General features: G+C 62.6%; 49 protein-coding genes, 2 tRNA genes and 1 pseudogene (1 of these 52 running past the window's edge). 19 read left to right on the top strand and 33 right to left on the bottom strand.

The features are described 5' to 3' along the window. On the top strand, positions 1-1,032 hold the 3' portion of the coding sequence (locus V6657_RS07360; RefSeq protein WP_048932575.1) for an FAD-binding oxidoreductase. It extends 381 nt beyond the left edge of the window; only the last 1,032 of its 1,413 coding nucleotides appear in the window; its start codon lies beyond the left edge, outside the window; the stop codon is at positions 1,030-1,032. A gap of 12 nt (positions 1,033-1,044) precedes the next feature. Here the strand turns inward: V6657_RS07360 and V6657_RS07355 are convergent, their stop codons facing one another. Further along, positions 1,045-1,248, bottom strand: coding sequence for a hypothetical protein (locus tag V6657_RS07355; RefSeq protein WP_048932576.1), 204 nt, complete (start codon positions 1,246-1,248; stop codon positions 1,045-1,047). Positions 1,249-1,905: 657 nt separating this feature from the next. Here V6657_RS07355 and V6657_RS07350 point away from each other — a divergent pair. Further along, positions 1,906-1,982: transfer RNA gene (locus V6657_RS07350), tRNA-Arg, on the top strand. Between the two features lie 535 nt (positions 1,983-2,517). Here V6657_RS07350 and V6657_RS07345 read toward each other — a convergent pair. The 4 genes and pseudogenes from V6657_RS07345 to V6657_RS07330 form a co-directional block, all read right to left on the bottom strand. After that, on the bottom strand, positions 2,518-2,967 hold the full coding sequence (locus V6657_RS07345; RefSeq protein WP_048932577.1) for a hypothetical protein: 450 nt from the start codon (positions 2,965-2,967) through the stop codon (positions 2,518-2,520). Between the two features lie 561 nt (positions 2,968-3,528). Next, positions 3,529-4,236, bottom strand: a complete 708-nt coding sequence (locus tag V6657_RS07340) for a DUF6680 family protein (RefSeq protein ID WP_248694686.1) — start codon at positions 4,234-4,236, stop codon at positions 3,529-3,531. Positions 4,237-5,395: 1,159 nt separating this feature from the next. Next, positions 5,396-5,647: pseudogene (locus tag V6657_RS07335) on the bottom strand (IS3 family transposase); the annotation flags it as partial. A 20-nt stretch (positions 5,648-5,667) separates the two neighbouring features. Beyond that, positions 5,668-6,726, bottom strand: coding sequence for a helix-turn-helix transcriptional regulator (locus V6657_RS07330; protein ID WP_248694685.1), 1,059 nt, complete (start codon positions 6,724-6,726; stop codon positions 5,668-5,670). A gap of 700 nt (positions 6,727-7,426) precedes the next feature. Here V6657_RS07330 and V6657_RS07325 point away from each other — a divergent pair. Beyond that, positions 7,427-8,659 carry a hypothetical protein gene (locus tag V6657_RS07325; protein WP_048932581.1) on the top strand — a complete coding sequence of 411 codons (1,233 nt, stop codon included), beginning with the start codon at positions 7,427-7,429 and terminating at the stop codon, positions 8,657-8,659. A 632-nt stretch (positions 8,660-9,291) separates the two neighbouring features. Continuing rightward, a complete protein-coding gene (locus tag V6657_RS07320; protein ID WP_048932582.1) occupies positions 9,292-9,771 on the top strand; it encodes a hypothetical protein in 480 nt (159 codons plus the stop codon). 207 nt (positions 9,772-9,978) lie between these two features. Here V6657_RS07320 and aroQ read toward each other — a convergent pair whose 3' ends face one another. Genes aroQ through V6657_RS07290 form a run of 6 tightly spaced genes read right to left on the bottom strand, consistent with a single transcriptional unit; the run spans position 9,979 to position 14,340 of the window. After that, entirely contained in the window at positions 9,979-10,422 is a 444-nt protein-coding gene (gene aroQ / locus V6657_RS07315) for a type II 3-dehydroquinate dehydratase (RefSeq protein WP_048932583.1), read from the bottom strand. A 34-nt stretch (positions 10,423-10,456) separates the two neighbouring features. Then, a complete protein-coding gene (aroE, locus tag V6657_RS07310; protein ID WP_048932584.1) occupies positions 10,457-11,290 on the bottom strand; it encodes a shikimate dehydrogenase in 834 nt (277 codons plus the stop codon). Next, positions 11,290-12,510 (bottom strand): CoA transferase, encoded by a 1,221-nt coding sequence (locus V6657_RS07305; protein ID WP_048932585.1) that lies wholly within the window; start codon positions 12,508-12,510, stop codon positions 11,290-11,292. The genes aroE and V6657_RS07305 overlap by 1 nt, the downstream gene beginning before the upstream one ends. Next, positions 12,510-12,968 (bottom strand): MaoC family dehydratase, encoded by a 459-nt coding sequence (locus V6657_RS07300; RefSeq protein ID WP_048932865.1) that lies wholly within the window; start codon positions 12,966-12,968, stop codon positions 12,510-12,512. The genes V6657_RS07305 and V6657_RS07300 overlap by 1 nt, the downstream gene beginning before the upstream one ends. 2 nt (positions 12,969-12,970) lie before the next feature. Beyond that, a complete protein-coding gene (locus tag V6657_RS07295) occupies positions 12,971-13,363 on the bottom strand; it encodes a VOC family protein (RefSeq protein WP_048932586.1) in 393 nt (130 codons plus the stop codon). Next, positions 13,360-14,340 carry a 2-dehydropantoate 2-reductase gene (locus V6657_RS07290; RefSeq protein ID WP_048932587.1) on the bottom strand — a complete coding sequence of 327 codons (981 nt, stop codon included), beginning with the start codon at positions 14,338-14,340 and terminating at the stop codon, positions 13,360-13,362. Before V6657_RS07290 ends, V6657_RS07295 begins: the two co-directional genes overlap by 4 nt. A gap of 81 nt (positions 14,341-14,421) precedes the next feature. Here V6657_RS07290 and V6657_RS07285 point away from each other — a divergent pair, with 81 nt between their 5' ends. Both V6657_RS07285 and V6657_RS07280 read left to right on the top strand, forming a co-directional pair. Continuing rightward, on the top strand, positions 14,422-15,342 hold the full coding sequence (locus V6657_RS07285) for a LysR family transcriptional regulator (RefSeq protein WP_048932588.1): 921 nt from the start codon (positions 14,422-14,424) through the stop codon (positions 15,340-15,342). A 203-nt stretch (positions 15,343-15,545) separates the two neighbouring features. Continuing rightward, on the top strand, positions 15,546-17,048 hold the full coding sequence (locus V6657_RS07280; RefSeq protein ID WP_048932589.1) for a GGDEF domain-containing protein: 1,503 nt from the start codon (positions 15,546-15,548) through the stop codon (positions 17,046-17,048). Positions 17,049-17,313: 265 nt separating this feature from the next. Here the strand turns inward: V6657_RS07280 and V6657_RS07275 are convergent, their stop codons facing one another. From V6657_RS07275 to V6657_RS07255, 5 genes are all read right to left on the bottom strand, one after another. Beyond that, complete coding sequence (locus V6657_RS07275; RefSeq protein ID WP_048932590.1) at positions 17,314-18,039, bottom strand: OmpW family outer membrane protein; 726 nt, start codon at positions 18,037-18,039, stop codon at positions 17,314-17,316. Between the two features lie 149 nt (positions 18,040-18,188). Continuing rightward, positions 18,189-20,129, bottom strand: coding sequence for an acyl-CoA synthetase (locus V6657_RS07270; RefSeq protein ID WP_048932591.1), 1,941 nt, complete (start codon positions 20,127-20,129; stop codon positions 18,189-18,191). Between the two features lie 5 nt (positions 20,130-20,134). Further along, positions 20,135-21,088, bottom strand: a complete 954-nt coding sequence (locus V6657_RS07265) for a fumarylacetoacetate hydrolase family protein (protein ID WP_048932592.1) — start codon at positions 21,086-21,088, stop codon at positions 20,135-20,137. Between the two features lie 48 nt (positions 21,089-21,136). Then, a complete protein-coding gene (locus V6657_RS07260) occupies positions 21,137-22,207 on the bottom strand; it encodes a VOC family protein (protein ID WP_048932593.1) in 1,071 nt (356 codons plus the stop codon). A 10-nt stretch (positions 22,208-22,217) separates the two neighbouring features. Further along, on the bottom strand, positions 22,218-23,783 hold the full coding sequence (locus tag V6657_RS07255) for a bifunctional 3-(3-hydroxy-phenyl)propionate/3-hydroxycinnamic acid hydroxylase (RefSeq protein WP_248694694.1): 1,566 nt from the start codon (positions 23,781-23,783) through the stop codon (positions 22,218-22,220). 258 nt (positions 23,784-24,041) lie between these two features. Between V6657_RS07255 and V6657_RS07250 the strand changes: the two genes are divergently transcribed. Beyond that, entirely contained in the window at positions 24,042-24,797 is a 756-nt protein-coding gene (locus tag V6657_RS07250) for a TetR/AcrR family transcriptional regulator (RefSeq protein WP_048932595.1), read from the top strand. Positions 24,798-24,837: 40 nt separating this feature from the next. On the opposite strand, the gene V6657_RS07245 is transcribed toward V6657_RS07250, so the two are convergent. From V6657_RS07245 to V6657_RS07220, 6 genes are all read right to left on the bottom strand, one after another. After that, a complete protein-coding gene (locus V6657_RS07245) occupies positions 24,838-25,494 on the bottom strand; it encodes a PqiC family protein (protein WP_248694684.1) in 657 nt (218 codons plus the stop codon). After that, complete coding sequence (locus V6657_RS07240; protein ID WP_048932597.1) at positions 25,491-27,086, bottom strand: MlaD family protein; 1,596 nt, start codon at positions 27,084-27,086, stop codon at positions 25,491-25,493. The genes V6657_RS07245 and V6657_RS07240 overlap by 4 nt, the downstream gene beginning before the upstream one ends. 47 nt (positions 27,087-27,133) lie before the next feature. After that, positions 27,134-28,432 carry a paraquat-inducible protein A gene (locus V6657_RS07235; protein ID WP_048932598.1) on the bottom strand — a complete coding sequence of 433 codons (1,299 nt, stop codon included), beginning with the start codon at positions 28,430-28,432 and terminating at the stop codon, positions 27,134-27,136. Between the two features lie 75 nt (positions 28,433-28,507). Further along, a complete protein-coding gene (locus tag V6657_RS07230; protein WP_048932599.1) occupies positions 28,508-29,971 on the bottom strand; it encodes an efflux transporter outer membrane subunit in 1,464 nt (487 codons plus the stop codon). A 2-nt stretch (positions 29,972-29,973) separates the two neighbouring features. Continuing rightward, positions 29,974-33,141: an efflux RND transporter permease subunit gene (locus V6657_RS07225; RefSeq protein ID WP_048932600.1), complete on the bottom strand. Its 3,168-nt coding sequence runs from the start codon at positions 33,139-33,141 to the stop codon at positions 29,974-29,976. Then, positions 33,138-34,304, bottom strand: coding sequence for an efflux RND transporter periplasmic adaptor subunit (locus V6657_RS07220; RefSeq protein ID WP_048932601.1), 1,167 nt, complete (start codon positions 34,302-34,304; stop codon positions 33,138-33,140). The genes V6657_RS07225 and V6657_RS07220 overlap by 4 nt, the downstream gene beginning before the upstream one ends. A gap of 362 nt (positions 34,305-34,666) precedes the next feature. Here V6657_RS07220 and V6657_RS07215 point away from each other — a divergent pair, with 362 nt between their 5' ends. Beyond that, positions 34,667-35,383: a TetR/AcrR family transcriptional regulator gene (locus tag V6657_RS07215; protein ID WP_048932602.1), complete on the top strand. Its 717-nt coding sequence runs from the start codon at positions 34,667-34,669 to the stop codon at positions 35,381-35,383. A gap of 31 nt (positions 35,384-35,414) precedes the next feature. On the opposite strand, the gene V6657_RS07210 is transcribed toward V6657_RS07215, so the two are convergent. Continuing rightward, a complete protein-coding gene (locus V6657_RS07210) occupies positions 35,415-36,473 on the bottom strand; it encodes an AI-2E family transporter (protein ID WP_082170124.1) in 1,059 nt (352 codons plus the stop codon). Between the two features lie 94 nt (positions 36,474-36,567). Beyond that, positions 36,568-37,464, bottom strand: coding sequence for a LysR family transcriptional regulator (locus tag V6657_RS07205; RefSeq protein WP_048932603.1), 897 nt, complete (start codon positions 37,462-37,464; stop codon positions 36,568-36,570). Between the two features lie 449 nt (positions 37,465-37,913). Here V6657_RS07205 and V6657_RS07200 point away from each other — a divergent pair, with 449 nt between their 5' ends. Beyond that, positions 37,914-38,960 (top strand): ankyrin repeat domain-containing protein, encoded by a 1,047-nt coding sequence (locus V6657_RS07200; protein ID WP_160315276.1) that lies wholly within the window; start codon positions 37,914-37,916, stop codon positions 38,958-38,960. A 134-nt stretch (positions 38,961-39,094) separates the two neighbouring features. On the opposite strand, the gene V6657_RS07195 is transcribed toward V6657_RS07200, so the two are convergent. Then, positions 39,095-39,751 (bottom strand): LysE family transporter, encoded by a 657-nt coding sequence (locus V6657_RS07195; RefSeq protein ID WP_137884635.1) that lies wholly within the window; start codon positions 39,749-39,751, stop codon positions 39,095-39,097. 73 nt (positions 39,752-39,824) lie between these two features. On the opposite strand from V6657_RS07195, the gene V6657_RS07190 reads away from it, so the two are divergent. Both V6657_RS07190 and V6657_RS07185 read left to right on the top strand, forming a co-directional pair. Beyond that, positions 39,825-40,721: a LysR family transcriptional regulator ArgP gene (locus V6657_RS07190; protein WP_048932605.1), complete on the top strand. Its 897-nt coding sequence runs from the start codon at positions 39,825-39,827 to the stop codon at positions 40,719-40,721. Positions 40,722-40,855: 134 nt separating this feature from the next. Beyond that, a complete protein-coding gene (locus tag V6657_RS07185; protein ID WP_048932606.1) occupies positions 40,856-41,272 on the top strand; it encodes a hypothetical protein in 417 nt (138 codons plus the stop codon). 25 nt (positions 41,273-41,297) lie between these two features. Here the strand turns inward: V6657_RS07185 and V6657_RS07180 are convergent, their stop codons facing one another. Next, entirely contained in the window at positions 41,298-42,131 is an 834-nt protein-coding gene (locus V6657_RS07180; protein ID WP_048932607.1) for an aldo/keto reductase, read from the bottom strand. A gap of 148 nt (positions 42,132-42,279) precedes the next feature. Next, positions 42,280-43,212: a LysR family transcriptional regulator gene (locus V6657_RS07175; RefSeq protein WP_048932608.1), complete on the bottom strand. Its 933-nt coding sequence runs from the start codon at positions 43,210-43,212 to the stop codon at positions 42,280-42,282. Positions 43,213-43,344: 132 nt separating this feature from the next. Between V6657_RS07175 and V6657_RS07170 the strand changes: the two genes are divergently transcribed. Beyond that, positions 43,345-44,265, top strand: coding sequence for a pyridoxal-phosphate dependent enzyme (locus V6657_RS07170; protein WP_048932609.1), 921 nt, complete (start codon positions 43,345-43,347; stop codon positions 44,263-44,265). Here V6657_RS07170 and V6657_RS07165 read toward each other — a convergent pair whose 3' ends face one another. Continuing rightward, complete coding sequence (locus V6657_RS07165; protein WP_048932610.1) at positions 44,266-44,844, bottom strand: NnrU family protein; 579 nt, start codon at positions 44,842-44,844, stop codon at positions 44,266-44,268. Positions 44,845-45,067: 223 nt separating this feature from the next. After that, entirely contained in the window at positions 45,068-45,928 is an 861-nt protein-coding gene (locus V6657_RS07160) for an MBL fold metallo-hydrolase (protein ID WP_048932611.1), read from the bottom strand. Between the two features lie 108 nt (positions 45,929-46,036). Between V6657_RS07160 and V6657_RS07155 the strand changes: the two genes are divergently transcribed. The 6 genes from V6657_RS07155 (at position 46,037) to V6657_RS07130 (ending at position 50,262) form a co-directional block, all read left to right on the top strand. Beyond that, complete coding sequence (locus V6657_RS07155) at positions 46,037-46,399, top strand: metalloregulator ArsR/SmtB family transcription factor (protein WP_048932612.1); 363 nt, start codon at positions 46,037-46,039, stop codon at positions 46,397-46,399. 93 nt (positions 46,400-46,492) lie between these two features. Continuing rightward, a complete protein-coding gene (locus V6657_RS07150; protein WP_048932613.1) occupies positions 46,493-47,758 on the top strand; it encodes an FAD/NAD(P)-binding oxidoreductase in 1,266 nt (421 codons plus the stop codon). 2 nt (positions 47,759-47,760) lie between these two features. Continuing rightward, positions 47,761-48,582 (top strand): sulfite exporter TauE/SafE family protein, encoded by an 822-nt coding sequence (locus V6657_RS07145; protein WP_048932614.1) that lies wholly within the window; start codon positions 47,761-47,763, stop codon positions 48,580-48,582. Between the two features lie 35 nt (positions 48,583-48,617). Continuing rightward, a tRNA-Pro gene (locus tag V6657_RS07140) sits at positions 48,618-48,694 on the top strand. A 132-nt stretch (positions 48,695-48,826) separates the two neighbouring features. Beyond that, positions 48,827-49,300 (top strand): phosphohistidine phosphatase SixA, encoded by a 474-nt coding sequence (gene sixA, locus V6657_RS07135; RefSeq protein WP_048932615.1) that lies wholly within the window; start codon positions 48,827-48,829, stop codon positions 49,298-49,300. Between the two features lie 128 nt (positions 49,301-49,428). After that, positions 49,429-50,262 (top strand): GNAT family N-acetyltransferase, encoded by an 834-nt coding sequence (locus tag V6657_RS07130; RefSeq protein WP_021194803.1) that lies wholly within the window; start codon positions 49,429-49,431, stop codon positions 50,260-50,262. A 91-nt stretch (positions 50,263-50,353) separates the two neighbouring features. Here the strand turns inward: V6657_RS07130 and ppx are convergent, their stop codons facing one another. Then, the gene (gene ppx, locus V6657_RS07125) at positions 50,354-51,901 is read right to left on the bottom strand and encodes an exopolyphosphatase (protein WP_031329339.1); all 1,548 of its coding nucleotides are present in this window, start codon (positions 51,899-51,901) and stop codon (positions 50,354-50,356) included. Between the two features lie 169 nt (positions 51,902-52,070). Here ppx and ppk1 point away from each other — a divergent pair, with 169 nt between their 5' ends. Continuing rightward, entirely contained in the window at positions 52,071-54,242 is a 2,172-nt protein-coding gene (gene ppk1 / locus V6657_RS07120) for a polyphosphate kinase 1 (protein ID WP_048932616.1), read from the top strand. Between the two features lie 84 nt (positions 54,243-54,326). Here ppk1 and phoR read toward each other — a convergent pair whose 3' ends face one another. From phoR to phoU, 3 genes are all read right to left on the bottom strand, one after another. Next, positions 54,327-55,655: a phosphate regulon sensor histidine kinase PhoR gene (gene phoR, locus V6657_RS07115; RefSeq protein WP_048932617.1), complete on the bottom strand. Its 1,329-nt coding sequence runs from the start codon at positions 55,653-55,655 to the stop codon at positions 54,327-54,329. An 85-nt stretch (positions 55,656-55,740) separates the two neighbouring features. Further along, entirely contained in the window at positions 55,741-56,454 is a 714-nt protein-coding gene (phoB, locus tag V6657_RS07110; protein ID WP_024975443.1) for a phosphate regulon transcriptional regulator PhoB, read from the bottom strand. Positions 56,455-56,478: 24 nt separating this feature from the next. Further along, a complete protein-coding gene (phoU, locus tag V6657_RS07105) occupies positions 56,479-57,192 on the bottom strand; it encodes a phosphate signaling complex protein PhoU (RefSeq protein ID WP_048932618.1) in 714 nt (237 codons plus the stop codon). Between the last annotated feature and the right edge of the window lie 10 nt (positions 57,193-57,202).

The raw sequence follows: 57,202 nt of genomic DNA, 5'->3' as shown, positions 1-57,202 counted from the left end.
GATCGCCTGTTCCCGCTGAGCCTGGCCGCCGAGGGCAGTTGCACCATCGGCGGCAACCTGGCGACCAACGCGGGCGGCACGGCCGTCCTGCGCTACGGCAACGCGCGCGAACTGTGCCTCGGCATAGAAGCCGTGCTGCCAAACGGCGAGCTATGGAACGGCCTGCGCGGCCTGCGCAAGGACAACACCGGCTACGACCTGCGCGATCTGCTGATCGGCGCGGAAGGCACGCTCGGCATCATCACCGGGGCGACGCTGAAGCTGTTTCCGCAGCCGCGCGCCAAGGTGACGGCGCTGGCGGCACTGCAATCGCCGCGTCAGGCGCTGGCATTCCTGTCGCTGGCACAAAGCCATGCGGGCACGCTGCTGACGGGCTTTGAGTTGATGTCGGCGTTCTGTCTGGAGTTGGTGCGCAAGCACTATCCGCAACTGCGCGTGCCCTTTGCACAGGCGTATCCGCAGTACGTGCTGCTGGAACTGTCCGACTTGGAGAGCGAAGAACACGCCCGTGCGCTGTTCGAGGCGCTGATGGAAGACGCGCTGGCCCGCGGCGTGATCGACGATGCGGCGGTGGCGGAATCGGTGGCGCAATCGCGCGACTTCTGGAACCTGCGCGAGCACATCCCGCTGGCGCAGGCCGATGAAGGCAAGAACATCAAGCACGACATTGGCGTGCCCATCTCGCGCATCGCAGACTTCATCGACGTGACCGACCGCGCGCTGGCGGCGGCCTACCCCGACATCCGCATGGTGACCTTTGGCCACCTTGGCGACGGCAACCTGCACTACAACGTGTCGCCGCCCGAAGGGCATGAGCATGACGCTTTCCTGGCGCATCAGGACGGCATCAACCGCATCGTGCATGACAGCGTGCATGCACATGGCGGCTCGATCTCGGCCGAGCACGGCATCGGCCAGCTCAAGCGAGAAGACAACGCGCGCTACAAGAGCCCGGTCGAACTGGCAGCCATGCGCGCGATCAAGCAGGCACTGGACCCGCGCGGCCTGATGAATCCGGGAAAGGTGTTGTAAACCGCGTCGGTGTTAGCCGAGCAGCTTGAACGTGTAGTTTGCCGCGGCAAAGAGAATCGTCGCCGCCAGCAGCCACAGCAGCAGGCGCGGCACGCCGCTGGGCGGCAGGCGATGGCCTGCGGCGTTGGAACGGTCGCCAATGCGCCCACTCTGGGCGTTGCGGACATACGTGGACCGCGACGCCCCTGCCGGGCGTCGTGCGTGACGTGTACTCATTCTTCGTTTCCTCCCTGCCCCATGGCTGACGCCTCGCCTGGCTCCCTGTTGCCGGCGAAACACAGCAGCTTCCCAAGGCTGCCCAAACAAGACTCCCGTTTTCCCGTCTGGTCGGAACCGAAAAAGACATCCGTCACGCCCTTTTGGCGTGTGTAGGCACAGCGTTCCGCGTCATTGCGCGGAATTTCGAGTTGAATCGTTACTTGTTATGGCACTACCCGACGCCACGAAATGTATCAAAGAATCCCCCTAATGGGGGGTATGTATTTTAGGTATCACCATTTGGATGATGCGTGGGAACGACGCTTGCGGACTGATTGGGGTCAAACCGACCTCATTGCACTGTCACGGAGCCATCCATGCCTTCCGCCCAGCCCAAGTTGAGCTTGCGCGCGCACATTACGCCGCCGACACCGCACGAGCCTCCGCCGCATCCACCACCCGAGATGCCGCCGCCGGACGAGCCGTCCCACGATCCCGTTCATGACCCGGAACCGCTGACACCACCGATCGAGCTGCCTCCGGGCGAAGTACCGCCGGAAATCCCGCCCCAGCGCTAGCGCGCCGCGGTTTTTGGCATCCGCCATCTGTTAGAATCGCGGCCTCCCAGGCATCCGGAGGCCGTTCGTCGCTAACCTGCCTGGGCAGCGCACACATCTGCCCATAGCTCAGTTGGATAGAGCATCGGCCTTCTAAGCCGACGGTCGGGGGTTCGAATCCCTCTGGGCAGGCCAAACACTGCAACTCTTCATGGGTTAGCACCTGCAAACAATTCCGCACCGATATTCAGACATGTAACCGCCTTGTAAGCGGATTTCATCAATGATGTTCGGCGCCCCGCTTCGCTGACACCCGTACCGACGGCACAGATAAAAGCCGGATAGACGGCTCGGGGCCATCGCCGCCTCGCTGCGGGGGGCGAACATCGCGACGCATTTGTCGCAACAGTACGTTTACCAACTGGTCGTGGCGCTCATCGCTGCGTTGCGTGTTGCGATATGAAATCTCGTCTTGGAAAGCGTACAGCGCCCTCAGCACTGAGGGTGGTGCAACAAGCGTCAGCGTATTAACGGCGTCTGCATAGCGCGCTTGCGCGTCAGCAGTAATCGCCTTGCCTTGCACCATTCCCCACAGCGCGGCGACGTACTGTCGATAGTGCTCCAACTTCGCCTTTCGCCAACCCGCCAATGTTGCTCATGCTGAGAAGTTGAGCAACTTGCGCAAGTTGAGCGGGTCGTGGTGATGAAGCTGCCATGGCGGCGGTAGGGCTTAGTAGTCTTTGAGAATTTTGTATCTTATTTGCTGGTTATCAGCAGAAAGAATGGCAATAGTGAAATTCTGGAAACGAACCGTATTCGATTGCGAAAGGTCGTATTTCACACTTTGATAAAAGGCCTGAGCAGCGTAACCGCCCCTGAATTCCCGATAGTTAAGCTCAACCGTTGATCCAGAAATCCCAGAATAAATTAGTTCTTTTCGATAGTAGTCCGCCGATACTTCTTCCGTATTCTTCCATCCATCGGCAGAATTCAGAATCCCGACCCACACACGCTGATTGGTAACGTGCCCATTCTGGTCGACAAGCATGGCATTTCCGGTTGCTGCGGTCACCTCTTGACCGACCGCGTACGATTTGAAATAGCGCTGTTCAACCACCGTGGAAGCGCATGCGCTCAATAGCACAGCACTGGCAACAGTGATCCATTTCTCCCCGCCCATATAGCCCCCCCCAATAGTCTCCTGCTTTGCAAGCTTCGGTTTTGGAAGATGAGAGCGCCATCCGTCAGAAGAATTAGCTTCGGCCTAGCCGATTGTTAGCGGCTCCACCTTTGGTTTAGACAGCGACTTCCCGCTAACACGGGGCTTCTTCACCAAGTCGGCAAACGGGTTCTTGTTCTCGTCCGTCTGGGCTTTCGACACTCGGGAGCGGCCTTAAGGGCGCCGGCCAAGCCGGCGCCTTCGCTCCGGCCACCAGCGCAGGCTCGTCTTTCGGCAACGCACTCCTGCCTGGGTTGCCACTCACGATTTTCAGCGCCGTGCGCGTTGGCTTGCGTCGGCGCATGGTCGAACCCCCGGTTTCGGCACGCTTTTAAGTAATTGATTTTTAACACTTATTTTTGCGACCAAAAAAATCGAGGCTAACGCGCGGTCGTCTGCGTTGAGGGCGTAGAGATTGTATGCCCCCCTTAGGAGCCGCCCATGGCAGACGTGGGGGCACCCTAGCGCCGCCATCCAATGTGATTCTACGGCGGCGCACGGCCTTCATGGTCGGTTGAATTGCTACGGCGACTTTTCTGCATCGGTATCGACGGCGGCAGCCTTTTGCCCCTCAGTCAGCCTGTTCAATATTTCGACCAACTGCCCCAATACCGCCTTTTGATTGTCGACAAGCTGTTCTTGCATGTTCCGCTGCTGCGCAACCAATTCGGCGTCGACTGGCCAAGCCTTTACTTCCATCGGAAGCGATTTTTTGCCCAGCAAGATATCGAGCGTAAGGCTTCGCATAGCCTGCTGCTCAAGCTCGACCGTGCCGTGCGCTTCCGGAGAGTAGCTGCCCGCCTTCAATTGGCCGCGGTCGAACTTAAAGTTGGTAGCCGTCGCAAGCCGGTCAAGGAGGTTCGTAAACAGCTCATCGCCCCTCCCGTTCCAATCACGCTGCTCTGCCTCATTTTGAGGGCGGCGTTCGATAGGAAGGCTTAGGTGCGCGTGGTAGTCATGCCATGCATCAAGCACCGCTTGGGCACGTGCCCCGCGAATGACGAAACCAAGAATGCGCCGCCCGTAAAACGCTAAGTCGATGGAATTGAGCGCTCTGACATGCTCGATGGACAAGCGCGCTTGCCGCGTCGCCATGAGGGTTGTGAAAAGCCATGTGCGGCGATTGCTAGCATCCCGCGCACGCTCCACCCATTTCTGGGCTTGAACCGCGAGCACCGGCCCAAGCAAAGTTGACCCAACCATTAGCCATTCATTCAACCCCATCGGCATTTTTGTGCCCCTCGTTTTGCGCACGCGAGGAAGTCTATCAGGCAGTGACCCATCGAGCCCTTAGAAGTAAATCCGCTTCAAACCGTCCCGCATCCACACTTCGGTATAGGTATAGGCGATGGCCTTCTTGACCGGCGGCGCTGCTTTCGGTTTTCATGCGGACACGCTCATCCGACGAGCTTCCTCTAGCCGATATTTACCCGGCCAAGACGCAGGAGGAACTTAGAAACGCCGTCGCGCAGGTCAGGCGGCTAAGAGAAAGCGCGCTTACCTATGTTTGCGCCGTCATTGACAAGCGCCCGGAACAGGATTCGCTACGAGCGAAAGTGTTTGAGGACAATCCCGGATTCAGCAAGCAAACCTATGATTTAGCGTTTAACGACGCTTTTTTCACGATGCGTTAGCTTGCCGTATCAAGCTAAATTTTCCCCGCGTCCCGCATCCGCTGCCTTACCGCCTCTAGCTCGTCGGCCTGTTTTTCTAAGTCCGCTGCGTACAAGCCCCTACTGTGCTCCGGCATGCCCTCCAGGGTGATACCGAATGCCGCCAAACATGCCGCCAGCCCCGGCAGTAACGCCCTATGCTCGGCATAGTCTGGCCCGTAGAGAGACAGCATCCGTTCTGCATGTGGACTATAGTGCTACGGCCCCAATCAGGCTTGATGCCCCATTTGCGCGAAGCCATGCAAAATCACTACGATGCTCTTTGATGCGCGCGGGAGCAACGTTGCACCCCTCGATTTCGAACGCCGCAATCACTTCCCAGTGGCATAGGTTGTTGCATTGGATGTGCTCGCCCTGATTGCAAGCGTCCTTGCGGCTTGCCCACACCAAGTCAATGTTCTTTTTCCTCGGTCGGCTCTTCGCCTCCGGTATCAGCAGGCGAAACTCGGGGATAGCCGCAAACCCTCGCCCTACTCCTACGGCGATTAGCGCCGCATAGAGGTCGTTCTTTGTTTTGGCTAGTGGAGCCGGTATTTGAATGGTCATAGTCTTGGGCAGGCTATCGCACACACAAATATCCGACAAGCTGGGTAGAGGGTTCTGAGGTCAAAGGAATGGCTGCTCTTGGTCGGTAGAGTATTGTGGACGCCCCCTGGCTTCTCCCAACAGCAGGCGTTCAAGTGTCCGACCGCCGCACTCGTGAGGCTGCCGTGGTCCACGACGATGTCGACCGCCTCTTTCGTGAAGTCATCAACGATAGTCAGACACTTCAGGCGGCGCCCACTGGATAGTGCGCCCATCACGAAATCAATCGACCAGACCTCGTTCGGCGCGGCTGGCACAGTCAGTGGCTCGCGCTCGACCATCACGCCGTGACGTCGCCGCCGGCGCCGCACAGCCAAGCCAGCCTCGCGTTTGTGATTCGCATGAATGCCCTCGCGCTCCAGCAGCACCTGCAATCGCCGGTAACTCAAAACGCTTGCAACCCTCAGCCTTGTGCAAGCAAGGCTAGCTTCACGAGATCAACGATCCGACTACAGTGCATCTTTCTTTTCAGATTGGAGATCTGCGATCGCACCGTGTGCTCCGAAACACCGTTCTGAATGGCAAGCTCTGAAGGCGCAAGCCCTCCGACGAGCCCTGCCAACACCCTCGCCTCTGCCTTGGTGACGTTGAACGTTGCGATCAGATTGTCAGCATCTGCTTCACTCAATACGCTGTTGCGACGCATCCGAACAAACACCAATGGCTCGTTAGAAAGCCGGATGCGCGAATCCGCCACAGCGAAATCCAAGCTCAACGCCTCGCCCCAGGTCAATGAAACCGTGACTCTGGACCGTTGCCCGCTCTGCAAGGTCGCCGCGACTGCCTTCGACAAGTTGCTCAGGACAGCGGGATTCTGATGCCACAGCTTGCCCTGTTTGATGCTGAGGCCGCGAGGATTGTCCAATAGCGATTTCGCGAGACCAGAAGGGTGCAGAACAATGCCCGAACTCGTTAGAAGAAACGTAGCCTCATCCAATGCAGCGAAGGCGTCTTCCACCAGCTTGAGATTGTTGGCCATCGATTGACCTCGCCGCCCGAGTGCGGCCATGAAAGAGCGGAAATAGGTACCGACTGTTCCTTGCGATAGCGTTTCCCCGGCGCCGTCCTGAACGGACGATCGCTGAAAGCTGATTCCTGTTCGACGTTCAGCGCTCCGTTCGAGCAGCAAGGTCACAATTTGCTCGTTGCGATGCTTGTGGAGGAAATCCGTATAGAACTCGGTACGTCGAAGCTGCGTTCGTGGAAACAACTCGTTGCTATCCAGCCATGTGCCAGCAGCAAAATTAATGGAGGCACTCGATATGAAATCAAGTTTGTGGAAGTACGTCGCATATTCCGTAACCTGAACATCAGAAACATTCACATAGTTCAGATTCAGTAGATTGCCACGACCATCCATCATGATGAGCGATCCGCCATCTGCGCCAATCAGATCACGCGCCGTAGAAAGGATGTCTTCCCATGGCGGAGTCTCATCAGAAATCTGCTCGACGGCCTCCATGGCGCGTCGAAAGTACACCGCTGACGACACGATTCCCTCCCCGACTACCTCTTCTAGCGCGTAGCTTTGACGGGGCACACAAGCCCTGTCTGCCTTGCTTCGTCCGACCCTCAAGCGGTCGAGAAACAGCGTAGCAGAGGTGACCAGACCTCCAAGTCGTTTAAAGACCCCCACTTCGGCAGGGTGTCAGCAATGGTTCAAGAGCAACAAACCACGGACTGGATATTCGTTCAATGCCTCAGCGTCGACATCCCCAAATTTGGTGATGAACGCCCAATCGGGCGCAGATAGCCTTGAACTGCCGCCGTAGCTGGTCCTACCCCAACCCTTACCTATATGACGACGGTAGTGACGGGTGGGATCAGCTAGCCGACAGCCTGACCCTCAAGGCTGGCGTCGCGTTCCGATGATATGCCGCCCACTCTCTTACGGGTACGCCATCTAAGTCGGCAGCTAGGTACAACATACAAGTCCAGGGAGAATCACCGTGCTCAAAACTCAAATCACGTGCCTTGCAACCGTCATATCTCTCGCAATCGCGGGATGTGGAGGGGGCACAGGTGATAGCGCAAATAGCGGTACGAACACCACAAGCCCCTCGACGGGGAGCCAAACTGGAAAGAACGTAATCAGCGGGGTACTGGCATCTGGCGCTCCAATTCTTGGCACGGTGTATCTGGTATCTGCTAGCACGCCGTCTATGGTGTACAAGACCTCCACGGATGCCAGCGGCCAGTACACCTTTGATGTCACCTATCTCCGAGCGCCATACCTACTGCGCGGGGAATCTCGGGATGGGAAGACTGTGCTGTACAGCGTTGTAGCCACTAAGGCTGATGGAACGATAACGGCCAACATCACGCCGTTCAGCACCTACATCGCTGGCGGCATGGTTATGCCAAATGCCGTTTCGACACTTTGGAGCAATCCGGCACTGATCTCGAAGACCCAGATCACGCAGGCAAAGATTGATAGCTTCAACAACCTTCTGAAATCACAGCTAGCGCCTGCGATCACCGCACTTAACGTCGACGCTAGCACCCTAAGCTTCATCTCGACGCCGTTCCCAACCAATCACGCAGGCGTCGACGCACTTCTCGATCAGTTGGATGTACGTGCTATTCCCAGCGGGACAGGATCAGTTCAGTGGGAGGCACGAACAAGGTACGGCACTCCGTCATCTGTGACTCTGAATCCGATTGGCAGCCCGCCTCCGTTTAAATTCGACAGGAACAATATCCGGCTCTTGACTGGCGAGCAAGCGGCTCTGGATAGCTATTACAAGTCAAAGGGACTGCCACAAGGCAACCTGTCACGTGTCGATGGGTCGACGCTGGTAGTCCAGTTGCTGACCGCAACGGGACAGATCCAAGAGGACACGTTCAGTTATGCGTCGTCCTCTGGCAGCGTTAGCCTTCTGAGTACTGACATCTATCAGCCGGAGGACCAAACCGCTAATGGTGCGGGCTGTAGCTTCGACATACCGATGGGCTCTTGCGTTGGCAGCGTAGTGCAAGAGAGCTTCAGCAAACAAGGGAACTACTGGAAAGCGTCGGTCAAAGCAGTCAGTTCCGTTACATGCTCGAAGGTCTCCTACAACTGGATTGCACGGGGGCCATCCGGCCCGGGCAATGGGGCCACCTACACGCCGGCATATTTTCAACTGATCGGGCGCAATACCGATCATGAAACGCTTTGGGGAACCAGCACGGACGCAACTGCGGTAGACATCAGCAACGTGAGCTGCACGACGTATCAAAAAGAGGATCAGAAATCCATCGCGGTCAGTACACCGTCCGAGCCACTTCCCGGTGGAGCATCCGAAGATGCCCCTAACCCGACCACCCCTCCAACAAATGGTGGATATTACGACAGTTGCCACAATTTCCATCCTAACAGCGCGCACCCTGCCGCTATCCCGGGTGTGTGTTAGACGATTGAGGGCTTGATCCTCTTGGCAGCAGCGCCTCGTAGTCATCGGCGGCGCTGTGCATGTGGCAACGAGATACTGATACGTATCGACGTCGTTGGCCTTGCAGGTTGCCGAAGCGCTGCACGGTGGCCGCCGTGCTGTAGCTAAGGGCATCCAGCGTCAATCTTTCAATCGCCCACCTCCGGACCCCGACCGTCAAGTTATAAAGAGTCACACGCCGAGAAAAAATACTCACGCGTCGAGCTCTGAGCTCGGGGCACCGAGAAAAATATCTCGCGTGTCGAGCTTTGAACTCGGCGCACAGAGAAAAATATCTCGCATGTCGAGCTTTGAGCTCGGAGCACCGAGATAAATAACTCGCGTGTCGAGCCTTGAACTCGGAGCACCGAGATAAATAACTCGCGTGTCGAGCCTTGAACTCGGAGCACCGAGAAAAATAACTCATGCGTCGAGCTCTGAGCCCAGGGCACCCCGAAAAAAGACTCACGCACTGAACATCATCCTCCGCATAGGAATTTTCGGATTCTTCGATCTAAGACCCCCTCTTACCTTGCGGACGGATACCACAACCGCCAATCTCATGCGGTTATGCCTCCTGGCATGACATTGCCAGTCCATTCATGAGAAACGCAATGCCACAGAATATGATTTCGCTTCAGATTGCAGCGGCTGACCTAACCGCCATCGACACTGCACTGAAAACGCTGGAAGACCGACTTACTGGCTTGATCGCCCTATCCCCCGCCCAACGCAGGCGGGCCGTGAAGATGGGTGGTAAATCCGAAGCATTCGCCCGCACGGCCTTGGATGTGCTGGGCAATAATCCCAACGTGCTGCCGGTCAACTTCGGCCTACCCGAAGTCCGTCGCGACCTCGTCGCCTTCGATGCGCTGCGCCCAAGGTTGGACCGCTTGAAAAAGCTCTGCGAACGCATGTCAGACTCGCAACTAGCATTGGGCAGCGACGTAATGAGCGCTGCGTTGGACGGATATGCCTTCCTCAAGCGTGCCGGCAAAGGCGAAGGACTGGATACGGCGCGCAAGGCACTGTCCGGGCGGTTTAGTCGGAATGGCGTGAAGAAGAAAGAAGGAGGCAGCGGTGGAGTGAGTTGACGGTTGCTCTATGAATCAAAAAAGCCGCCCTTAGGCGGCTTTTTTGATGGGATTGCTTCTGGCCGAAGGCCATCGCTCGCGGACTGCGAAGTCAACGGCTATTGCCATCTTCGTCATCCTGTCGGCGCTGGGCGTTTATTGGTGGTGACCTGCGCTGGCTCCTTGTTTCAGGCGCACGCATACTCAGCTCAGGAGCTACACCTCTGGCTACGCATGATCGACCGCAGAGGCAGCCGCCCGCAGGGCCAGGAGGTAACTCTGAACCCCGAACCCGCAGATCTGCCCACTGACGATGTCAGCAGACACCGAGTGATGACGGAAGGGCTCGCGCGCGTGGATATTGGACATATGCAGCTCCACGACCGGACACGTGAGAATCGCCAGCGCATCGCGGATACCGTAGCTGTAGTGCGTCCAGGCGCCTGCGTTGATCAGCACGGCGTCTTGACCTTCCTCGAAGGCGCGATGAATGCGTTCGCACATCGCCGCTTCGCTGTTCGTCTGGAACGATTCCACTTGCACGCCGAGCTCGTCGCCCAGGGCCTGCAACTTGCTGTCGATCTCGGCCAGCGTGATGGTCCCGTACTGGGCGGGGTCACGCTTACCGAACATGTTGTGATTGATGCCGTGCAGCATCAGGATGCGCTTCATTCAAACCTCTGTGGTGGATGCAGATCGGTTCAGATCAGTCGAGCGGAACGGTCAGTCGATCGATCACGGGGCGGGTATCCGGACGCAAGCCACGCCACCAGACGAACGCCTCCGCCGCCTGCTCGACCAACATGCCGACGCCGTCTGCGATGTTGCGCACACCCGCGTTGCGGGCGAGCCGCAGGAACGGCGTCAGCCGTTTGCCATACGCCAGTTCGTAGGCCAGCCCATCGGGTTGGAAGATGCTCGGTGGAACGGGCGGCAGATCGCCTGTGAGGCTGGCAGAGGTGGCATTGACCACCAGATCGAAGCGCCCCGTCGCCTCCAGGTCGGCATACCCGCAAGCGACGATCGGGCCGCGCCCGGCCACCTGGGCCGCCAGCGTCTGCGCCTTGGCGACGTCGCGGTTCGCGATGACCAACTGCGCCGGCTTCGCCGCCAGGAACGGCAGCAAGGCACCACGCGCGGCGCCACCGGCACCCAGCAGCAGCACGCGCTTGCCAGCCATCGGCAGCCCCAGGTTGATCTCGATGTCACGCACCAGCCCAATGCCGTCGAAGTTGTCGGCCAGGATGCGGCCGCCCTCAAACTTCAGTGCGTTCGCGGCGCCGGCCAACGTGGCGCGCTCGCTGCGCTCGTCGGCCATCGCAAACGCCTTGAGCTTGAACGGCGCCGTGACGTTCACGCCCTTGCCGCCGCCGACGGCGAACGCACGCACGGCATCGGCGAACGCTGTATCCGGCTCGACCGGGCCTTCGATGGCCGTGTACTCCATGTCCTGTTGCGCCGCCTGCGCAAAGAGGCCGTGAATGAGCGGCGATTTGGTGTGTGAGATCGGGTTGCCGATCACCGCATAGTGGTCAGTCATCATGAGGCTCGCTTCGAATAAAGAACGCCATCGGCCTGCATCGCCTGGATCTCGTCTAGGTCGAAACCCAGCGTGCGCGCGACTTCAACGTTGTGCTCGCCCAGGTCGGGGGCGACGTCGCGGATGGTCGTATCGCAATCGGAAAACTTGAACGGTAGGTTGGGCAAGCGCAACGTCCCGTAGCGCGGATGCTGCTGCTCGACCACCATGCCGCGGGCCTGAATTTGCGGGTCGGCCAGCACCTCGTCGATGCGCTGCACCTTGGCGCACGGAACATCGATGCCATCCAGCAGTTCCAGCACCAATGCCACGGGGCGTGCTGCCACCCAAGGTTCGACCACAGAGAGAATCTCCGCCCGGTGCGCGTTGCGGCCGACACTGTCATGGAACCGCTTGTCCGCACCAAAGCCTGCCGGCCCACCATGCGCTTCGACCAGCGCAGCGAAGCGCTTCCATGCGTCGTCGACCTGCGCTGCAATCACCAGATCCGCATCCGCTGCACGGAACACGCCATAGAGCGTCGAGGTGGGCATGTCATGCCCGGTCTGCTCGGGCAGCACGCCCTGCAGCGTGTAGCACTGCACCGCGTATTCGTGCATCGACACCAGCGTGTCGTACAGCGCCATGTCGATGTGCTGCCCGCGTTGGCTCTTTACGCGACCGAGCAGCGCGGCGTTGATGGCGGCCACGGCGTGGATGCCCGTGTACATGTCACCGAGCGAGATGCGCAGCAGCGGAGGCCGCTCACCCGGCGTGCCGACCATTTGCATGATGCCGCTCTTGGCTTCGGCAATTAGCCCGAAACCGGCGCGATGTGCGTCTGGCCCGGTATGTCCATACGCCGAGATGGAGCAATAGACCAGGCCCGGATTGCGCGCCGACAGTTCCGCATAGCCCAGTCCCAGCTTGTCTAGCGCGCCGGGCCGGTAGTTCTCGATGAACACATCGGCGGAATCGCACAGCCGCTGCATGAACGCCTTGCCGCGTGGGTCCTTCATGTTGACGCTCACGCCGCGCTTGCCCATGTTGAGCTGCAGGAAGTAGCCGCTTTGCTCGTCGTCGAGCACGGTGGCGTGCTGGCGACCAGCGTCGCCACTGCCGGGGCGTTCGACCTTGATCACTTCGGCGCCGAGCGCAGCCAGGCATCGGCCGACATAGGGGCCGGCGAGGAAGTGGCTGTAGTCGACAACGCGAATACCTTCGAGTGGGCGCGCCTGCATCAGAATGCTCCCGGCCGGCGCGGCACCATCAGGCGGTGTTCACCGCGTTGCACGACGTGGCCATCTTGATTGATCAGCTCCGAGGGCAGCACGACGATGCCCCAGCCCGGGCGGCTCTTGCTTTCGCGCATCGCCCCGACCCGGAACTTCACATGCAAGACGTCGTTGACCTTGATCGGCAGCAGGAAATCCCATGTCCAGCCGAGCGACATGCCGGGCAGGAAGCGATAGTCGCTCTGCGTCTTCAAGCCATCCGCAATCGACAGGCCGAACAAGCCATGCGCGACGATGCAACCGAAGTGGCTCGCATTGGCGTAGGCCTCGTCGACATGCACGGGTGTGTGGTCGCCGGTGAGGTCGGCGTAAGCGAGGATGCGTTCCTTCGTGACCGTGTAGCTCGGGCTCACGCACGTGTCGCCCTCGCGGGCGTCATCCCAGTATTTCTCAACGATGGTCATGTTCATGCCTGCGCACGTGGGTTGATTGCCAAGGCCTGCGCCACGCACGACGCGGGCTTGGCCTGGATGAGTTCGACCGCCAGACCGTCTGGCAAGCGCAGCCAGTTGCGACCCTGCGGCATTTCTGTCACGCCAAAGCCTTGCGCCAATGCCAGTGCAGCTTCGAGGTCTTCGCACATCACACCCAGGTGGGCCAGTCGACCTTCGGGGCCTTCGAACTCGGGGGCATGGATGAACTGCAGGCCACCGAGCGTCCAGTACTGCCGGGGCGCTTCATGCGTGCCGTCGATCTCGCGCAGGGTCATGCCGAGCACCTCTTCGAAGAAGCGGATGTGCCAGTGGATGTCTTTCACCCAGATGGCGACGTGTTCCACATAGGCCTTGGGGGTGCTCATGCAGTGGTCTCCTTGTGTTGTCGTTGTTGGTCGGCCAGTGGGTCGGCCCGCTGGTCGGCCATACTGCGCTCGATCCCCTTGATGCAGGCGACCAGCGTGGCATTGACGGGCGTCGGCACGCCGTACCGCTGCCCGCAGCGCACGACGGAACCGTTGATGAAATCGATCTCGGTGATCGTCCCTTTTTCCAGGCTTTGCAGCATCGAGGTCTTGAATGCCGCGGGCAGGCCTTCGGCGGCCAGGGTCCATGCCTGCTCGGGGTCCGTCATCGACAGCTTCACGCCCGCGGCCTGGGCCGCTGCAATGGCCTCGGCCACGGCTGCAAGCGAGGTCGCCTTGAGCAGCGGCTCGTCGTAAAGCTGGCCGTAGGTCAGGCGGGTGATGCCGGTGAGCGCGCCGGTCGCCACGTTGACGAGCAGCTTGTCCCACATCGTGCCGACGATGTTGTCGGTGACCGTGGTCGCCAGCCCGGCGGCATTGAAGGCTTCCGCCACAGCCAGCACGCGCGGCGTCAGACGGCCATCCAGTTCGCCGATGTAGGTGGCCTTGCCCACCACACCCGATTGAATATGCGCGGGGCCGCGCGTCACCCCGCCAACATAGGTCTTGCCTGCCAGCACGCGTTCACGGCCCACGATGTCCGCGAGAATCTCTTCGTGCCCAAGCCCGTTCTGCAGCGACAGCACCAGCGTGTCGGGGCCGACCAGATCCACGGCACCGCGCATGGCGGCATCGGTCTCGAACGACTTGACCAGCACGATCACCAGCTCGGCGATCCCAACCTCTGCAGCGCGCGTCGCCGCACGTACCTGGATGCGTCGCGTGCCCTGCGCATCGTCCACCCGCAGGCCTTCGCTTCGCATGGCGTTGACGCGGTCCGGTGAGCGGACCATCAGCCAGGTCTCATGGCCCGCTTCGGTGAGGGTGGCCCCAATGGCGCAGCCCAGTGCGCCGGCACCCAGAATCGCAATCTTCAATGGCGTCTCCTTCACGTGTGGTTGCACGATAGGAGTCGGCCCTTATACTGGCAATACAATGATCACAATACCGTTATTGCCATGGACAATAATGCAGCGGCGCTTGCCGCCCTGCCCGACCTGAAGCTGCTTCAACTGTTCGACCTGCTGTACGACGTTCGCAACGTCAGCCGTGTTGCCGAGCAGCTCGGGCAGAGCCAGCCGACGGTCAGCATCTGGCTCGGGCAACTACGGGACTACATAAGGGATCCACTGTTCATCCGCACGCCCGGCGGCATGGCGCCCACGCCGCAGGCGGACGCGCTCATCGGGCCGTGCCGGGAGATCCTCGAATCGCTCCGGCGCTTTGCGGCCTGGGAGATTGCGTTCGACCCGGCGACGGCGCAGCGGCGGTTTCGCATCTGCATGACCGATGCGAGCCACATCACGCTGTTGCCGCGCCTTCTGGCGCACGTTCGCGCCCAGGCGCCCGGTGTCCGCCTGGAGGCCGCCAGAATTGACGGCAATACGGAGCGCACGCTGGAATCTGGCGAGGCTGACCTCGCCATCGGCTACGTGCCCTGGCTGAGCGGCGGCATCTATCAGCAGCAGTTGTACGAGCAGGATTGGGTCTGCCTGGCCAACCGTCACCACCCGAGAATCCACACCCGGTTTGGCGTGAAGCAATACAGCACGGAGGGGCACGTCGCCGTCACGGCGGGCACCGGGGCGCAACTGCTCCAACAGGCCCTGACGCGCGAGCGCATCGAGCGTCAGATCGTGCTGGAACTGCCGGGGTTCTTAGGGCTCGGCGCGATTATCCAGACGACCGACCTGATTACCACGCTGCCCCGGCACATCGGCGAAACGCTTGCACAGGCCAATGACCTGGCCGTGCGTGCATGCCCGTTCCCCGTGGAAGGCTTTGCCGTGCGGCAGCACTGGCATGCGCGGTATCACCATGAAGCGGGCAACCGTTGGCTGCGCGGCGTGGTCAGTCGACTTTTTGGCGCTTCGAACTAGCCGATGGTTTTGTTCGGGACGCAGATGACCACTTTCAGGAAAGGCTTGCAATAAAACCGCCTGTTGGACTGCAGTTTTCCTGTCTTGTGCCGATTACCAGCGATGGCAGCATGCCACGCGCGCTTCAATATCGCCCCCGATCAACCGCAGCCTGCCTTGCCGAACAAGCAGACGTGCGGTTTGTCGTCGCCCAAGACCACGACATGCCCCTTCGCCCCCTTGCCCGACGGCTAGTCACATCTGCAGGCCACCATCCCTTTATCGTTGGTGCACTGGGGACGCTGCTCACATTCATTGTCTTGGCAATTAGTGTGCTGACGCTGTGGTCCAACCGTGAAACGGCCATCGAGCACGCTCATGAAACCTCAAGGAATGTCGCCGCCGTTCTGGCCAGCCACATCTCGCGCACCGTCGACTCAGCCGACCAGTCGCTGCAGGTGCTGATCGCCGCGCTCGACAAGCCTGGGATCCGAAACCTCGATCCGGAGGTCCGGCACGATCTGCTGTTCAGCCCGACGGCCTCCGCCCGGTATGTCACGGGTATGGGCGTCACCGACGACAAGGGCCAGCTCGTTGACGGCTGCTGCTCCGCAACGCACCGCTGGGATTTCAGCGACCGCGACTACTTCATCGTCCATCGCGACCACGCAAACGTTGGCCTCTATGTATCCGTCGCCTACAAGGCACGGTCACGCGATGGCGTGGAGGCCATTGCGCTGAGCCGAAGGATGAATCGACCGGATGGGACGTTTGCGGGCACCGCGTTGGTGGCAATCGACCTCGATTACTTCAAGCAGCTTCTTGAAAAGCTCGATGTGGGGCCGCGCGGCGTCACGGCCATTGTCCGCACCGACGGAACGCTGGTGGCGCGAAATCCGCCACCCGGCGCAGCCCGCGCGCTCAATTTCAACAAATCGTTGACGTTCCCGCGCATGGTGAATCAGGAGTCCGGATTCTATATAGCACCGTCGGCCAGCGACGGCGTGCTGCGCCTCTATACGTTTCAACGCGTGCCGGGCACACCCTTCATCGCCGTGGTCGCACCGGCAATGAGCGATGCACTTGCAGCCTGGCGGCGGCTGTCATGGATCGTAGGGCTGTCGTCGCTGTCCGTGAGTCTCGCATTCTGCGCAGGGGTATGGCTCCTGGCTTTTGCGCTGCGCGGGCGTGTGATGGCCGAAAGCCACCTGCGGGAGCTGACGCAAACCGACCCGCTCACCGGGCTGAAGAACCGTCGCGCACTGGACGTTGCACTGGAAAACGAATGGGATCGGCTGCAGCGGAATGACAGCCGCCTGTCCGTGCTCTTTGTCGATGCCGATCACTTCAAACGCTATAACGACGAGCACGGACATGCCCAGGGCGACACTGCGCTCCAGTACCTCGCCAACTGCATTTCCAAGCATGCGCGACGACGCGGCGATCTTGCGGCCCGATACGGTGGAGAGGAGTTCGTGGTGGTGCTGCCCGACACCGACGAAGCTGGCGCCATGCAGATCGCTGAAGCGATATGTGCCGAAGTGGAAGCGACCCGTACCGCAATCGGCAACACGGGCTTGGCACCCTTCACCGTGAGCATCGGTTGCGCTACCGCACACCGATCGAGCTTCCCGTCACTGCTCGCTTTGACCAAGGCAGCGGACGATGCGCTCTACGAAGCCAAGCGCAAAGGGCGGAACCGCGTTGACTACGCAACACTGCCGTAGTCTCGCAGACTGGGCGTGCTCGCAGCGGAGCCAGCGAGGCGCGGTCATTGCGCCTCGAAGTGCGATCAATGCTGGCGGGTGCTTCACGACGAAGGTGCCCGACATCGACACAGCAGTCACGCTGCAATTCATGCGGACGGTCGCGTCACACAACGGTGATGCCGAGGGCTTCGCGCAGATGCGGATCATCAAGGTGTTCTGAGGTTCAGACATGAGAAAACCGGGCTTGCCGCGGCATACGGCACGCCCAGCACAGATGTCACCGCTAGAACTGATACCCCACCGACAGAAAGCTCGCGATCGGGTTGATCCGCACCTTCGATGTCGTTGTCACGGTGCCAACCGGTGCCTGCGTCGTCAGCGTCGCCGTGGTGGATAGCCACATGTACGACACCGACGCACCAATCGACCAATGGGCGTCGATGTTGTACGTCAGGCCTGCATTGACGATCGGCGCCCATGACTTGCTGAGCGATGCCGTGGTCGGGCCGACCAACATGGAGCCAGTCGCTGGCGAGGCGAGAATCTGCCCGGTTGCCAACGGTCGGCTCAATTCGATGTCCCGAAACCAGACGTACGCAAGCCCAGCGCCGAGATACGGCCTGACACGCGCGGTCGGCTCGCCAAAGTGGTATTGCACTTGCGCGGCAGGGCTCCATGCCCGCGCCGTGCCCATCTCCCCGACAGACGCCAGCGATCCGGTCCCGTTCAGGTGCAGCTTGGGCGGAATGCCGAGCACGGTTTCGAGCGCCACATGGTCAGTGACGAAATACCGCGTGGTGAGCGCGAAGGTGTTGGCGTTGGCCAGCGTCGACCCGCTGCCGGGCACCACGGTGGATTGCCCGAGCGCATTCACCGTCAGCGGTTGGCTGGAATCTTGAGGGGCGAGATGCATCCAGCCTGCGTTGACGACCCACTGCCCTGCTGACTGCGCATGGGCGAGCGAGGTCGCCGCGATCGACAAGAGCATTGCCGCGCGTGAGGTCTTCATGTTGTCTCCGATTTTTTTAATGTAGGCACTGCAACTGCAGGAATGCGCCGTTATGCGGCGCGGGGCACTTCGCCCGCTCACGCAGTGGTGGGCAGGCGAGGAATTCCTCCTTCGATCGGGTGCGTCAGAACGCTCGGCTCACCCGCGCTTCAATTGACGGAAAAGGGAAATGGGAAGCGGCCAAGCACCTCACGCGCGGCAGCAATCGACGCCGATGCGTCGAGCTTTACCGACGCGACGAGGCCTCTGGACTTGTCCTCGGCCACATCCAGCGCGTCAAACGCGATACCCGCGTCGCTGAGTGCCGCAGACAGGGCTTCACGCGTTTCACGGTGCTTGAGTGCGGGCTTGAAGATCTTGCCCACCGCAGTCAGGGGCATCGTTTCGATGATGTTGACCTGCCGGGGCAGCGCCGCACGTTCGGCAATCTCGACCTTCAGGAAGGCCAGCAAATCGGCTTCCGTGGCAGACGCACCAGCACGCAGTTGCACGTACGCAACCGGCAGCTCGCCCGCATGCACATCCGGACGCCCGACGGCGGCGGCAATCTGCACCGCAGGGTGACGATGCAGCGGCGCTTCGATGGTGAGCGGATCGATGTTGTGGCCGCCCCGGATGATCAGCTCCTTCTTGCGGCCCGTGAGCCAGAAGTAGCCTTGTTCGTCCTGCCGTGCCAGGTCGCCGGTGTTGAGCCAGCGCTGGCCATCGCCCGTGTCGACCCAGAGCCCCTCGTTCTGCTCCGCCTGGCGGTAGCCCGCGAAGACATTCGGCCCTGACACCACGAGCACGCCGACTTCCTCTGCAACGCAATCCCGCAGGTACTCGCCGCCCTCGCCCAACACAACGGCCTTCATCTGCTGCGTGGGAACGCGCAGGCCGATGGAGCCAAGACGGCGCTCGCCCATTGGCGGGTTGACGCTGCTCACGCACGTCGCCTCGGTCAGCCCATAGCCCTCGAGAATCTTGATACCCGTCTGCTCCTGGAAGCGGCGGAACACTTCGATGGGCATGGGCGCGGCGCCGCATAGGCCGTATTCGAGCGACCGCACATCCCGCTCGCCAACGGGCACCTGAAGCAGGGAGGCATAGAGCGTCGGCACGCCGCTAAAGAAATTCACGCGATGGTGCTCGACGATCTCCCAGAAGCGCTGGATCACGCCGTCACCGCGGTAGCCCTGCGGCGTGCCAAGCACGACGTGCGCGCCCTTGGAAAACGGTAGCAGCCCCGTCACCAGAACCCCATTGACGTGAAACAACGGCAAGCCGCAAAACACCACCTTGCCGGGGCCGATCCCGTCGCCCAGCACCTGCGCCGTGCTCCACGCATTTGCCACTTCATTGCCGTGGGTGCGCATCGCGATCTTCGGCAAGCCGGTGGTGCCGCCCGTGCAGAAGTACGAGGACGCATCTTGCGCAGTAATATGCCGCCGGCTGTTCAGGCCGTCTGCACGCTGCGCCTGGGTCGCGCTGTTGAAATCGTGGATGCGCACCGACATCGGGACAGCGCCATGCACGCCCCGCGGACCGAGCAACCGCAGCACTTCGTTCTTTTGCACTTGCGCCGCACACAGCGCCGCGCCATGCACGCGGTCGGCCAGGTTCACCAGCACCAAGTGCCGCAGGCTCTTGATCGAAGGCAAATGCGGTTGCAGCTTGATCCAGGTATCGGTGCCGGGAAACGGCGCCAACGTGACGAGCACCGATGCACCCGCGGCATTGAGCAGCTCAGCCAGCGCAGGCCCTTCGAGCAGCGGATTGAACGCCGCGACGATACCGGCTGCCTGCCCGCCCCAGATCACGAAATGCGTCTCCGGCAGGTTGGGCAGCACAAACGCAATCACGCTGTCTTTCTTGACGCCGATGCTGTCGAAGAAATTTGCCGTCTGCGTAATGCGCGCAAGAAGCTCCGCATAGCTCCACGTCTGCGGGGTGTGGTGATGAGTGACGCTCAAGAAGAAGCTCAATGCCGGCGCCTCTGGATTCAGGCTGGCGCCGCGGCGAATCATCTCGTATGTGCTCTGCGGAAGATCGGGCGGAAGACCGTGCGCCTCTGCGGCTTCCACGTCCTGCAGGCTGGAGAAACCAGGCATGGCGCTCACTCCTCGGCAACGATGCGGTTGCGCTGCATGCCCAGATCGATCCGTCCGTCGGACGAGTGGATCCGTGCTTCCACAACGTCGCCCGGCTTCAGGTATTGAGGGCGTGCGGCCTGTACTTTCAGGAACATTTCCCACTTCGCCTTCTCGGGCAGCATCGCGGCGATCTTCTGCTTGGCGGGTGAAGGGATCGACAACGCGCAGCCCGCCGGCGTGCCCGTGGCCAGCAAATCGCCCGGCTCCAGATCGTGCACGCGAGAAAGCTCGGTCAGCGTCTCCGCCGGGCCGTAGACGAGGTTGGCCGTTGTGTCGTTCTGGCGCAGCTTGTCGTTGACGGTCAGCTTGAGCTGCAGGCTCCTGAGTGCCGAAAAATCGCGCGGCTCCAGCAGCGTCAGCCACGGGCCCACCGGCCCGAATGTGCGGAACGACTTGCCCTTGTAGAACTGCATCTGCGGGATCTGGACATCGCGCGCGGAATAGTCGTTCACGATCACGGCGCCCGCCACGTACTCGTGCAAGGTGTCGTCGGTCACATCGACCGCACCATGCATGGCCTTGCGCATCACCAAGCCAAGCTCGATCTCGTAATCGAGAAACTGCACGCGCTTCGGCTTGATCACGTCGCTGTCCGCCGGGACGATGCAGCTCGATGCCTTGGTGAAGATCATGTTGTAGGTCTTCACGTCCGGGTCCATGCCGGACTCGATCATGTGCTGGCGGTAGTTGGCGCCCTGGCAGATGAACTGCTGGTTGCGCGTGACCGGAGACAGCAGCTTCACCGCTGACGAAGGCAGCGTTTCACCCTCCAGCGCGGCAAGCTGGGCCAGCGTTGTATTGCGGACGAAATCGCCCGTCGTGGCATAGGAGCCTGGCACGGGCGTGATGCGTATATCGCGGATCACGCCCCATTGGGTTTGGCCCTGATATTCGAAGCGAACGATATTGATGGACATGGCAAGAGATGCGTTGGATGAATGACGGCAGATGGCGTTTGCGCTGCCTCAGGCAAAGAGCCGGGCCAGCGTGACCAGCTTGCGAAACGTCAGGTCGGGGCTGTGGCGCAGGTTGCGGATGAGTGCCGCAATGGCGGCCGGTGTCAGCTTGGGCTTGGTGAACGTGGCGGGCATCGACTGGCCCCACTGCGACATGGCCTCGCGGCTGACCGGGTGGACGCCGGTCGGTTGCTCTGCGGTGAACAGGTCACCGTCGCAGTAGTGCTCGTGCTTGTCGCCCCATGGGTCTTGCCAGTAGTCGAAGATCTGGCTGCCGAGGATGTGCCGGCCCAGCCCCCAAGCGTGCTTCCACCCCTGCTCGCGCAGCAGGCGATGCCCCATGCCGACGGCATCGGCATCGATGAGCTCGAAGGCACTGTGGCTGTACTTCGAAACAAAACCCTGAGCCAGCGCGAGCGTGTGGTGATCGGCCGGCGTGTCGCCCAGATCCAGCCGCATGAAGGCAACCGCAGGCGAGCCATCCGGCAGCACCTGGACGTCGCTCGGGATGAACCCGAAGTGCTGCGTGTACCAGGCACACGTCGCCTGAAAGTCAGCAAGCTCCAACACGACATGCCCGAGGCGAATCACCTCCGGCGCTCCCACGGGCGGCCGCTGCGTTTCGTTGATGCGCAATGGGGCGTCCGCTGAGTTCAGCGACAACGGAGCGCGGTGCGGCAACTCGGCTGCCGGCGCCTGACCAGCAATGGCATCAACACGGAACCCCGACGGATCGACAAGACGCACGCGATAGCCACCACCCGGCCACCCCGACGACTCCACGGTCGATGCCCCAGGCAGTTTCGCCAACGCGTCCAACGCTGCGCGGCCGGCGACCTGCAAACCAAAGCCGGCAAACGCCGCCTTTGGCGCCTTGCGCACGACATAGCAAAACGGCGCCGGGCCGGTTCCGCGCAAGAGCAATGTCGCCTCGTCGCGCTGGACCGTCACGAGACCAAAGTCGTTGAGGAACCGCTCGGCCTGCTCAAGATCGGGCCGATCGAACATCAGGTAAGCAAGCGCCAACGCCTTCGTCGTCGGCTGCGGATGGCGTGCGGGCTGTGCTGTGGTGAGTTTCATGGCAGGACACTCAAGCGGATTGAACAGCGGCGGCAGTTGCGGAGACGGGTTCAGGTTCGCTACCCAGTAGCGCCAGGCTTTCGCGAACGAGGCGGTCTGCCTCGGCGGCTGGCCCGTCGTGGACTACCGTGCGATCTGGGCGCACGACGGCCGCCCAACCAACCGGTACCGCGTCGGGAAGAAACGTGCCGTTGATGTCTTCCCAAACACCGGACGCCTCGCAATGCAAACGCTGGCCTCGATGCGCGATCTGGACGAACGCACCGCCCAGACGCTCAAACGCAGCTGCCGTTGCAGGTTGGAGTGCCGTGCTGGCGTCGCCGCCAAAACTGACGAGCGTGTAGCCGTGGCCGAGCACGTCGTCGCTCAGGCACATGCGCCCCTCCGCATTCCTGATCCAGCCCTGGGGGATCACGCCGCCGCGCGTCAGCTTGGTCGACGAGCAGCCTTTAACAAAGAGGCCGGTCTTGAACGCATTCTTCGGCTTGATGCGCAGCTCTTCAAACTGCGAGCGCAAGCCGGGCACGAGCCGGGTCAGGCGCATCAGGCCGTGCGTCAACAGCGCGATCGGGGCGCTGCGCGGCATCACCAGCTTGCCCATGAACCGCGCGAGATTGATCATGGCTTTCGCATGCGGACGGCGCTCCTCGTCGTAGCTGTCGAGAATCCGCGCATCTGCCCGCCCTTGCAGCACCCAGGCCAGCTTCCAGCTCAAGTTGGCAGCGTCTCGCAGCCCGGCGACCAGCCCTTGGCCGACAAACGGCGGCGTAATGTGCGCGGCGTCACCGACAAGAAACACGCGGCCCACGCTGAACCGGTCGACGGTTCGGGCGTGAAAGCGATAGACCGCCTTGCGTTCGATCGTGATGCTGTCAACGTCCGTCCACGGTGCCAGCAATGCGCGGATACGGCTGTCCGATTCCATCTCTTCGCGGCGCTCGCCTGGCTGGAGCATGAACTCCCAGCGCTCGCGCGCACCCGGGGCGACCATGTGCGGCGTAGGACGTCGGTGGTCGCAGAGGAATTCAACGTGGTCGATCGGCTTGGGCACATGACGCGCGTCGACGATGAGCCAGTCCTCCGCGTACGTCGTGCCGCGGAATTCCTGGCCGATCAGGTGGCGCACCAGCGAACTTGCGCCGTCAGCCCCCACCACGTAGCGAGCGCGGACCCGGTGTACCTGACCTTGCCCGACATCGAGCGAAGCCATTACGCAGTCCGGCAGATTGGTGACGCTGAGCAGCGTCGTGCCCAGCGCGATATGCACGCCCTCGTGCGCCGCCAAGCGTGCCCGCAGGCAGCGCTCCAGATCGGGCTGATAGAACGTAACGAGCTTCGGATGGCCGTCCAGGCTGCCCAGCGTATTGACCCGGCCGAATTCGCCGAGCCAGGGCGAATGCATGCGCACATGCGGGATGGCCACCGTTTCGAAATCGCCCTCGCCAATCCCCGCCTGCTGCAGGATGCGCAGGGCTTCGTTGTCCAGCGCAATGGCACGCGGGGCCATGTAGATGTCGGGCGCCTTGTCGACGGCCATCACGCTCACGCCGTGGCGCGCCAGCAGATTGGCCACCATGGCGCCAACGGGGCCCAGCCCCACGACAAGGATGTCTATTTGAGATGGCAGGTCACCGGCCCCGTGGGGGCGTGCGCCATCCGCAACGCGTGAACTGGCACGCGCATGTGCATTTGTCTCCACCGCTACTCCGTGTCTTGGTCTACGTCTTTACCAGGCTTCGCTCGCCTTTTTTGACATTAAAGTCATCACTGATGATTTTGTCAATATCGACATTCGAATCTATAATTGCAGCCACAACAAGGACTGCAGACCACCATGGCCACCACCGAGACTCGCCGAACCCCGAAGCGCGCCACCACAAAGACGCCTCCCCCTCCGGCGCCTGCCGTTGAGGAACGCGAGCCCCGTGGTGCACGGCGCAAGCGGGAAACACGCGCACGGCTGCTGGATGCCGCACTCCGGCTCATGGCCGATCGCGGCATGGAAGGTGTGGCCATCAACGAAATTACCGAGGCGGCAGACGTCGGTTTCGGCTCGTTCTACAACCACTTCGAATCGAAGGAAGCCATCTACGCCGCGCTGGTGAGCTCGGTGTTTGAAGAGTTCGCCGATTCGCTCGACAAGGTGACGGGGGGGCTAGACGACCCGGCGGAGATCATTTCGGTGTCGGTGCGGCATACGCTGGTTCGGGCGCGGCGCGAGCCTGTGTGGGGGCGGTTTCTCATCCGCGAGGGCTTCTCGGCGCGCGTGCTGACACATGGCCTCGGCCAGCGCCTGCGGCGCGATATCGAGCGCGGCATCGCGGCGAAGCGGTTTGTCGTGGCGGACCCATTCATTGGCTTCCTGTCGGTCGGCGGCACGGTGCTCACCGCCATCTCGGCAGAGCTCAACTTTCTGGCGCCCGGTGCGCCGGCTGCCGACATCCTCAAGGAACTGGGTTTTACGGGGGAGCATTTCCCCGAACGCACGGCAGCGGTGCTGCTCCAAACGCTGGGGCTCAAACGCGCCGAGGCCGAGAAGGTGGCCGCCCGGCCGCTGCCCGTTGTGGAGATTGCAGACAGCGCAAGCTGATCTGATCAGCGGCGCTGCGGCGCCCGCTGATCGACCCACCTCACTTGGCCAACATACTGGCCGACGAATCCACGCAACCTGGCATCGGCCGCGCCGCCTCTGATGGTGCAGCAGCGTAAGCCAGGAGCGGCTCCGCCATCTGCGAAGCCAGCGCGTTCAAGGCACGCCGCTGGCCCTGCACCACGCCGTCAATGCCTGCGGGCACGTCTTCGCGAACGACACTGCGGCACGTCAGCATTGGGCGATCTTCGGCGGTGCGAATCGTCCAGACGGCGTCGATCAAGACAGACGAGCCGGGCCACGCATCGAACCGCTGTACATCCACGGCCACCCGGTAAACCGGGCGTTCTCCACCGTAGGGAAGGCCGTGCAGGTCCGTGGCGCTGGTCCGCAACGCCAGCCCCGACGACAGCGCCGCACGAATCTCATCGGCCAAGGGCGAAGCCCAGCGGTCCATCTCGAGCACGTCGACCTGGCCTGAGCTGCGCTGCACCACCAGCCGCCTGCCCGCCACCGACGGCGGAACACGAACGGGCAGCACGTCAACCAGCAACGCCGATACAGGTGCTGCCACCGCAACCTCATCGTCCGCAGCCAAGCGATGGAAACGCGCCGGCGGCGAGCTACATGCCGCCAGCGTGACACAGGCAACCACGCCAGCAAGTACGCGGCACATTGGGAACCAGGACACACTCACCGCGCATCTCCTTTCTTGCCGAACAGCAGCGATTCCGGATGGCGCTCCAGATAGTCCGTCAGCGCATTGAGCGACTGAAGCGTGCGCGTCAGTTCCTGCATCGCCTCGTGCACATCGGACTGGAGCGGCGAGTCCTGCCGCAAGGTCGCCTGTGCAGCGTTGAACGTCTGCTGTGCGGATGCCAGCGTGTCCCGCGCCTGCGGCACCACTTCGGTATCCAGATGACCGAACAGGCGGTTTGCATTGTCGAGCGCGCCGTTCAGGTTGTTGCCGATCTTGTCGAAGGGCACCTGGTTCAGCTTCTTCGCGATGTCGGCAAGCTGCACCTGCAATTCGTCCAGCGAATTCGGAACGGTCGGCAACTCCACCGGCGAGCGGTGGACATCGACCGTTGCACGCGGCGCCTTGGGGAACATGTCGAGCGCCACGTACAGCTGGCCCGTCAGCAGGTTGCCCATGCGAAGCTGCCCGCGCAGCCCCTGCATGACCAAGTGCTGCAGCAGTTCATGGCCGCCCGGCGTATCGGGTGCAGGAAGCGATGTGTTGATGCGCCGGCTGAGCCGCGATGGATACAGCGCCATCATGACCCGCATGCTGAACGTTTTCGCTGCCTCGTCGTATTCGATGCCGATGTCCGTGACGTTGCCCAGCGCAATGCCGCGCAAATCCACCGGTGCGCCGACAGACAGGCCGCGCAGCGACTGGTTGAACCGCATGACCACAGTCAGCGGCGCACCGTCGGGCTCTCGCATGGCGTCGGCTTCATCGGATGCCAGCTGGAACACGGTGCTATCGGGCGGCGGAGGCCCATCCGCCTGGCCCTGTGGCGTCTGGAACGCCAGGCCGCCGACGATGACGGTGGCAAGCGACTGCGTATTCAGCTTCAACCCGTTGGAATCGAGCCGCAGGTCCACCCCGCTGGCGTGCCACCAGCGCGTGTTGGTGCCGACGTACTTGTCGTAGGGCGCGTTCACGAACACGTTCACTTGCACGCCCCCACCTTGCTTGTCCAGCGCAAAGCCCACCACCTGCCCCACTTGCAGATGGCGATAGAACACCGGCGCACCAATATCGACGGACCCGAGCGAATCGCCGTGCAGCGAGAACTGGCGCCCTTGCTGATCGGTGGTGACGGAGGGCGGACTCTCCAGCCCCACGAACTGGGTCTGGCTGTCTTTGGAATGACCAATATCCACGCCGATGTACGCGCCCGAAAGCAACGTGCCGAGCCCGGAAATGCCGCTGGCGCCCACACGTGGCCGGACCACCCAGAACCGGGTGTCCTTGCTTGCAAAACGTTCGGCTTCGCGCGCCAGTTGGATCTTCACCATCACGCGCTTGAGATCCGGGGTGAGCGAGATGGATTGAATCGTGCCGATCTCAACGTCCTTGTACTTCACCTTCGTCTTGCCGGCCTCAAGGCCTTCGGCATTGGCAAAGGTGACGGTCACTGCCGGGCCTTTCTCGGCGATGGTCTTGGCGACCAGCGCGAGCCCGATCAAGGCCGCAATCAGCGGCACGAGCCAGACCATTGAGGGAAGCCAGCGCCGCCGGGGCGTGATCTCGGGAAGGGGGTGATCGATAGGACGCATTGCTTGAAAGGAGAATGTGGCGGACGAGTGTTGTGCGCGGAATCCGATCAGGAATCGTCTCGCGCGGATTCGGCGTCGTCGGGAACGGGGTCCCAGATCAGCCGGGGGTCGAACTGCATAGAGGCGATCATGGTGAGGATCACCACAGCGCCAAAGGCCAGTGCGCCCGGGCCAGCGGTGATGACGGCAAAGGAGCCGAAGTGCACCAGCGCAACGGTGAGCGCCACCACGAACACATCGAGCATCGACCACCGGCCGATGCGCTCGACCAGGCGATAGAGCCGTGTCCTTTCGTGCGGGCGCCAGGTGGAGCGCCGATGTGCCGCGAATACCAGCAGCGCCAGAATGGCGAGCTTGAGCATCGGCACCACCACGCTGGCAATAAAGACGACTGCTGCGAGGCCCCAATCGCCGGAAGTCCAGAAGTACGCCACCCCGCTCAGGATGGTGTCGTCTTCTGAGCGGCCGAGCGAGGTGCTGTGCATGACCGGCAACAGATTGGCGGGGATGTAAAGCAGCGCCGCCGCCAGCAGCAATGCGGCTGTCCGCGAAATGCTGGCGGGGCGGCGTTCGTGCAGGGCCGTATGGCAACGACTGCACCTTTGGTGTGCTTCGCCATCGTGAAGCGGTTGCACGCTGCCGCAGGTGTGGCAGACAACCAGCCCGGCCTGTTTTGCGGAGACTGCCTTCACTGCGTCCGCTCGCAATTCGGCAGATGGTGTCGCACCGCCCGGTGCCTCGATCTCGTCGCAGGCGTGCCAGAGCCTGTGCGGATCGAACCGCGAAACCAGCGCAAGCAGCACCGTCAACGCCCCGAATGCAAACAGGCCGGCGCCAGGAATCACTCGCGCGAGGCTGACCATCTTCACTGTCGTGACAAGCACGCCCAGCATGAACACTTCGATCATTCCCCAAGGCCGCAACCATTGAAGAAACCGGATGACCTGGCGAAATCCAAAAGACACAGCGCCCGCACGCAAGGGAAGCAACACGTAAAGCAACGCGAGCAATTCCATCGCGGGAAACAGCGTGGTCGTAAAGAACACGACCGCAGCCACGATGTGCATTTGCCCTGCCCATAGGGCAGACACCGCATCAAGCAACGTGGCTTGCGACGCCATGCCCTGCGCCTTGAGCGCAATGATCGGGAAACACTGCGCGATCACCAACGTAACAACCGCTGCAACCGCCATGGCGCAGGTGAAGTCGAGTGTCGGGCGGGCGTGATGGGCGCCGCTCAGGTCGTTCGCACAACGCGAGCATCGGACGTGCAAGCCATCCGACAGTGGCGGCCGCCGAAACACGCGGTCGCATTCATGACAGGCAATCAGGTGGGCAGATTCCATGGGCTTGACCTAGTGCAGGCGAAGCGCGGCACTCCACGCTTGAGGCGTGGAGGCCGGGCCTATCCAAAGGCAATGTCAGTCTTTGGCGATCGTCTGATCGGTGTTGGCGGGCAGTTCACCCATGGCCTGTAGCAACGCAGCCGTGTCGCTCATGCGCCGGCTGGTCGCACGCACGGTGTCGAGCTGCGCATTCAGGTACTGCTGCTCGCTCGACTGCTCCGCGGATGCGGGCAAGGCGCCCAAGCGGTGGCGCGATGCGGTTTCGTTGAACGCGGTACGCGCTGCGGTCGATGCCACTTCGGCGGATGCCAACGTCTGCGCATCGTTTTCCAGTGCGGCGAGCGTATCGGCAACGTTCTCGAATGCCGACAGCACGGCCGACTTGTACTGCAGCACCGTTGCGTCATACAGCTCGAGCGTCGCCCGGCGGTGCGCCATCAATGCGCCACCGTGGAAGATGGGCTGCGACAGCCCGGCACCCACCGCCCACAATCCACCCGCACCTGAGAGCAATGCCGGCCAGCTCAATCCGCCACGGCCCAGCGCGGCCGTGAGCGACAGGCTCGGGAAGAGCTGTGCGGTGGCCTCGCCCGCATCTGCGGACGCCGCCTTGACCGCCGCAGCGGCGGCGCGGATATCCGGCCGAGCCCGCAGCAGATCCGACGGCACGGCCACAGGCACCTGGTTCGGCAGCGACAGGCTGCTGAACTCCGGCACTGCAGGCGCCGCATCCGGGGTGCGGCCCAGCAACACGGCCAGTGCATGGACGGAAACCGCACGCTGTTGACGCAGCTGCGGCAGCGTCGCCGCCAGCGATGCGGCGCTCTGCGTCGATGCCAGCGCTTGCGCATGCGAGAGCGCCCCCAGCTCGTACCGACGCTGGCTGTCCCGCGCCGTCGCGTCTGCCACCACAACAAGACGTTCCGTCAATGCAATCTGCTCATCCAGCGCTGCTGCGCTGATCACCGTGCCGACGATATTCGCGGCGAGCGCGCGCCGTGCTGCCTCCAATTCGCAGCCGCGCACGTCCACCCGCGCGGCACTCGCGGCGTTGGCATAGCGCGTCGCGCCGAACAGGTCGAACGTGTAGTGCGCCTGCAACTGCCCAACGAACACGTTGTAGCGCAGCGCATCGGGCCCGACGCCTGTGAGGTTTGGCGTGCGTTGGCGCGCGACCTGGGCCCCGGCGTCGAGGGACGGCAGTGTTGATGCCCCCACCTGCGCGCGCAGTTCCTCCTGCGCGGCAGACAACGTCTTCTGCGTGGCAGCCAGCGTGGGGTTGTTGCGCAGGCCCTCTTCCACCAACGCGTTCAATGCATCGGAGCGATAGAGCTTCCACCATTGCGGCACGGGCGCAGCCCCGACATCAAACTGCTGGGCAACGCCGGCCGCTTCCGCCGTCTTTGCAGGTGGCGTGGTCATGCCGTAGTGCTCCGGCGAGGGCACGGCAGGCGGCGTGCTGGTCGGTGCCAAGGAGCATGCCGAGAGTGCGAGCACCGACGTAGCGGCAAGCGCGCACATCATACGAGAGCGTTTCATGGTCAATTCTCCAGGGCTGCAGTGCGGGCCGCAGTCAGTTCCCGTTCGTCCGGGCGGACCTTGAAGCACGCGGCATACAGCGCCGGCAGGAAGAAGATGGTCAGGACCGTGGCGATGGTGATACCGCCCATCAGCGCAGTGGCCATCGGCCCGAAGAAGCCCGAGCGCAGCAGCGGAATCAGCGCCAGCACTGCCGCAGCGGCCGTGAGCATGATGGGCCGGAAGCGCCGCACGGTTGCGCCGATGATGGCGTCGAAACGTTTTTGGCCCGCCGCAATGTCCTGGTCGATCTGGTCCACCAGGATCACGGAGTTGCGCATGATGATGCCGAACATGGCAATCACCCCGAGCAGCGCCACGAACCCGAACGGCTTGCCGAACAGCAGCAGCGCAGTCACCACGCCAATCAGACCCAGCGGTGCGGTCAACACGACGATGAACGTGCGCGAGAAGCTCTTGAGCTGGATCATCAGCAGCGTCAGCACCGCAATGATCATCAGCGGCATCTCGGCGTTGATCGACGTCTGGCCCTTCACGCTCTCTTCCACCGCACCACCGATCTGGATGCGATAGCCCACCGGCAGCTTGGCGCGTTCAGCGGCGAGCGCCTGATCGATGTCGCGCGTCACGCCAATGCCTTGCGCGTTGCCGCGCACGTCGGCCTGCACCGTGATGGTCGGCTGGCGGTCACGTTCCCAGATCACGCCGTACTCGAGCTTGTTCTGCACATGCCCCAGCGCGCCGAGCGGAACCGGGCCGTTAGGCGTTGGCATTGCCAGGCCAGCAAGCTTGGCGGGGTCAACGCGTTCCGTCTTCGGAGCACGCAGATCGACGTTGATCAGCTTGTCGCGCTCACGATACTGCGTCACCGTGTAGCCGGACAGCGTCATGGCCAGGAAGTTGGAGACATCCTCCGACGTCACACCAAGCTGGCGCGCCTTGATCTGGTCGATCTCGAACGACATCGAACGTTCGGCCGGTTCATCCCAATCGAACTGCACGTTCTGCGTGCGGGCATCGGCACGCACCTTCTCGGCCACCTTGTCGGCGATGTTGCGTACGGTCGCAATGTCGTCGCCGCTCACACGGAACTTGATTGGGAAGCCAACTGGCGGGCCGTTCTCAAGCTGTGCGACACGGGTGCGGACACCGGAAAAGTCCTTCTCCAGCGTGGCGTTGAGCCAGCGCGACAGTGCATCGCGTTCTTCCACGTTCTTGGCCGTGATCACGAACTGCGCGAAGTTCGGTTGTTGAAGCTGCTGGTCCAGCGGCAGATAGAAACGCGGCGCACCGGTGCCGACGTAGTCGACAAAGTGCTCGATCTCTTTTCGGCCATCCAGCGCTTTTTCCAGACGCTTTGCCTCGCGCAACGTGGCATCAAACGAAGCGCCTTCCGGCAAGCGAATATCCACCAGCAATTCAGGCCGCTCGGAATTCGGGAAGAACTGCTGCGGCACGCGCGTGAACGCTGCCATGCCCAGTGCAAACAGCACGGCCGTCACACCCAGAATCACCCAGCGGCGCTCGATGCAGAACGAGATCCAGCCCGACAGACGCTGATAGAAGCCGGTGTTGTAGATATCGTGCTCATGGCCATGTTCCGAGGCGCCGTTCTTGTGCTCCGGCAGCATGTGATAGCCCAGCAGCGGCACTAGGACCACGGCGGCAAACCACGACACGATCAGCGAGATAGCGGACACCTCGAAGATCGAGCGCGTGTACTCGCCCGTGCTCGACTTGGCCAGCGCGATCGGCAAGAAGCCTGACACCGTTACCAGCGTGCCGGTCAGCATCGGGAATGCCGTGCTGGAGTAAGCAAAAGCGGCGGCGCGCATGCGGCTCCACCCCTGCTCCAGCTTCACGGCCATCATCTCGACGGCGATGATGGCGTCATCCACCAGCAACCCGAGCGCAAGCACCAGCGTGCCCAGCGAAACCTTGTCCAGCCCGATGCCGAACATGTGCATGCACAAGGCCGTGATGGCCAGCACGATCGGGATGGAAATCACCACAACCATGCCCGTACGCAAGCCCAGCGATACCAGGCTCACCACCAGCACAATCGCCACGGCTTCACCAACCGAGCGCACGAACTCGTCCACGGAGTGCTTGACGGCATGCGGCATGCTCGAAATCGCAGACAGCTTCAGCCCTGCCGGCAGCGTCGCCTGCAGTTCGCCCGCCGTAGCGTCGAGCGCCTTGCCGAGATCGATCACATCGCCGCCCTTCTGCATCGTGACGCCGATGCCCAGCACGGCATGGCCGTTGGTGCGCATCTGCGTGACGGGCGGGTCGTCATAACCGCGCGTGATCTTGGCGATGTCACCCAGCCGGAACGTGCGCTTGTTCACGGTGATCAGCATGTCGGACAGCGCCTGCACATCCTTGAACGCGCCCGTGGGCCGCACGAATACGCGGTCGTCAGCGGTCGTGATCGTGCCGACCGGTGCCACGGTGTTCTGTGCGTCGATGGCCTGCGCGATCTGCTGCGGCGTGATGGCAAGCCGCGTCAGCTGCGCGTTGGAGATTTCGATGAAGACGTGTTCAGCCGGATCACCAACGTAGTCCACCTTGGCGACGCCAGGCACACGCAGCAGCACGGTGCGCAGCTTGTCCGCGTAATCGTGCAGTTGCGCGGGCGAGAAACCGTCGCCTTCCAGCGCGTAGATATTCGTGTAGACGTCACCGAACTCGTCATTGAAGAACGGCCCGACCGTGCCCTTTGGCAAGTTCGCGCGAATATCGCCCACCTTCTTGCGCACCTGATACCAGGTCTCCGGCACGTCCTTGACGGGGGCGGAGTCCTTCATGGCGAAGAAGATCATCGACTCACCAGGGCGCGAATAGCTCTTGATGTTGTCGACATACGGCGCGGCCTGGAGCTGGCGCCCGATGCGATCGGTGATCTGCTCCTGCACTTCGCGCGCGGTGGCGCCCGGCCAGTACGTCTGGATCACCATCGTCCGGAACGTGAACGGCGGATCTTCTGACTGCGCAAGATGCGTGTAGCCAATGACGCCAAACAGCGTCGCCAGCCCGATCAGGAAGATCACCAGCTGCTGGTGGCGCAGTGCCCATGCCGACAGGTTGAAGCCGCCTTCGTCCGCCGGGGATGCAGGCGTCGCCACCTGCTCGGTGCCCTGCGCGATTTCGCGATCACCCCCGCTCATGATGCAAAGTCCTCAGGGTGCAGGGGCGCAACCACTTGCACGTGTTGCCCGGCGTTGACGGCATGCACGCCCTGCATCACCACGCGATCGCCATCGCGCAAGCCGGAAGCGACTAGCACGCTGCGTTCGTCGTAACGCGCGATGGTGACCGGGCGCAGTTCCAAGATATCTGTGTTCGCGCGCACCACCCAGACTGCAGGCTCTTCGCCGCGGTGGAACAGTGCGGTCACCGGCAGCTTGAACGGATGCGCAGCCACCGCATCGCCCTTGGCATCGAAAGCGATATTGGCGGTCATGCCCATGCGCACCGCAGCGCTTGGCGCCGCGAGCGACAGCTTGACGCGCCACGTACGGCTTTGCGGATCGGCCGCGGGGGACACCTCGCGCACGCGTGCTTCAAAGGTTTGCGACGGCACAGCCGGCAGGCTCACGCGCGCCGTGCTGCCAACGGTGAGTGAGGACAGCGCACGCTCCGGTGCATCGCAAACGATGTCGACGTCGCCCGTCCAATCGAGGTGATAGATCGCTTGGCCAGGCTGGACGTTCTGGCCGGTGTCGGCATCCTCCGACGTGATGACGCCGTCGTGGTCCGCCACCAGCGTGGCGTAGCGCAGGCGATCGCCCACCAGGGTGGCTTGTGCCCGTGCGGAATCGCGTTGCGCAAGCGCGGAAGCGTAGGCGTCCTGCGTCTGCTCCATCTGTGCCGGCGCAATCAGGTTCGCCTGCGACTGCGCGCGGTCACGGTCAAGCTGTTGCTTGGCGAAGACCAACCGATGTTCTGCGGCTTCCAGTTGCGCGCGGGCATTGGCCAGATCGTTGCGCAGATCTGCCTGATCCAGCATCGCCAGCACCTGCCCTTCCTTGACGGTATCGCCCAGACGCACGCGGCGCTCGACCACCTTGCCGCCCACACGGAACGACAGCGGCGTGGAGTACCGCGCCTGCACCTGCCCGGGCAATGTGTTCGCAACGGCGTTGCCGTCCGGATGCAGCGTCAGCGCAACGACCGGCTTGGGTGCTGCGACCAGGGTTTCACTGTGGTGACAGCCCGCCAGCAACACAGCGCAGCAGGCGGCAATGACAACAGGCGCGCGTTTGGAACGCCCGACGACGGACAGTTGGGGGCGCGCTGTCGTTCGCGCTTGACGACCGGGATATTTCACGATGTTTCCAAGCAAGTGATGGCCTAACGAACAAGGGGTCACGCGCATTCCGGAGCCGCGCCGCTTCTGCGCGATCAGCTCTCGGGTAACGCATAACGGAACTCGGATGTCGGGTACGCAAGTCGCCGGTCTCCACGGCGTTCAGGAACCACTTCTCGGCAAATGTGCTGCATTCAGCTGGCAAGCCATGGCGGACGGCTCTCTGGCCTTTGTCGCCGGGTGCTTGCCCCATCACCGCGTCCTAACTCAGGGCAATTCGCCCCGATCGACCCCACGGACGACATTAAACTCATAACTGATAATATTGTCAACTATGACGCAAGCCACTATCATCGCCATTGAAGACACCAATCGAGACCCCTATGCGGAACCTCATGAATCGCGTGGCCGAAGGCCGCCACCAGCGGCGCGGCACGCGTCGCAAAGAAGAAACACGGACGCGCCTGCTTCACGCCGCGTTGTTGTTGCTGTCTGAAAAAAGCATCGAGCGCGTTGCCATCAGCGAGATCACCGAAGCCGCCGATGTGGGCTTCGGCTCGTTCTACAACCACTTCGAATCGAAGGAAGGGCTCTTCGCCGCCCTCATCGACTGGGCGTTTGAAGACTTCGCTGACCGGCTGGATGGGGCGGCGCATGGCTTGACGGATCCGGCCGAGATCATTGCAATCTCCGTCCGTCACACCTTGCTGCGGGCGCAGCGTGAGCCGGTCTGGGGCCGGTTGCTGATGCGCGAAGGTGTCTCTACCCGCGCCCTGACACATAGCCTTGGCTTGCGCCTGCTACGCGACAGCCACCGCGGGCTCGCTGCCAAGCGGTTCGTCGTGGCAGATCCGTTGCCAAGCGTGCTTTCAGTGATTGGCACCGTGCTTGCCGGTGTTGCGGCCGAGTTGCACTTTGCGACGGCTGCCGCACGCCCGGGGCGCGGCCACCAAGCAGCGGCCGTTCGGGTGGAGCACCTGGCCGAACGTGCGGCCGTCTTCGTGCTCCAGGCACTGGGCATCAAGCGCGTTGAAGCGGAAAGAATCGCGCAACTGCCGTTGCCGATGTTCAAGGACGGCGGCGCCGCAACCCCTGCATGAGCCCTCGCAGCACTCGGCGAGGGTGTGTTAATCAGGCTTGATAGAGCGCGCTCGCGAGATAGCGGTGACGCAACGCCCGTAGCGCCGCCGCAAGAATGGCGCTGGCAGGCAACGCCAGCAGCACCCCAAAGAATCCGAACAGGTGGCCAAAGGCCAGCAGCGCAAAGATCACGGCCAACGGGTGCAGGCCAATGCGCTCGCCAATCAGGCGCGGCGTAAGGAAGACGTTTTCTAGAATCTGACCCAGGCCGTACACCACAGCAACGGCACCGATGCCATACAGATCGCCAAACTGCAGCACGGCGGCCAACATGGCGAGCGCCAGGCCAGCGGCAAATCCGACATAAGGAATGAACACCGCCAAGCCCGTGAACAAGCCCAGCGGCAACGCAATGTCGAAGCCCGCCAGCGTCAAGGCGATGGGGTAGAACGCGGCCAACACGACCATCACGAGAAGCTGCCCGCGCAAGTATTGCGACAGCATCCGGTCAATGTCGATGACGAACGCCCGCGTCTGGGCAAGCCACCGACGGGGGATCAGGCTTTCCATGCGCCGAAACATCTGGTGCCGGTCGTAGAGCAGGTAGAAGAGCACCAGCGGGACCAGCACCACGTTACCCACCACGGTCAACATCGCATTGCCGCTGGTGCGCAGGTATTGCCAGATGGCGAGAACAGCGTTGCCATCACCACCAGAGCGCGGCGCGGACAGCAGATCGCGCAGATGCGCCAAATCCAGGTCGACGCCAAGCCCCAGAACAGCCAGCTTTGGCTGCAGCCATGCATTCAGGTTGGCAAGCAGCACAGGAATTTTTGCCTGGAGTTGCGGACCTTCAGTCTGGACGACAGCGAACATGAGCGTGACGAGCAGCGCCGCCAGCGCCGCAAAGCACAAGATCATCGCCAGCGCAGCGAGCCAGCGGGGCACGCGGTGTCGCGCCAACCACTCCACACCCGGCTGCAGCATGTAGGCAATGAGTGCGCCCAGCAGGAACGGCGTCAGCACCGGCCGCAGTGCCCACATGAGCCCACCCATTGCCAGCGCAACAAGCCCCCATAGCCAGGCCTGGCGCCGTATCAGGGTGGACATCAGCGTTTTCGCACCGTGCGTGCTCCCTTGGTGATGGACGCTGCACTGTTCGCAATAGGCAACGGTGCTCGCCCGAGAAGATGGTCCCCGCATCTCACCGCTCCTCAAAGTACGCGACGGCGTGGTCGATGAAGGCCCTGACTTTGGCCGGCACCATCGTCCGGCTCATGTAGGCGAGGCGAACCTCCGCTGCGGTATCCAGGATGTCGTGTTCACCCACCAAGCGGACGAGGCGCCCTTCGCGCAGATCGTCTTCCACCAGTGCCAATGGCAACAGCCCCATGCCGAGTCCGGCCAGTACGACTTCACGGTTGAATGCGGCGTTGTTCGAGGCAATTTCGTAGCGCAGCGGAACCACCAGCGGTGCCCCATCGGTGCGGAACGTCACAATGGGCTTGTGCTGGTGCGGCGGTACGGTGACGAAGACATGGTCAGCCAGATCGGCCGGGTGACACGGGCGCCCACGCGCGTCCAGGTAGTGCGGTGTCGCCACGATGGCCAACGGCAGGCGATGCAGCAGCCGCGTCACCGCCAGGTCGGTGGCCAACATGAACGGCAATACCAAGCCGATGTCGTAGCCCTCGGTTGCCAGATCGACGGTGCCCTCCACCAAGGTCACCTCAACCATGACGTTCGGGTTCTGGCGCTTGAACGATGCCACCAGCGGCGCAAGCCACCCCGACGTTGCGGTCGTATGCGCAACGAGCCGCAATACGCCAACCGGCAGATGCCCCTGGCTGCGTGCGTCGGATTCCAGGCAATCCAGATCGTCGAGCACACGGCAGCATCCGTCATAGAAGCGGTGGGCCGCGTCCGTCAGCGAGAACTGCTTTGTCGACCGGTGGAAGAGGCGCGCGCCGAGCCGCTCTTCCAGGGAAGTGATCGCCCTTGAAACGACAGCCGGCGATACCCCAAGCATCTGCCCCGCGCGTCTGAAGTTTCTAACTTCGACGATCGTACGAAAGAGCCGCAAGCTCTCGAAATGATCCATAAGCACCTCGAACAAGGCTCGCACGTACGGTCGCAGGTTGACGCGGCAACTAAACCACGCGCGCTATCGGACGCACTTCGCTGTACAACGGCAGCCCGTTGTTAGCCCCAGCCCCGCCGCGAGCATTCGCAATTTAATCATAACTGATGCAATTGTCAATTGTGACATAAATGAACAGTCAGAAGGAATTCTTCGCGGAGGAATGTCGAGGGAATGTGTGGTTGTTGAGCAGCCCAACAACCAGCTTGAGTCTGGCCACCGCTCACAGCCTCTGCCCAGCATCTTCGTCAGCACGTACCAATCGGGACAGTCACGTGATTGATGGTTGCAAACCATGGCGTCATTGTTTCCCATTGTTAATGTACCAACTGGAACAGCAGTGCGATAATCGCGACCGCGCCGCAAATGATCTGGAGGCGCACACAGCCAATCAACCAAGCTCATCCATCTTGAAGCGACTCCACCCCAAAACGACAGCAGCGAAAACCGCAGCATGCCTGCTGGCTGGTTGCGCCCTGCTCGCACCGCCGACCACGCAGGCCAAGCCCGCCTCGCTGGACGACAAACTGGCCGCCACGGTCGAGCAGTACGAGCAAAAGCCCAACGAAAAGAAACTGGCGGCCATCCGCGACCTGCTGGCCAAGGGCGCGCGTGCGCACCGCGCGCAGCCGGCCGAGTACGACGGCCCACAAGGCATGTCCGCCCTGGCGGTAGCCATCTCGAACAACGATGCCGACCTGGTCGACCTCCTGCTCACGCAGAAGAACGATCTGGAGATCCCTGTCTATCGTGATCTGGGCAATCAGCCGCTGGTCTACGCCATCTCGGGCATCGACACCAACGGCAAGGCTTCGCCGCAAAACCTGCGCATCGTCAAGGCGCTGATTGCGGCCGGAGCCAACGTCAACGCGCTGAACAACGACGGCAACAACACACCGCTGCTGCAGGCATCGGGCCTGCGTCTCAACGCCCCGAGCCTGGAAATCATGCGTCTGTTGCTGAACGCCGGCGCCAACCCGAATCTGCGTAACCAGAATGGGGAAACCGCACTCATGGGCATGGCCGCAGGCAACCTGGATGCGACGAAGCTGCTGATCGGGGCTGGTATCGACGTAGGTGCGCGCTCCAAATCTGGCGCCACCGCGCTGAACTATGTTTGCGAACGCCACGTCGACTTGCGTCGCAAGCCCGACCCGCAAGCCGGCGAGCGCATCAAGCTGCTTCTCAAGCCGGGCACTGACCTCAACTCGGTGGCATGGATGAAGACGTCGGGCGATGCGCCGGTCCCGCTGGCATCCGCCGCACTGGTTGGCAACGCCGACTGCGTGCGTGCGCTGATCCAGGCAGGCGCTAACCCAGACGCTCGGTACTACTCCGATGCCGTGGCCGCGGCGTCACCGGATCTCAAGAGCGTGACCGTGCGCAAGGACGTGTTGGCGAATCCGAGCTTCCACGATGACGACACGCTGGCCGTCTTCCGCAGCGTCAAGCGCTGAGGCGGCACAGCCAACTCACGCGCAAATCAGGGCGGCAGGCGACAGTTTGCCGCCCGTTTTTCTGACGACAACATTACTCCGGAGACTTACGCGCTGCGCCTGCAGCACCGGAGCAAACACACCAGCCGATCTGATCAGCCAAAGATCCCCATGAAGGCATGACGCAGCAACAGCGCAGCCAGCACAAGCATGGTCGTGCCGATCAGGCCATCCAGCACCTGCCACGCGCGCGGCTTCGCAAACCATGGCGCCAGCCAGCGTGCGCCGAACCCCAGCAACACAAACCAGAACGCACTGGCTGAACTTGCGCCCGCGACGAACCAGCCACGCAATGCCGCCGGCTGCTGGGCGCCAATGCTGCCGACCAGCAACACCGTATCGAGGTAGACGTGGGGGTTGAGCAGCGTAAAGGCTGCCGCCTGCGCCAGCGCAGCGCCCCGGCTCAAGCCGTCACCGCCCTCTGACGCTCGCAATTGACTAGCGTGTCGTGCACGTTGCAGCGCCCGCCACCCATACACCGCCAGAAACGCGGCGCCGGCCAATGCCATTGCATTGGCAAGCCCAGGGCGCTCGCCCAGCGCCTGAGCCATGCCCATGACGCCGGCCGTCAACAGCAACGCGTCTGCCACCGCGCAAAACAGCACCACGCTGCCCACATGCTCACGGCGCAGCCCCTGGCGCAATACAAACGCGTTCTGCGCGCCAATGGCGACGATCAGCCCCAGGCTCAGGACCAAGCCCTGAAGGGAGACAGATAGCGCCAGCGAAGTGGGAGTCAGCAAGGTGTCCATGCATGCAGCTTGCCTGCGCCAAGCAATGAAGACAAACTATCCTTACTTCATTCAATTCAGTTTTACTTAACCCATGCTGGATTACGCCGCCCTCTCTGCATTGGCTGCCGTCGTTCGGGAAGGCAGCTTTGAACGCGCTGCGCGTGCACTCCATGTCACGCCATCGGCGATTTCACAGCGCATTCGATTGCTGGAAGAACGCGTGGGCTGCGCACTGGTGGTGCGCGACCAACCCTGCCGGGCAACGGAGACGGGGCGACAGCTTTGCCAACACGTCGACCGCGTTCGGCTGCTCGAACAGGAGTTGCAAGGCGCACTGCCCGTGCTGGCGCCGGAGGGCATTGCGCGGGTGCCGCTACCCATCGCCGTAAACGCCGACAGCCTGGCCACGTGGCTTGCCCCGGCCATTGCGGCCTTCGGTGCTGAACACCCGGTGCTGATGGAGGTGGCGGTGGACGACCAGGACCACACCACCGAATGGCTGCGCAGCGGCGCCGTACTGGCCGCTGTAACCGCTACGGCTCGCCCGGCTGCCGGTTGCAATAGCCGGCCGTTGGGCTCCATGCGCTACCTTGCGGCCGCCAGTCCGGCGTTCGTGCAACGCCATTTCGCGGACGGGGTCGGCGCCGGCAGCTTGGCCCGCGCCCCCAGCCTGCTGTTCAACACCAAAGACGAGCTGCAGGCGCGCTGGGCACGGCGTCTGTGCCACCGGCATGTCGAACTGCCCCGGCACATGCTGCCCTCGCCTCAGGCCTTTGTGGCGGCCGCAGTTGCTGGCATGGGATGGGGTCTGCATCCGCAGACGCTGATCACGTCGCACCTCAAGGCGGGCACACTGGTTGAACTGGTGCCCGACACGCCGCTGGATGTGCCGCTGCACTGGCAGTACGCGCGGGCGGCATCCGCATTGCTAGACGGATTGAGCCGCGAAGTTTTGACGGCGGCTCACGCCGCCCTGTTGCCACCTTGAGATGCCGCAGAGAAACGTTGCGACGCGCGCCTCACAACGAAGTCGTTTCCAAATGTTAATGGCGTGAGCGATGGTCGACTTGCCGGGAAGACCACGGGTGGTGCGAGAATCGCTCGCGGCATACAGTTCATGCCATGAAAAAAGCCCTCTACGCCCCGTCCCTTGTCCTGCTGGCGCTGCTTGGCGCATGTGGTTCGTCCACGCCACCGCAACAGCAGCTTCCTGATCAAACCAAAACGGACAGCACGGCCAGTGCCGATAGCGGTTGGATAGCACTACGCATCAAGTACATGGATTGCACCCAACGCCGCGCTGATGACGGCGTGCCCGGCAACGCACAGACAAAGGCTGTAGTGTCATCTGCATTGGACGCATGCGCAGACGATCTGCAAGCCATGCACGATGCCTTCCGCGACCATCTCAGCGCGCAGATGAGTTCGTCCGGTGCCCGCAAAGCGGCTGACCGTGTCACGCAAGAAACCCGCGACAAGGCGCGTGTCTATCTCACAAGCTATGTCGACTACGCCCGTTACCAGGCGAAGTCGCGCTAAGCCCGCGACACGCCGCTAACGCGGCTTACAGCATCTCCAGCGGCCGCGGCCCCTTCGGCGGCGGAAAGAGACGATCCAGCTCGGCCAATTGCTCGGACGTCAGTTCGCGCTCCAGCGCACCAAAGTTCTCGCGCAAGCGCTCGCGGCGGCTGGTTTTGGGAATGGCGATGATGTCGTCGCGCCCCAGCAACCACGCCAGCGCTACCTGTGCCGGCGTCATGCCGCATTCCTGCGCAAGCCGCACCAGCTTCGGGTGACGTGCCAGTTGCGCCTGCTCGATGGGGGAATACGCCATCACGGGCACACGGCGTTCGCGCAGCCACGGCAGCAAATCCCATTCGATACCGCGCCGGCCCAGGTTGTAGAGCAGCTGGTTGACCGCAACTTGATCGCCACCGGGCACGTCCCAAAGTTCCTCCATATCCGAGAGGTCGAGATTGCTCACACCGTAGTGGCGAATCTTGCCCTCGCGCTGCAGGGCCTGCAGACCTTGCACGGTCTCTTCCAGCGGAACGCTGCCGCGCCAGTGCAGCAGGTACAGGTCAATGCGATCGGTGCCAAGCCGGCGCAGGCTGCGCTCGCACGCGGCTGCAACACCCCGCCGGCTGGCGTTGTGCGGATAGACCTTACTGACGAGAAACACCTCGTCGCGACGCCCGGCAATCGCCTCGCCGATCATCTCTTCGGACAAGCCATCGCCATACATTTCCGCCGTATCGATCAGGCGCAGGCCGAGGTCAAGCCCCAGGCGCAGCGTGGCGATTTCCTCGGCGCGTGCGGCGCGGCTCTCGCCCATATTCCACGTTCCCATCCCGAGCGCTGGCACGCGCTCGCCGTCGGGCAAGGTGACATGTTTCATGCGTGTTGTTCCGGTTGGAGCCAGCGGGTGGCTGCAACGCCCACCACAGCACCCACTCGCGCTCGTTAACACCCTATGAATCTACAAGACGCCAGGCACGCTGATAAGGCCCGATCCGTCCGGTCAGAAAATACGTGGCAAACGGCCGCTAGCGCGCGGGTTGGACCCGGCGTGTACGCCCTCTACGGCCAACCACCTCCCGCAACGCTTGTGCAAATCGCATCACAACGGGCGTCGCCGCGTCTTCGTCAAAGGTGAACTCCACATCGAAGCGATCGGACACCTCTCGCAACGGCACGAGCTGCACCGTGGGCGGACACAGGGCAGACAGGCTCTCCGGCACAAACGCACACCCCATGCCCGCCGCCACAAGACCCACCACGGTTGGGATGTCGCTGCCGATCTGGGCCACGCGCGGCGCGAAGCCGGCGCGCTCACATTGCTGCATCAAGAAGCGATGGTGCGCGGAGGAGCGCTCCGGATCGAACCACACGAACGGTTGATCCGCCACGTCGGCCAGCCGCTTCGGCGCCTTGTGATGAGCAGCTTGCGCTGCGGGCATGGCCAGGACAAAGCGGTCGCTCAACAGCGCAATACCGGACAGATGCGGTGCCTCATCACGGCGCCAGGCCATGATGCCGCCGTCGATCTGCTTGCGCGCAATGGCGGTAGCCTGCTCTGCAGAAAGCATCGGCGCCACCGAAACCTTGACCTCCGGGCACGCGGCGCGAAATGCCTGCAGCACGTTCGTCACAACGGTTGCGCTGAGATAGTTCGGCAGCACACCCAGGTGCAGTTCACCGAGCTGACCTGCAGCGCAACGCAAGGCGCGATCGCGCCCGGTTTGCAGATCAGCCAGCAGTTGCCGGGCGTCACGCAGAAAACTCTCGCCGGCGGCGGTCAACTGCACGCCCCTCGCCTTGCGCGCCAGCAGCGGCGTGCCAATGGCGGCTTCCAACTCAAGGATCTGCCGCGACAAGGCGGGCTGGACGATGCCGATGGCCCGCGCGCCCGCCACCACGCTGCCAGCCTGCGCGACCGCAATGAAGTAGCGAAGGTGGCGTAGTTCAATGTTCCGCATATCGATTCGGCACGCTCTTACCCATACCTATCAAGCATAGCAAATCCGCCTATAAAGCATTTGTATGCATAGCCATGAATGCCTAGGATGGGTGTTTCCTTGAACATGCGTTGCTGCACATCACGACCAGACATGACGCTCCACATCCACACGCCTTACGTACAGTCCCAACCCTATTCACGGCAGCTTGGCAAACCGGTGTGGCTGAAGATGGACGCCGCGCAGCCGTCCGGCTCGTTCAAGCTGCGCGGCATCGGTGCCCTGTGCGAGGCGCAGCGTGCGGCGGGTGCGCAACGGTTCGTCTCATCTTCCGGCGGCAATGCGGGGATTGCGGTGGCCTATTGCGGGCGCAAGCTCGGTGTTCCCGTCGCGGTCGTGGTGCCGGAAAGCACACCGCAACGGGCGCGCGACCTGATCCGCCAGGAAGGCGCAGGGCTGATCGTGCATGGCGCCGCGTGGGCAGAAGCGCATGCGTTTGCACAGTCCCTGATCGGCCCGGGCGACGCCTTCGTGCACCCATTCGACGATCCGGTCATCTGGCAGGGACACGCCTCACTGGTGGACGAGATGGCGGCATCCGGACACAAGCCCGGCGCAATCCTCCTCGCCGTCGGCGGGGGTGGGCTCTTGTGCGGCGTGATGGAAGGGCTGCAACGCAACGGGTGGTCCGACGTGCCTGTCGTCGCCGTGGAAACGGAGGGAGCCGACTGCTTCGCGCGTTCAATCGCGCAAGGCAAACCCGTCGAGCTATCGACCATTTCGAGCGTGGCCACCTCGCTGGGTGCCAAGCGGCCGTGCGACGGCGCGCTTGAATGGGCAGCCCGCCGCGAGATCTACAACGTCGTGGTATCAGATGCGCAGGCGGTGAAGGCGGCGCTCCGGTTTCTTGACGAGCACCGCGTCGTGGTCGAGCCGGCCTGCGGGGCAGCATTGGCGGCGCTGGATTGCGGGCACCCTGCGCTCAAGGCAGCCTCCAGTGTTGCAGTGGTGGTGTGTGGGGGCGCCACGGTCACCGCTCAGCAGTTACACGACCTGGCAGCGCGATTCGATTGACTACCCCATCGGGTTCACGCCAATCCAGCGTGCGTGGAGATAAAACGCAAACGCGCCCCAGGCGACAACACCAATCACAACGAGAATCGCATCGCGTGCAAGCACTCCGTCGGGATAAACCACGCCTTCCACGCGATCCCGCTGACGCGCGGCCGCGAAATCGACCAGCGCCCAGATAAGGAAAGCGCCAAACAACACGACCGCATGCAACGTGCCATTTGCCAGCAAATGCGCCAGCGCCCATAGCACCACGCTAAGCGCCTGCGGATGCCGGACCCAAGCCTTGAAGTGATTACCCGGAACGTACGCCGCCGCAAAGAGGATGAACGCCGCCAGTGTCAGCAAGCCCGCGAGATGGGGCGCCCACGCTGGCCGAGTCCACAGCACGAGCGGCGCATGCCGCGCGATACCGTATCCCCAGATGACCAGCGCCAGTCCGACGATGGAGGCGATGGAGTACGCACCTTTCCAGCCCTTCTCACCCATCCGGGCAATCCGCACCTTGCGCCATCCCTCCGCAACAATGCGAACGGAATGCACGCTCAGGAAGATCAGCAAACCCAATATCAGGATGGACATGGCGGGCTCCTTGCTGCTGAGGTCGGCAGATGGCGAGATTGTCGCGCAGAAGCGCCAGCCAGGACCATCCTCGCTGTGGCTGCGTTGGCCAGACTCACACGAGTTGTCGAAATCCAGATGACGGCAACCCGCGCAACGCGATGGACGGCCAAGCGTCGCAAAGCAAAACGCCCTTCGAGGTCAACTTCGAAGGGCGTTTTTCTATTGCGGCCTGCCGCACGAACTACAGCGCGTTGAGCGGAATCTTCAGATACCGCACGCCATTGTGTTCAGCCGGCGGCAGCGCGCCCGCGCGGATGTTGACCTGGATGGACGGCAGCATCAGCGTGGGCATGCCCAGCGTGGCGTCGCGCTTGGTGCGCATCTGCACGAAATCATCCTGTGTCACGCCATCACGCACGTGGATGTTGGCGCGGCGCTGTTCTGCCACGGTGGTATGGCAGGTGGCCTCACGGCCTGCGGGCGGGTAGTCATGGCACATGTAGAGCCGCGTGTCGGTCGGCAAGTCGAGCAGACGGCGAATCGACCGGTACAGCGTGCCCGCATCACCGCCGGGGAAATCGCAGCGCGCTGTGCCCACGTCGGGCATGAAGAGCGTGTCACCAACGAACACGGCATCTCCCACCTGATAGGCCATATCCGCCGGCGTATGGCCCGGCACGGCCAGCGCCTTCGCTTCCAGTTCACCAATGTGGAAAATCTCATCCGGCGCGAACAGATGATCAAACTGCGAACCGTCGAGCTGGAATGACGGCTCCAGGTTGAAGATCGGCTTGAACACGCCCTGCACCACGCGAATGCGCTCGCCGATGGCGATGCGTCCGCCAAAGCGGCTCCGCAGGTACGGTGCAGCCGACAGGTGATCGGCATGGGCGTGCGTCTCCAGCAGCCATTCGACGCGCAACCCGTGCGCTTCGATGAAGGCCGCCACGCGGTCGGCAGACAGCGTGCGCGTGCGACCGGATTTCGGGTCGTAATCAAGTACCGAGTCGATCACAGCGCACGGCGTACCGGGCCCGGCGTGGACCACGTAGGTCATGGTGCACGTGTCGACATCAAAAAACGGTTCGATCTGGGCTTGCATGATGGGGCTTCCGCAAACAATCTATATTTTTATAGAATATCGCCAGATATTCTGTCTGCCAATAGCGCCGAACCGAGCGACCGGCAGAACAACATGCACCGCGCCCCGATGACTGACCCGACGACCGACCCGACCGACGTTGTGCCGCTTCCCGAAGCGGCCATCTCCATGCTGCGCGACTCTGCTTCCCAGGCATGCGCGGTACTCAAGGCCATGGCGCATGAAGACCGCCTGCTGCTGCTCTGCCAGCTCACGCAGGGCGAACGCAATGTTGGCGAGCTGGAAGCGCTGGTCGGTCTGCACCAGCCCAGCCTGTCGCAACAGTTGGGCGTGCTGCGCGACGAGGGCCTCGTCAGCACACGCCGCGAAGGCAAGTACATCTACTACCGGCTGGCCAGCTTCGAGGTCATCCAGATCATGCAGACGCTGTCTGCGCTGTACTGCGGCAAAGTTCTGAAGAGCGTCAGATAGGTCGTCTTGCTTGGCAGCGGCTTGCGATACGTCAACGCCGTGCCCCTCATCGAAGCACTGGCCGGTTTGCCCGGCAGCCCCAACTGAATTTGCATGCATACCGAATCCCCTTCCCTGCCCGCGTCCACGCCTGCCGTCGACTGTGATGTGCTCATCCTTGGCGGCGGTGCTGCCGGCATTGGCGTGGCAGCCAGCCTGCGCCGACGTCGCCCGCAGCTCGGCATCACCATCGTCGAGCCGTCTGACGTGCACTACTACCAGCCGGCATGGACGCTGGTGGGTGGCGGCGCATTCGACGCCAAGGCCACGGCACGGCAGACCGATTCACTGCTCCCAGCCGGCGTGCCGCGGATTCGCGCAGCAGCTACGCGCGTTGATGCCGATGCGCACCGCGTGCACCTCGACAACGGCCAGACACTGGCCTACCGCCAGTTGATCGTCTGTCCGGGGTTGCGCCTCGCGTGGGAGCGCATCGAAGGCCTGGAAGCGTCGCTCGGCCAGAACGGCGTTACGTCCAACTATAGGTTCGATTTGGCACCGTACACGTGGTCCTTGGTGCGCAGCCTGCGCTCGGGCCGTGCGCTGTTCACGCAACCGGCCATGCCGATCAAATGCGCTGGGGCGCCGCAAAAGGCGATGTACCTTGCGTGCGACCACTGGCAGCGCACAGGTGTACTCGATCGCGTCAACGTAGAGTTCAACCTTGCCGGGGCAGCGCTGTTCGGCGTCGAGGCCTTCGTGCCGCCGCTGATGCGTTACGTGGAGCGCTATCGCGCCAAGCTGGCATTCGGCTCCACACTGGTGGCAGTCGACGGCCCCGCACGCATGGCCTGGTTCGAGCACAAGAATGCCGCCGGCGAAGTCGTCCGCTCCGCCAAGCCGTTCGACATGCTGCACGTGGTGCCGCCGCAGGTGCCACCCGCCTTCATTGCCGAAAGCGGCCTGGGCGACGCCGCCGGCTGGTGCGAGGTCGACCCCGCTACGCTGCAGCACGTGCGCCATGCCGATGTGTTCTCGCTTGGCGACGCCAGCTCCACGCCCAACGCCAAGACGGCAGCCGCGGCACGCAAGCAGATCGTCGTTGTTGCGGAGAACCTGCTCGCCCATCGCGAAGGCCAGCCATTGCCCACGCGCTACGACGGCTACGGCGCTTGCCCGCTCACCGTTGAGCGCGGCAAGGTCGTACTGGCCGAGTTCGGCTACGGCGGCAAGCTACTGCCAACGTTCCCGCTAATGCCGACGGTGGCGCGCAAGTCCGCCTGGTGGCTCAAGAAGACGCTGCTGCCCTGGCTGTACTGGAATGCGCTGCTCAAGGGCCGCGAATGGCTGGCACGGCCGACCACGCCAGCAGGACGCTAAGCATGTCTCCGGTAGAAACTGGCTGGATCATCAGCGCGGGGCTGGGTTCGGTGGTTGGGCTCATCCTGGCGCTCACGGGTGCGGGTGGTGCCATCGTCGCGGTGCCGCTGCTGATCTTTGGGCTGCATTTGTCGGTGCCGGAGGCTGCGCCGATCGCGCTGCTGGCGGTGGGCCTGTCGGCGGGGCTGGGTGCGATGCTCGGCCTGCGTGAAGGCAAGGTCCGCTACAAGGCCGCGGGCCTGATGGCACTGTGCGGCGTGGTGGTGTCGCCATTCGGCATCTGGGTGGCGCATCGTGTGCCGAATGCACCGTTGACGCTGCTGTTTGCCGTCGTGCTCGCCTACGTGGCGGTGCGCATGTTCCGCCAAGCCCGCGCCGTGACGCCCGCGTCAGACGCACCACGGCGCGCAGCACCGCCCTGCCACCTCGACACCACAACAGCCAAACTGGTCTGGACGCTGCCGTGTGCGCGGGCGCTGGCTGCCTCGGGCGTGGGCGCAGGTTTCCTGTCTGGGCTGCTGGGCGTCGGCGGTGGCTTCGTCATCGTGCCGGCCCTGCGCCGTGCGACTGACCTGCCCATGCAGACGATCGTCGCCACGTCGCTGGCGGTGATTGCGTTGGTGTCGACCGCCGGCGTGGTGGCTTCGGCCATTGGCGGCCATGTCGACTGGCATATCGCGCTGCCGTTTGCGGCGGGCGCGCTGACCGGCATGCTGGCCGGGCGCCGCTTTGCCCAGCATCTGGCGGGGCCGGCACTGCAGCAGGGATTTGCGGCATTTGCCGGTGTGGTCGCGCTTGGATTGATCGTCCGAACTCTGATTTGACCAGCTCGTTGCAAAAGCGGTACAATCGCCGGCTTCGGAGCGTAGCGCAGCCTGGTAGCGCAACTGGTTTGGGACCAGTGGGTCGGGAGTTCGAATCTCTCCGCTCCGACCAGAATTTGGCAGTCAACAAAAACGGCTTACGTTCATCACGTGAGCCGTTTTTGTTTGGGCGGCAGATGGTGTCACGCGGTAGTGCTATAAACGCAGCATCAGCACCATCTCGCACCACCCGCAGAACTGCCCCATGAACCTCATCCTGTGGCGCCACGCTGAAGCCGAAGACGTGGCCGCATCATTGCGCATCCAGCGCAGCACCGATCTCCAACGTGAACTGACCAAACGTGGCGAAAAGCAGGCCGAGAAGATGGCCGCGTGGCTACGCCCCCGCCTGCCAGAGGACACGCGCGTGCTGGTCAGTCCCGCCGTGCGTACACAGCAGACTGCGCGCGCCCTCACCGAGCATTTCCAGACACTGCCCGATATCGCCCCGGGAGCAGACGTCAGTGCCATCCTCGCGGCCATCGACTGGCCTTCGAGCACCAACCTGCTGCTGGTCGGCCATCAGCCGTGGCTCGGCCGCCTGGCCAGCCTGCTGATTGCGGGCGTTGAGATGGAGTGGAGCGTGAAGAAAGCCGCCGTGTGGTGGCTCTGCCGCCGCATGCGCGAAGACGAAGCGCAGACCGTGCTACGCGCCGTGGTCAACCCGGATCTTGTGTGACACGTCATCGTTGTCACAACAACGCCACGCAAAATTCACGCAATAGTCACGAATGACTTGCTTTTGTCGCCGATCTGTCATGCAGCGTCTCTAGAATCGCCCCGAAATCCACCCTTGGGGATGCACGAATGCGAGACCTGCCGACGCCCACCCAGCCTTTGATTGACGCACTGCCGAGCCTGAATCTAGGCAACGCACGGAGGGGCCTTCCTCGCTCACCCGACGCTGTTCCGGCGCGTGACAAGCCTGTTCTGGCCGTTTCGTGGGCGCGCCACCAGGATGAAGTGACCGAAGCGCAACGCCTGCGCTACAAGGTCTTTGCCGAGGAAATGGGCGCCCGCCTTCCCTCGGCCCATGCAGAACTCGACGTCGACATGTTCGATGCCGTGTGCGATCACCTGATCGTGCGCGACCAGAAGACGCTGCGCGTGGTCGGCACGTACCGCGTGCTGCGCCCGGACGCGGCCAAGCAGATCGGTTGCCTGTACTCCGAATCCGAATTCGACCTCGTGCGCCTGACGCACCTGCGCCCGAAAATGGTGGAACTGGGCCGCTCATGCGTGCACCGCGACTACCGCTCGGGCAGCGTCATCATGGCGCTGTGGGCCGGCCTGGGTGAATACATGCAGCGCTATGGCTTCGAATCGATGCTGGGCTGCGCCAGCGTGTCGATGGGTGACGGCGGCCACTTTGCCGCAAGCCTCTACCGCAGCTTCGTCGACGACGGTTCGCTGGCACCGATCGAGTACCACGCCTTCCCGCGCGTGCCGCTGCCAGTGGATGAGCTGAACCAGAACCTGGAAGTCGATCCGCCTGCACTGGTCAAGGGCTACCTGCGCCTTGGCGCTCGCATTTGCGGCGCACCGGCCTGGGATCCTGACTTCAATGTTGCCGACTTCCTCACGCTGCTGCGCCTGTCGGACATCAACCCGCGCTACGCACGCCACTTCCTGCGCGGCTGATCACTCACCGCAGCAAAGCAAAACGGCCCGGTTCGAAAGACCGGGCCGTTTTGTTTGGATCGGTACCGCAAGGTACCGAAACACTGATGGGCTATACGTAAGTCACCTTGTAGCGGCGGCCAATGCGCTGCCACTCGTCGGCTTCCTGCGTGAGGCTGTATTCGACCAGCGGGTTCTGCTCGATCCAACCCTTCGGCAGTTCCACCTCAAAGCCGCCTTCGTTGAGTTCGCCCTCGCTCTGGCGCACCTTCAGACCCGGCAACTGGATCGCACCGCGCCGGCGGCACAGCACAAAGGCCAGACGCAGGCTGAACAGCATCCGCCAATCCAGGAACTTACCGCCGCCCGACAGCTTGCCGAGCTTGCCCGCATGCCCCAGCAGCAGCGTCGCCAGACGTGCCTGATCGGTCTTGGAGAAGCCCGGCATATCAGCATGGCTGGCAATGTAGGCCGAGTGCTTGTGATAACCACTGTGCGAGATGCTCATGCCAATCTCGTGCAGGTTTGCGGCCCAGCCGAGCAGTGCGAGATTGTCTTCACGGCGCTCATCGGGCGGATCGGGAAACTGCGACAGCAGCGCCGTCGCCGCGTCACGCACGCGGTGGGCCTGCGAGCGATCAACGTTATAGCGACGCATGAACTGCTCGATCGTCACCGTGCGCATGTCTTCGTGGTGGCTGCGGCCGAGCAGGTCGTACAGCACGCCCAGGCGCAGCGCACCGTCGGTCACGTCCATGCGGTCGATATCGAGTTCGGCAAACACGCCGAGCATGATCGACAGGCCGCCCGGCAGCACCGGAATGCGGTCCGACTTCAGGCCGCTCAACTTCAGGCGGTTGGTGTTCTCCGACTTGATCACCGCACGCTTGAGGCGCTCCAGCCCTTCGCGGGTGATGCCATGGGCGCTGCCCTTCTCGCTCTTGTCGTTAAAGCCGTTAAGCTCGATCAGCTCCGCCAGCGCGCGCGCCGTACCCGACGAGCCCACGGCCTGGTTCCAGCCGGCCGTGCGGTACTGCTGCACGAGAATCTGGATTTCGCGACGCGCGGCCAGCTCGGCCTGCTTCATCGCGTACTCATCCACGTTGCCGTTCGGGAAGAAATGACGGCTGTGCGAGACGCAGCCGATGTAGAGCGATTCCATCAGCTTGGGCTTGTAGCCATTGCCGATGATGAACTCGGTGGAGCCGCCGCCGATGTCGACCACCAGCCGGTTGCCCTGGCACGCAGGCGCATCGTGCGATGCACCGAGATAGATCAAGCGCGCCTCTTCACGGCCCGCAATCACTTCAATGGGGAAGCCGAGCGCAGCTTCCGCTTCGATCAAGAACTCCTGCGCGTTCTTGGCCACGCGCAGCGTGTTGGTGGCCACCGCACGCACGTGGTCAGGCGAGAAATCGCGCAGGCGATCGCCAAAGCGGCGCAGTGCATCAACGCCACGACGGCGTGCGGGTTGATCCAGGTATTTATCTTGCGTAAGCCCGGCGGCCAAACGCACCGGCTCGCGCAGGGCATCGACCTGGAAGATCTGGCTGCTGCTGGTGCCATTGGCAGTAACGGTTTCGTCGACGCGGCCGATCATCAGCCGAAAGCTGTTGGAGCCCATGTCGACAGCGGCCAGCAGACGGGGTGTGGGACTCATGAATGGAAAACGGGTTGAAACGCGATGGGCGTTTTTAGGGATTGTGATTCGAAGCGCTGCGCCACAAAATATGTCTCCATTGTGTCGTCAACGTGACAATTCAAATGTGTCACAAATTTGACACCAGAATATGAAAAAGTGGCCGGATAGTCATTCGCTGGAACAGAACATGTCGACATTGCCCGCGGGCGATCTGCTCAATCGCGAACTGGGCATTCTTGAATTCAACGCCCGTGTGCTGGCCCAGGCGGCCGACCCTGGCGTGCCGCTCATGGAGCGGCTGAAGTTCATCTGCATCGTGTCGAGCAATCTGGATGAGTTCTTTGAGATCCGTATTGCCGGGTTGAAGGAACAGATGCGCGACAACCCGTCGTCTCTCACCCCCGATGGCCTGTCGGTACAGCAGGCGTTTGGCGTGGTGACGGATCAGGTACGGCAACTGGTCACGCAGCAGTATGCCATGCTGCAAGACGAGATCCTGCCCCTTCTGGAGAAGGAAGGCGTCTTCTTCCACATGACCACCAACTGGAATGAAGCCCAGCGTGCCTGGTGCCGCAGCTTCTTCCAGCACGAGCTGGTGCCCGTCCTGACGCCGATGGCGCTGGACCCGGCGCACCCCTTCCCGCGCGTGCTCAACAAGAGCCTGAACTTCATCATCGAGCTCTCTGGCAAGGACGCTTTCGGCCGCGAAGCCGAGCTCGCCATCGTGCAGGCACCGCGCGCCCTGCCCCGTCTGGTGCAGATGCCGCCGGAGCTGTCGGGCTATCCGTATGGGTTCGTGCTGCTGTCGTCGTTCATGCAGGGCTTCGTGCACGAGCTGTTCCCGCAGATCGACGTGCACGGTTGCTACCAATTCCGCGTCACGCGCAATTCCGACCTGTTCGTGTCGGAAGATGAGATTACCGACCTGCGCGAGGCACTGCAGGGCGAACTGTCCACCCGCCACTTTGGCGATGCGGTGCGCCTGGAAATCGCGCATGACACGTCGCCCGCGCTGGTGCGCCGCCTCTTGCAGGAATTCGGCCTGACCGAAGCCGACTGCTACCGCGTCAAGGGCCCGGTGAACCTGGTGCGCCTGCTGCAAGTGCCCGACATGGTCGACAAGCCTGTACTCAAGTACCCGCCGCACGTGCCGGCGACAGTCAAGCAGGTTGCCAACAGCTCGAACATCTTCGACGCCATCCGGCAGGGCGACATCCTGCTGCATCATCCGTACGAGAGCTTCACGCCCGTGCTGGAACTGTTGCAACAGGCTGCGCGCGACCCCGACGTAGTAGCCATCAAGCAGACGGTCTATCGCACCGGCAACGAATCGCCGGTAATGGAAGCGCTCATCAAGGCCGCGCGCAACGGTAAGGAAGTGACCGTCGTGGTCGAGCTGCTGGCGCGCTTTGACGAAGAAACAAACATCAACTGGGCCGACCAGCTTGAATCCGCAGGCGCACACGTCGTGTACGGCGTGGTGGGCCACAAGTGCCACGCCAAGATGCTGCTCGTGGTGCGTCGTGAAGTCTCCGGCAAGGGCAAGACCGTCAAGCTGCACCGCTACGTGCACCTGGGCACCGGCAACTACCACCCCAAGACCGCCCGCCTCTATACGGACTTCGGCCTGATGACGGCCAACGAACAGATCTGCGAAGACGTGCATCACACCTTCCAGTTGCTCACCGGCACCGGTGCGCAGGTCAAGCTGCATCACCTGTGGCACTCGCCGTTTACGATGCATGAGAACCTGGTCGAGCATATCCGTGCCGAAGCGCGCGCCGCACGCGCGGGCAAACGTGCGCGCATCATCGGCAAGATGAACGCGCTGCTGGAACCGACCATCATCGACGAGCTGTACAAGGCCTCGCGTGCTGGCGTGAAGATCGACCTGATCGTGCGTGGTGTGTGCGCGCTCAAGGCAGGCGTGCCGGGGCTGAGCGAGAACATCAGCGTGCGCTCGATCGTCGGGCGCTTCCTGGAGCATCACCGCGTCTACTACTTCCATGCTGCCGGCGAGGAGGTCGTCTACCTCTCCAGCGCGGACTGGATGGACCGCAACTTGTTCCGCCGCGTAGAGGTTGCCTTCCCGGTGCTCGATCGCAAGCTCAAGGCACGCGTCATCAAGGAAAGCCTGCAAGTCCATCTGCGCGACAACGCATCAGCTTGGGTCATGCAAGCGGACGGCACGTACGTGCAACGCACGACGCGCGGCAAGCACGTGCGCATCAGCCAGCTTGAGTTGCTGAACCACTTCTCGCCGCAGGCTGCTGCAGCGGCGGAAACGGCAGCAGCCGTGGCTGCAGCGACGGTTGCTGAGGCGACGGTCCGCACACCGGTGGAGATTTCTGCAGGCTGATCAGCGGCACCGCTACGCAAAACAAAAACGCACGCTCTGCAGCGTGCGTTTTTCATTGGGTGATCGGTTTGGCGGGAAGTTGAATCAGGCTGCGCGTTCGTCGCTCACGCTTGTACTGCGCACCACTGTGCGCTCCGGCGGAAACACGGCGCGGAACGTGCTGCCTTTGCCGTGCTCGCTGGTCACCTGCAGCTCACCGCCGTGGCGCGAGAGTACGTGCTTGACGATCGCAAGGCCGAGGCCCGTTCCACCCGTATCGCGCGAGCGGCTGCGGTCCACCCGATAGAAACGTTCGGTCAGGCGCGGGATATGTTCGGGTGCAATGCCGATGCCCGTGTCCGTCACAGAGAACATCGCGTGCCCGTCCTTCACGCCCCAGTCGAGGCGGATTGCACCGCCATCCGGCGTGTAGCGAACGGCATTGGAGGCCAGATTGCTGAACGCAGAGATCAGCTCCAACTCAGCCCCGCACACGCTCACCGCCGGATCGCACGTCATGCTGATGGTGTGGCGGCCGGCAGAGAGCGCCTCGATGTCATGCTCAAGCTGCAACATCATGCGCTGCATCGGCACCGGCGTGACTGACGGCGGCTCGGAGTTGCCTTCCAGCGTCGCCAGTGCCAGCAGATCTTCCACCAGGTGCTGCATGCGCATGGCCTGCGTATGCATCATGTCGAGGTAGCGTTTCTTGTCTTCCTCGGGCAGCGGAATATCGCGCACCGTCTCAAGAAAACCCGAGAGCACTGTCAGCGGCGTCTTCAGCTCGTGCGAGACGTTGGCGACGAAGTCGCGGCGCATGGCCTCGGTGTTCTCCAGCTTGGTGATGTCTTGCGTCACCAGCAGCTTGCGGTCTTCGCCGTACGGCAGGACCTGGACAGAGACGATGCTTTGCTTGTGGGGGCCCACGTCATGCATGGTGAGCGGCTCCTCGAACTCGCCGCGCGCAAGGTAGCGGACGAACTCCGGTCTGCGAATCAGATGGGTGATACGTTGGCGCAGGTCACGCTTGGCAGACAAGCCGAAGTGCTCCTCGGCCACAGCGTTGCACCATTCGATCTGGTCTTCAGCGTCGAGCATCAGCACGCCGTTGGGCGAGGCTTGAATGGCCTGGATGAACCGGCTGTGCTGCTGCTCGACCTGCAGCACCTGCGTGCGCCAGCCCTTCATGAGCCGGTGCAGGCGGTAGTAGACCTCGCCCCATAGGCCGAGCGCGCTGGGGATCTCGCCATAGGCCGGCGAGTCCAGCACGCGCCACAGGCGCTGGATCTGATAGACGTAGTAAAGGAGCATCACCAACAGCAGCGCGCTGAGCACAGCCAGTGCAACCACATGGTTGGCGAAGACATACAGACACGCCGTGATGATGCCGCCCAGGGCGACAAAGACGGCGAAGCGGGTCCAGAAGATGTTCATGAGGGCATTCTAAGCGCTGGACCGCGACGGACGTGTGAACGCGCGATGGAAAATACCTGACTCGCGCGCGCGTTCAGCCGATACGTTATTGCCCCGGATTGCGCGCCAGGCGATAGCCGCTGCCGCGCACCGTTTCGATCATGTTGCTGTAGCCACCTGGGGCGAGCGCCGCGCGCAGGCGCTTGATGTGCACGTCCACGGTACGTTCTTCCACGAACACGTGATCGCCCCACACCTGATCGAGCAGTTGCGAGCGGCTGTGCACGCGCTCCGGATGCGTCATCAGGAAATGCAGCAGGCGGAACTCAGTCGGGCCCAGATCGAGCTTGATCGGGTTTTCCGCTTCGATGTTCGTGGCCGTCACGCGGTGCGTGGCCGGGTCCAGCTTCAGGCCATTGATGGCCACCACGTCGTCGGTCAGCTGCGGCGCACGGCGGCGCAGCACGGCCTTGATGCGGGCCAGCAGCTCCTTGGGCGAGAACGGTTTGGTGACGTAGTCATCCGCGCCGCTGTCCAGGCCCATGATCTTGTCCTGCTCTTCGCTGCGGGCGGTCAGCATGATGATCGGGATCTGGCGCGTGCGCTCGTTGGCGCGCAGCTCCTTGGCGAACATCACGCCGGACTTGCCCGGCAGCATCCAGTCCAGCAGAACCAGATCTGGCAGCACATCGCTCATTAGCGACAGCGCCTGTTCAGCGTTGTACGCACGGATCGGGTAGTGACCTGCGTGCTGCAGGTTAACGGCGATCAGCTCGGCGATCGCCGGTTCGTCTTCCACGACCAGAATGCTACTCGGCATGCTCACGTCTCCATCCTGCCTTTTTTATTCGCCCTCGCCCTGGATCTCACGCTCCAGCGCTTCGCGCCCAGCGTGCCGGACGTCGGTTCCCTTGACGATGTAAATGATGAACTCGGCGATGTTCTTGGCGTGATCGCCAATACGTTCGATCGCCTTGGCAATGAACAGCAGATCCAGCGACACCGAAATCGTGCGCGGGTTCTCCATCATGTAGGTGATGAGCTCGCGCATGAAGCCGCGGAATTCCTCATCGATGGCCTTGTCTTCCTTCAGGATCGACACGGCCTCGGCGGTGTCCAGCCGTGCGAAGGCATCCAGTGCGTGACGCAGGATGGTCGCCGCCATCTCGCCCGAGCGCTCAACGCCCGCATAGTTCAGCGCGTGCGCCGACGGGTCCTGCATGAGGCGCTTGGTACGCTTGGCAATCTTTGCGGCCTCGTCGCCGGCGCGCTCCAGGTTGGTGATGGTCTTCGAGATGGCCATGACCAAGCGCAGGTCGCGGGCGGTCGGCTGGCGGCGCGCGATGATGTTGTTGCAATCGCCGTCGATCTCGATTTCGAGCGCATTGATCTCCTGCTCCACCGCGAGCACCTGATCACACATATCGGTGTCGAAGTTGGCCAGGGCGCGCATCGCGCGGGCGATCTGTGCCTCAACCAGGCCACCCATCTGCAGCACCTTGGTGCTGATGGAGGTCAGGTCGGTATCAAACTGCGATGACAGATGTTTCTCGGACATCGGTTTCTCC

The organism is Ralstonia sp. RRA, assembly GCF_037023145.1.
In the GTDB taxonomy this organism is placed as follows: Bacteria; Pseudomonadota; Gammaproteobacteria; order Burkholderiales; family Burkholderiaceae; genus Ralstonia.
This window is presented reverse-complemented; position numbering and strand designations above follow the sequence as displayed.

Bases quoted from the DNA above. Each gene is read 5' to 3' on its own strand.
- V6657_RS07355 (WP_048932576.1), bottom strand. From the start codon at position 1,248: ATGAGTACACGTCACGCACGACGCCCGGCAGGGGCGTCGCGGTCCACG.
- V6657_RS07345 (WP_048932577.1), bottom strand. From the start codon at position 2,967: ATGGGCGGGGAGAAATGGATCACTGTTGCCAGTGCTGTGCTATTGAGC.
- V6657_RS07340 (WP_248694686.1), bottom strand. From the start codon at position 4,236: ATGCCGATGGGGTTGAATGAATGGCTAATGGTTGGGTCAACTTTGCTT.
- V6657_RS07330 (WP_248694685.1), bottom strand. From the start codon at position 6,726: ATGGAGGCCGTCGAGCAGATTTCTGATGAGACTCCGCCATGGGAAGAC.
- V6657_RS07325 (WP_048932581.1), top strand. From the start codon at position 7,427: ATGGTGTACAAGACCTCCACGGATGCCAGCGGCCAGTACACCTTTGAT.
- V6657_RS07320 (WP_048932582.1), top strand. From the start codon at position 9,292: ATGCCACAGAATATGATTTCGCTTCAGATTGCAGCGGCTGACCTAACC.
- aroQ (WP_048932583.1), bottom strand. From the start codon at position 10,422: ATGAAGCGCATCCTGATGCTGCACGGCATCAATCACAACATGTTCGGT.
- aroE (WP_048932584.1), bottom strand. From the start codon at position 11,290: ATGACTGACCACTATGCGGTGATCGGCAACCCGATCTCACACACCAAA.
- V6657_RS07305 (WP_048932585.1), bottom strand. From the start codon at position 12,510: ATGCAGGCGCGCCCACTCGAAGGTATTCGCGTTGTCGACTACAGCCAC.
- V6657_RS07300 (WP_048932865.1), bottom strand. From the start codon at position 12,968: ATGACCATCGTTGAGAAATACTGGGATGACGCCCGCGAGGGCGACACG.
- V6657_RS07295 (WP_048932586.1), bottom strand. From the start codon at position 13,363: ATGAGCACCCCCAAGGCCTATGTGGAACACGTCGCCATCTGGGTGAAA.
- V6657_RS07285 (WP_048932588.1), top strand. From the start codon at position 14,422: ATGGACAATAATGCAGCGGCGCTTGCCGCCCTGCCCGACCTGAAGCTG.
- V6657_RS07280 (WP_048932589.1), top strand. From the start codon at position 15,546: ATGCCCCTTCGCCCCCTTGCCCGACGGCTAGTCACATCTGCAGGCCAC.
- V6657_RS07275 (WP_048932590.1), bottom strand. From the start codon at position 18,039: ATGAAGACCTCACGCGCGGCAATGCTCTTGTCGATCGCGGCGACCTCG.
- V6657_RS07270 (WP_048932591.1), bottom strand. From the start codon at position 20,129: ATGCCTGGTTTCTCCAGCCTGCAGGACGTGGAAGCCGCAGAGGCGCAC.
- V6657_RS07265 (WP_048932592.1), bottom strand. From the start codon at position 21,088: ATGTCCATCAATATCGTTCGCTTCGAATATCAGGGCCAAACCCAATGG.
- V6657_RS07260 (WP_048932593.1), bottom strand. From the start codon at position 22,207: ATGAAACTCACCACAGCACAGCCCGCACGCCATCCGCAGCCGACGACG.
- V6657_RS07255 (WP_248694694.1), bottom strand. From the start codon at position 23,783: ATGGTGGCCAATCTGCTGGCGCGCCACGGCGTGAGCGTGATGGCCGTC.
- V6657_RS07250 (WP_048932595.1), top strand. From the start codon at position 24,042: ATGGCCACCACCGAGACTCGCCGAACCCCGAAGCGCGCCACCACAAAG.
- V6657_RS07240 (WP_048932597.1), bottom strand. From the start codon at position 27,086: ATGCGTCCTATCGATCACCCCCTTCCCGAGATCACGCCCCGGCGGCGC.
- V6657_RS07235 (WP_048932598.1), bottom strand. From the start codon at position 28,432: ATGGAATCTGCCCACCTGATTGCCTGTCATGAATGCGACCGCGTGTTT.
- V6657_RS07230 (WP_048932599.1), bottom strand. From the start codon at position 29,971: ATGAAACGCTCTCGTATGATGTGCGCGCTTGCCGCTACGTCGGTGCTC.
- V6657_RS07225 (WP_048932600.1), bottom strand. From the start codon at position 33,141: ATGAGCGGGGGTGATCGCGAAATCGCGCAGGGCACCGAGCAGGTGGCG.
- V6657_RS07215 (WP_048932602.1), top strand. From the start codon at position 34,667: ATGCGGAACCTCATGAATCGCGTGGCCGAAGGCCGCCACCAGCGGCGC.
- V6657_RS07210 (WP_082170124.1), bottom strand. From the start codon at position 36,473: ATGTCCACCCTGATACGGCGCCAGGCCTGGCTATGGGGGCTTGTTGCG.
- V6657_RS07205 (WP_048932603.1), bottom strand. From the start codon at position 37,464: ATGGATCATTTCGAGAGCTTGCGGCTCTTTCGTACGATCGTCGAAGTT.
- V6657_RS07195 (WP_137884635.1), bottom strand. From the start codon at position 39,751: ATGGACACCTTGCTGACTCCCACTTCGCTGGCGCTATCTGTCTCCCTT.
- V6657_RS07190 (WP_048932605.1), top strand. From the start codon at position 39,825: ATGCTGGATTACGCCGCCCTCTCTGCATTGGCTGCCGTCGTTCGGGAA.
- V6657_RS07185 (WP_048932606.1), top strand. From the start codon at position 40,856: ATGAAAAAAGCCCTCTACGCCCCGTCCCTTGTCCTGCTGGCGCTGCTT.
- V6657_RS07180 (WP_048932607.1), bottom strand. From the start codon at position 42,131: ATGAAACATGTCACCTTGCCCGACGGCGAGCGCGTGCCAGCGCTCGGG.
- V6657_RS07175 (WP_048932608.1), bottom strand. From the start codon at position 43,212: ATGCGGAACATTGAACTACGCCACCTTCGCTACTTCATTGCGGTCGCG.
- V6657_RS07170 (WP_048932609.1), top strand. From the start codon at position 43,345: ATGACGCTCCACATCCACACGCCTTACGTACAGTCCCAACCCTATTCA.
- V6657_RS07165 (WP_048932610.1), bottom strand. From the start codon at position 44,844: ATGTCCATCCTGATATTGGGTTTGCTGATCTTCCTGAGCGTGCATTCC.
- V6657_RS07160 (WP_048932611.1), bottom strand. From the start codon at position 45,928: ATGCAAGCCCAGATCGAACCGTTTTTTGATGTCGACACGTGCACCATG.
- V6657_RS07155 (WP_048932612.1), top strand. From the start codon at position 46,037: ATGACTGACCCGACGACCGACCCGACCGACGTTGTGCCGCTTCCCGAA.
- V6657_RS07150 (WP_048932613.1), top strand. From the start codon at position 46,493: ATGCATACCGAATCCCCTTCCCTGCCCGCGTCCACGCCTGCCGTCGAC.
- V6657_RS07145 (WP_048932614.1), top strand. From the start codon at position 47,761: ATGTCTCCGGTAGAAACTGGCTGGATCATCAGCGCGGGGCTGGGTTCG.
- sixA (WP_048932615.1), top strand. From the start codon at position 48,827: ATGAACCTCATCCTGTGGCGCCACGCTGAAGCCGAAGACGTGGCCGCA.
- V6657_RS07130 (WP_021194803.1), top strand. From the start codon at position 49,429: ATGCGAGACCTGCCGACGCCCACCCAGCCTTTGATTGACGCACTGCCG.
- ppx (WP_031329339.1), bottom strand. From the start codon at position 51,901: ATGAGTCCCACACCCCGTCTGCTGGCCGCTGTCGACATGGGCTCCAAC.
- ppk1 (WP_048932616.1), top strand. From the start codon at position 52,071: ATGTCGACATTGCCCGCGGGCGATCTGCTCAATCGCGAACTGGGCATT.
- phoR (WP_048932617.1), bottom strand. From the start codon at position 55,655: ATGAACATCTTCTGGACCCGCTTCGCCGTCTTTGTCGCCCTGGGCGGC.
- phoB (WP_024975443.1), bottom strand. From the start codon at position 56,454: ATGCCGAGTAGCATTCTGGTCGTGGAAGACGAACCGGCGATCGCCGAG.
- phoU (WP_048932618.1), bottom strand. From the start codon at position 57,192: ATGTCCGAGAAACATCTGTCATCGCAGTTTGATACCGACCTGACCTCC.